Source organism: Acinetobacter sp. CIP 101934, from assembly GCF_000369585.1.
Lineage (GTDB): Bacteria > Pseudomonadota > Gammaproteobacteria > Pseudomonadales > Moraxellaceae > Acinetobacter > Acinetobacter schindleri.
This window is the reverse complement of record NZ_KB850094.1, coordinates 962591-1020261: the sequence shown is the minus strand read 5'-3', so window position 1 is coordinate 1020261 and position 57671 is coordinate 962591. Positions and strand designations below refer to the sequence as shown.

Below are 57671 nucleotides of genomic sequence, written 5' to 3'. Positions count from 1 at the left end.
TGATAGCTCAATCCAGCCTTTGTAGATTCATGCTGTTGCCAGTTTAAGTCGAAACGATAAGACTGCCCTTCATGTTCATCCTGTATCTGCAATGGAATCTCTGCCTGGCTGTTATAAGCCAGACCATAATTCCAGTGATCACTTAACCAGTGATTCCAGGTTATATTCACTCCAAAGCGATCACCCTCGGTCGCTTGTGAAAGTGCTACAGTGGCATATTTGCGGTTATCAACCCATTCCAGTCCTACACCGATCCGTTGATCATCTCGCTTACCTTCCTCATACTCTCCATTACGGTACTGATGCTCCACAAAGGCCCGGTAATAATCTGAAAACCATGGGGTATTGAGTCGCGTCCAGCTTTGTTTCTCACGAGAACCATTCAGATTATTGACCAGATCTTGATCATCCGTTTCACTTTTCGCATAAAGACTATTATGTGAAATGGTAAACCGCTCACGATCTTTGAGCTCCTTATGACTACGCACTACCCCGGTATCAGTTCCTGCCCGCTCTAAAAGATCAGTATTGCTACTACGCCATGTCTGCACATCAAAGACAGCTTGCGCATTTTGCATGCTATTAATTCGGGTGGCTTGTGTTGATGGCTCTGTACCATTGAGTAAGGAAACCGTTGCCTGTGCTTGCAAAGGTTTTTCACGCCAACGCTGTATAGTCGCAAGATAATTGATATAATTACGATTTCCTGGAGATTTATTTACTAGGTCCTGAAAATACAGTTCTGCCTTATCCAGCTGGTTTTTATAACTATAATGAAGACCTCTTAAGATCACATACTCATCACGGTCCATATGAATCGTACGATCTACACCTTTAGCCTGACTATAGAAGAAGATTGGTAAGCGCTGATCCATTTCCTTAATTACTTCATCAGCGGCTTTAAATTTTTCTTGTTCAATCAAGCTATAGTACAGACCTGCATAAACGTCATAGTCTACATAATTCTTTTCTTTAAACAGACTGCGGTACAATATTTCCGCCTGCTTTGGTTTATGATTGCGCAAATAGCTATCAGCTAGTGCATGTCTGGTATAGGCAGGCATCTGTTCTACCGGCTGATTGATTCTAGCCAGTTGCGCCAAAGCCTCAGTAGAACGTTGCCGTGCACTTAAGGCAAAAATATATTCATAATAAAATCTTTGACGTAACTCGGGATATTGGGCTAGCTCATTTTCATAAGCCTGCATTTCCGAAATCACCTGATCCAGCTCTGTATAGGCAATTTTGCCCTGATCCTTTTCACTTTGTACTTTATAGAAATCAATGGCATTACGAATATTTTGACTAAACTTGATCAGCTGTACTTCATGTTTGAGACGACTTTGCCCTTTACCCTGCTGCTGTAAATAACGGTTTGCACTGTCATAATCAGCACTGGCTGCCAAAGCCAGCACATACTGTTCCTGCACGCTTTCCGAACGACTCATCGATAAAGCGCGAGTTGCGGTATTCAGTGCCTGTATAGGTTGTCTTAATAAGCGATAGGTATAAGCCAATTGTACCAGCTGATCAGCATTCAGCTGTTTCTGGTCAACTTTCCTGATTTGTTGCTCTGCTTGCTCCAATTGACCACTTTCCGCAAGCAACATGCCACGGTATAAATCCCATGGAATATCACTTGTGCTGTTTTTCTGAAATTTTGCTGCATATTGTTCAGCCAGCAAAAATTTACCCTGATCACGCAATAACATCACCAGAGGCAGTTGCCCATAGACTGGATATGTTGAAATTTTTAAGTGATTCAGATTGTAATCTTGCTGAATTAGGGGGGAATTATATTGTCGGCTTAACAAAATAAAGTCAGCCAGCAGGTTCATGTTCGCAGGATCTTTGCGTACCATTTCTGCGAGTATTTTAAAACCTTTTTGGGTATCCCCAGACTTAATTTGCTTGACCACCTGATGCCTTTGCGTGTCTGTAATAGCTGCATATAAAGGATTCAAGCTGATTCCTGTGGCAAGCAACACATAGGCGATTGAGTAATAGTTATTGTTGTTTAGCATTGGCATTTGTCTTGTTATGTATTTTATTTATACAAATATTATAACAAAGTGCGATTTAGCTCACAATTTCATCCTGTCAGATCAAACTATTATGTATTTCTTCTAAAAAAAGCCCTCAATAAGAGGGCTTTATGTTGGATTTTTATTGTTTAGATTAACCCTTTATCCTTCAGCAACTGATACATGGTCGAACCAAGCTCAGCAGGACTACGGGTATAAGCCATGCCAGCACGTTCAAAGGCTGCAAATTTTTCTTCCGCGGTGCCTTTGCCACCTGAAATAATCGCACCTGCATGCCCCATACGTTTTCCTTTCGGTGCTGTCACACCCGCAATATAACCCACTACAGGCTTAGTTACATTAGACTGGATATATTCAGCAGCTTCTTCTTCAGCTGTACCACCAATCTCACCGATCATAATAATAGCTTCTGTTTCAGGGTCTTCTTCAAACAGTTTCAAGCAGTCAATCTGGTTCATACCTGGAATTGGATCACCACCAATACCGATACACGTCGATTGACCTAAACCCAATTTAGTCGTTTGCGATACAGCCTCATAAGTCAGGGTACCTGAACGAGAGATAATCCCGATCTTGCCTTTCTTATGGATATGGCCTGGCATAATTCCAATCTTGCATTCTTCAGGCGTAATAATACCCGGACAGTTTGGGCCAATCAGACGCGTGCCATTACCATTGGTTTCCAGATAGCGCTTGGCTTTTAGCATGTCCAGTGTTGGTACACCTTCAGTAATCACTACAATTAGTTCAATACCTGAGTCAACCGCTTCCACAATAGAGTCTAATACAAATGGTGCAGGTACATAAATTACAGAAGCATCGGCCTGAGTTTCTTTTACCGCTTCACGCATGGTATTAAATACTGGCAGATCCAGATGTGATTGACCACCTTTACCCGGTGTTACCCCACCGACCACTTTAGTACCGTAAGCAATTGCCTGCTCAGAATGAAAAGTTCCGTTTTTACCAGTAAAGCCCTGAACTAAAACTTTGGTGTCTTTATTAATTAATACGCTCATTGTGATACTCCTTAAGCTTTTACTGCAGCAACAATTTTTTCTGCAGCATCGGCCAGGCCATTTGCAGAAATTAATTTCAAACCAGATTCATCCAGTAATTTGGCACCAAGCTCAGCATTGTTCCCTTCAAGGCGAACCACAACCGGCACAGTGACATTTACTTCTTGAACTGCTGCAATAATTGCTTCAGCGATCATGTCGCAACGTACAATTCCACCAAAAATATTAATCAACACACCTTGTACAGAATTATCTGCCAAAATAATTTTGAACGCCTCAATCACCCGCTCTTTGGTTGCACCACCACCGACATCGAGGAAGTTAGCTGGCTGACCACCATAAAGCTTGATAATATCCATGGTGGCCATCGCAAGACCAGCACCATTGACCATACAACCAATATTACCTTCCAGGGCAACATAGTTCAGATCAAATTCAGAGGCTTTTAGCTCACGCTCATTCTCTTGTGATTTATCGCGTAGTGCCGCCACTTCAGGTAAACGATACAACGCGTTCGAATCGATCCCTACTTTGGCATCGACACAAAGAATGTCACCATTTTCACGGACTGATAACGGATTGATTTCAAACAGGGCAAAATCATTTTCCACAAAGGCTTGATAAGCCGCGGTCATGACTTTAACAAATTGGTTGATTTGTCCATCTTTAAGGTTTAAAGCAAATGCAACTTCACGTGCCTGGAACGGCAATAAACCAACGAGTGGATCAACTTCAACTTTAATAATTTTTTCAGGCGTTTCTTCTGCCACTTTTTCAATTTCAACACCGCCTTCAGTCGATGCCATAAAGGTAATGCGACGAGTTGAACGGTCTACCACAGCACCCAGATAAAGTTCACGCTCTACCGGATAAACATCTTCAGAGACCAGAATGCTGTTGACTGGTTGACCATTGGCATCGGTTTGATAAGTCACTAAACGTGAACCAATAATCTGATTGGCATATTCAGCGGCTTCGTCGGCAGATTTAACTACCTTTACCCCACCCGCCTTACCACGCCCCCCGGCATGCACCTGGGCTTTTAATACGGCAAATTTTCCGCCCAGCTGTTGAAAAGCCTGCACGGTTTCTTCAGCATTTGTCGCAAGAATACCTTCCTGAACTGGCATGCCATATTTTTTTAATAACGCTTTTGCTTGATACTCATGTAAATTCATTGATTAACCTTTTACTACTTATTTGACTTTGTTATTACACGTATTCCCAATATTTCTTGGTTCACATCAATCAATATTGGTATTTTCGGATCTTAGATTTTACTTATCTTTATTTTTAGATGATTATTCATTCAAAAACAACCACCAAATGTAAAAGAGCGGCCGGAGCCGCTCTTTTTTAGATTATTTACGCTTACGCTGAATCGCGTGGATGGCACGTCCATCGACGGCCAGTGCTGCTTCGTGCACCACCTCAGAGAAGGTTGGGTGACCGAATGTCATTAATTGTAAATCTTCAACTGAAGATACAAATTCAAGCGCGATCATACCTTGGTGTGCGATATCAGATGCATTAGGACCCACAACGTGCATACCTAAAAGACGGTCTGTTTTCGCATCAGCAACGAATTTCACAAAACCAGCCGTATCACCAGCTGCCAATGCACGACCATTCACCGCAAACGGGAATTGGCCTGCTTTCACTTCATGGCCTTTTTCTTTGGCTTGCTCTTCAGTTAAGCCCACCCAAGCTGCTTCTGGATGGGTATAGATTATGCTGATGATGGTGTCATAGTTCACTTGAGCAGCATGACCGTGGATACGCTCCACTGCCATTACACCCTCTTCCATTGCCTTATGTGCAAGCATTGGACCGCGTACCAAGTCACCAATCGCATAAACACCTTCAACAGAAGTTGCACACCAATCGTTTACTTCAACTAAGCCACGTTCAGTCAGTTTAATACCGCAATCATCTGCCAATAAACCTTCAGCATAAGCACGACGACCTACACAAACGATCAATTTATCGAAAGTTTGTTCTTTGTCTTCACCGCCTTGGGTATATTTAACAGTCACTTCACGACCATTAACATCAGTACCTGAAACTTTGGCACCGAAACGAATATCTAAACCCTGTTTTTTCAAGATTTTTTGATATTCTTTCGCCAATGCTTTGTCCGCCATTGGCAAGAATGTATCCAGTGCTTCAAACACAACCACTTCTGCACCTAGACGACGCCATACTGAACCTAACTCTAAACCGATAACACCTGCACCAATGACACCAAGACGTTTAGGAACTTCTGGGAATTTCAATGCACCAGTCGAATCAACAATCAAGTCTTCATCAACAGGAGCTACTGGAATATTGACAGGTACAGAACCAGTCGCAAGAATCACATATTTAGGCTCTAAAACCTGTACATCACCTTCAAACGGTGTGAATTCTACTTTTTTACCTGCAAGTAATTTACCAGTACCTTGTAACCACTCGATACCATTACCTTTCAGTAATTGAGCAACACCACCCGTCAATTGATCTACAACTTTGTCTTTATGTGCCAACAAAGTGTCTAGATCAAATTTAACTTCACCTGTGGTGATACCATGTTCAGCAAGTTCGTGAACGGTTGCTTCATAGCGTTGGGAAGAGTCAAGCAGTGCTTTAGATGGGATACAGCCCACATTTAGACAGGTACCACCCAAAGATGGCTTACCTTTGTGAATACGTTTTTCGATACACGCAACTTTAAAGCCAAGTTGAGCCGCACGAATTGCCGCTTCATAACCACCTGGGCCACCGCCAATAACAACAAGATCAAATTGTTGAGACATTTTTATCTCCAAAAATGGGCTTAGAGGATCGCTCCGAGCCCACTGATTTATTCTTTAGAATTAAAGGTCAAGGATGAGTTTAGCTGGCTCTTCTAACAATTCTTTGATTGTTACAAGGAAACCTACAGCTTCTTTACCATCGATTAAACGGTGGTCATAAGAAAGCGCCAAGTACATCATTGGCAAGATTTCAACTTGACCATTTACCGCCATAGGACGCTCTTGGATTTTGTGCATGCCCAAAATAGCAGTTTGTGGCGTGTTTAGAATTGGTGTAGATAACAATGAACCGAAAGTACCACCGTTAGTAATAGTGAATGTACCGCCAGTCATATCTTCAATACCAAGCTTACCGTCACGTGCTTTATAAGCATAGTCACGAATACCGTTTTCTACTTCAGCATAGTTCATACGGTCTGTATCACGTAATACAGGAACCACTAAACCACGGTCAGAAGAAACCGCAACACCGATGTCGTAGTAACCGTGATACACGATATCGTCGCCATCAATAGAAGCGTTTACTGCTGGGTAACGTTTCAATGCTTCAGTTGCAGCTTTCACGAAGAAAGACATAAAGCCTAAACGTGCACCATGACGTTTTTCAAATGCGTCTTTGTATTGTGCACGCATTTCCATGATTGGTTTCATGTTGACTTCGTTGAACGTAGTCAGCATTGCTGTTTCTTGAGTTGCAGCAAGCAGACGTTCAGCAACACGTTTACGCAGACGAGTCATTGGAACGCGTTTTTCAATACGTTCACCAACCGCAACGCTTAACGGTGCAGCAGCAGGCGCTGCAGGTTTAGACTGATGGTTCGCAACATCTTCTTTAGTGATGCGACCGCCACGACCTGTACCAGATACGTCAGCAGCATTGATACCAGATTCAGTCAATGCTTTACGTACTGCTGGAGCCTGGTCTTGAACCTGTTGACGCTCAACGATCGGTGCATTACCTGCTTCAGTTTTTGCAGCAGCTTGCTCTACTGATGCTTCAGTTTCAGATTGAACTGCTTGAGTTTGAGTTGCGCCAGATACAGCACCTTCTTCAAACTGTGCAATCACTTCAGCAGAAAGCACTGTATCGCCTTCATTTTTAACGATTGATGCAATTGTACCGTCTGCAGGAGCAACAACTTCTAAAACAACTTTATCAGTTTCAATATCACAGATCACTTCATCACGTGATACTGCTTCACCTGGTTGTTTGTGCCAAGTTGCGATCGTACCGTCCGCAACTGACTCTGGAAATACCGGTGCTTTAATTTCGGTTGCCATTATTTAGAATCTCCTGGATTATTCAGCATCGATCGCTAGAGCGTCGTTAACGAGCTGAGCTTGTTGTTTTGCATGCAAGTATGGTGAACCACACGCCGGTGCAGCTGAAGCTTCACGGCCTGCGTAACTAATACGGATTTGTTTACCCGCTTTCATCACATCGTCATATAAACGAGGCGCGATGAACAACCAAGCACCTTGGTTTTTCGGTTCTTCTTGTGCCCAAACCAGTTCTTTCAGGTTTGGATACTGAGCAAGAACTTCTGCAAGACGTGCTTCTGGGTACGGATACAATTGTTCAATACGTACAATTGCAGTGTTGTTCAATTCTTTTTCACGACGTTTTTCAACCAGATCGTAGTAAACCTTACCACCACACAATACCAGACGGGTTACGTCTGCTTTGTTGATGTTATCTACTTCGTCGATCACAGTCTGGAATGTACCGTTAGCCAGTTCTTCCAGATTAGACACCGCTAATTTATGACGAAGCAATGATTTAGGTGACATGATGATCATTGGCTTACGGATCGGGCGGATTGCCTGACGACGTAACGCGTGGAAGATCTGTGCAGGTGTAGTTGGAGTCATCACTTGCATGTTGTCTTCAGCACATAGTTGTAAGAAACGTTCCAGACGTGCAGATGAGTGCTCAGGGCCTTGGCCTTCGAAACCGTGTGGCAGAAGCATAGTCAGACCACATACACGTTCCCATTTGGTTTCACCAGATGAGATGAACTGGTCAATCACCACCTGCGCACAGTTTGCAAAGTCACCGAACTGAGCTTCCCAGATGATCAGGCTCTTAGGAAGAGTCGTCGCATAACCATATTCAAATGCCAGTACTGCCATTTCAGACAATAAAGAGTCATAGATCGCAACGCGCGGTTGGTTCTCTTTGATGTGGCAAAGTGGAATATAAGTTGAGCCATCTACCTGGTTATGCAGTTTTGCATGACGGTGTGAGAAGGTACCGCGACCCACGTCTTCACCAGTTAAACGAACCAGATAACCATCATCTAGCAGTGATGCATAGGCTAGAGTTTCAGCAGCACCCCAGTTCAGCGGCATTTCACCAGTTTGCATTTTCAGACGGTCGTCAATCACTTTAGATACCTGACGCTGCATCACGAAGCCTTCTGGAAGCTCACGCATTTTGCGACCAAGCTCTTTAAGACGTTCTAGATCACATGTAGTATCCCACTCGTCTGTGTATTCATGGCCCAGGTACGGTGTCCAGTCTACGAACATTTTCTTGTTCGGCTCTAGAACCAGTGCATTGGCTACATGTTTACCGGCTTCAAGATCAGAACGGTATTGTTCAACCATTTGATCTGCAGTTGCGCGATCAAGTACACCTTCTTGAACCAGTTTGTCGGCATAAAGCGTACGAGTGGTCGCTTTTTTGTTGATCACTTGGTACATCATTGGCTGAGTTGCAGCTGGTTCGTCCGCTTCGTTATGACCACGACGACGGTAACAGAACATATCGATCACGACGTCTTTACGGAAAGTATGACGGAAGTCATGTGCAAGCTGAGCTACAAATAATACAGCTTCCGGATCATCACCATTCACATGGAAGATCGGTGCCTGGATCATTTTCGCGATGTCAGTACAGTATTCTGTAGAACGTGCATCACGTGGATCAGATGTGGTAAAACCAACTTGGTTGTTCACTACGATATGAACTGTACCACCTACTGTGTAACCACGAGTCTGTGACATCTGGAAGGTTTCTTGGTTTACGCCCTGACCTGCAAATGCAGCATCACCGTGAACAATCACTGGTAACACGTCATCGCCGCCAATGTCTTTACGACGGACTTGACGTGCACGTACAGAACCTTCAACTACAGGTCCAACGATTTCAAGGTGAGATGGGTTAAACGCCAATGCCAAGTGAACCTCACCACCTGGAGTCATCACGTTAGAAGAGAAACCTTGGTGATACTTAACGTCACCAGAACCTTTCTTGTGTAGTGATTTGCCTTCGAACTCACCGAACAGGTCAGCCGGGTTTTTACCCATGATGTTAACCAGAAGGTTCAGACGACCACGGTGTGGCATACCGATTACGACTTCTTTACAGCCTACAGAACCGGCACGCTGGATCAATTCATTCACCATAGGAATGAAAGACTCACCACCTTCGACACCAAAACGTTTTGCACCCACGAATTTATTACCGAGGTATTTTTCCAGACCTTCAGCCGCAGTTAAACGTTCAAGAACATGTTTTTTCTGATCAGCACTCAGGCCATATTGACCACGTGCGCTTTCAAGACGTTGCTGGATCCAGCGTTTTTCTTTGGTATCCACGATGTGCATGTATTCAGCACCGATAGAGCTACAGTAAGTCGCTTCCATCGCTTGGACCATTTCGCCCAAAGTCGCTGCTTCCTTACCAATCGCAAGGTTACCGGTATTGAATATAGTGTCCAGATCAGACTGAGTTAAACCGTGCGCAGAAAGATCAAGATCTGGCACAACTTCGCGTTTAGCCAGACCTAATGGATCCAGTTTTGCTTTTTGGTGGCCACGGTTACGGTACGCAGCAATCAGCTGTAAAACGCCAATTTGACGACGTTCATGCTCTGAACTTACTGTCGATTGGATAACAGGCTGAATACGGCTTGAATTGCGACCTAAAAGTAGGAATTGCTCACGTACATTGCTGTGTGGTTGATCACCTTTTGGGAATTTATCGAAGTACGCTCTCCAGTCAGCACCCACTGAGTCTGGAGCGGTCAGATACTGCTCATAAAGTTCTTCAATATACGCTGCACTATCAGCGCTAAGTTCAGTGTCAAGACGCAGAGCGTCAGCAACTTCTTGCATTTGTGGACCCATTTCCTATTGCAAAAACATTTTCAGGATGCTTTTTAAGCAAAACCCAGGATTAGTAATGTCAAATTGGTAAGATGACATTAGTCCCCCATAAGGCATAAGCCATGAGGCGCTATCACCACACCAAGAGCAACTCTTGATATGTTTAATGAACAATAACGCCCCTCAGCGGCATCATCACTCATCGAATACCCGATAAAAACCGAGCAATTTTTTGCAAATCGACTTAGAAAAAACAAAGGCTTAAGCTGTATTTTTTCTAAAGCGACTCTAACTTACCTTTATATACCAGTTGCAGGTTTTTCCGTGTTTAAAAAGTGTACATTAATCCTTACATTTTTTGGATATAGTCTTATGCTAAATGCTATCACGATCTCGACTAATCAATTGATTTTTTTGACGAGAAATGTGTGTTTTTTAGTCAAATACATCAACCAGAAATTACTCTAACATAGGGAGCTTTAAATGAAAAACACAATCTCCGTAGACTAAAGTCCTACATCCATCCCCCATACCACTGATAAACAAAAAGAGAGTAAATCTTCCAATCCACTCCCTTTGCAATCTTGCGTTATATAATAACATTATCGGGAATCTTTTTCAGGTCAGTTTTACATCTAAAAATCATAAATAAATCGAACTACATCATATTAGTGCACAAACCTGAGCAAAATGCTCTGAAATAATTCATCACCTTTTATGATTGCACCAGAGCTCCTGCTGATAACTTCTGCTTGTCAACTAGTTTTACCCTTTTCAGCGCCCCTATAAAGCAAAAAGCACACCAAGTGGTGTGCTTTTTTGACAAACTGTTATTCGCAGTCTGAATTAGCCAGCCATATCTAGAAGCATGTTACGGATGTGACCGATTGCTTTCGTAGGATTCAAGCCTTTAGGACATACAGATACACAGTTCATGATGCCTTTACAACGGAACAGCGAGAATGGGTCGTCAAGACGAGCCAAACGCTCTTGAGTTGCTGTATCACGTGAGTCAATGATGAAGCGGTAAGCATTCAACAATGCTGAAGGACCCAAGAACTTATCAGGATTCCACCAGAATGACGGACATGAAGTTGAACAGCATGCACAAAGAATACATTCATACAGACCATCAAGATGTTCACGTTCTTCAGGAGACTGCAGACGCTCTTTAGGCGGTGCAGGCTGATTGTTGATCAAGAACGGATGAATTTTGTTGTACTGATCGTAGAACTGATTCATGTCTACAACAAGGTCTTTAACTACTGGAAGACCTGGCAGTGGACGGATTGTGATTGTTTCTGGTAAATCATTCAGGTTCCACAGACATGCAAGACCGTTTTTACCATTGATGTTTACACCATCAGAACCACAAATACCTTCACGACATGAGCGACGGAACGTTAAAGATTCGTCTTGTACTTTTAATGCCAGAAGTGCGTCAAGCAACATACGGTGCTTGTCAGTCAATTCCAGTTTAAAAGTTTGCATGTACGGTGCTGCATCCTTATCAGGATCGTAGCGGTAGATATTAAATGTACGAGTACCTCTACTCATCTTACTTCTCCGAATTAGAATGTACGTGGTTTAGGTGGAATTGCATCAACCGACAATGGACGGTAACGCACTGGTTTGTACTCAAGACGGTTGTCCGCAGAGAACCATAATGTGTGCTTCATCCACTCATCATCACGACGACCGTATGGGTATGCAGGATGGTCAGGAGACTCTTCAAAGTCTACTACCGTATGCGCACCACGGCATTCTTTACGCGCTGCAGCTGAAATTAGAGTCGCTTTAGCAACTTCATACAAGTTTTCAACTTCAAGTGCTTCAATACGTGCTGTGTTGAATACTTTAGATTTGTCTTTCAAGTGAATGTTGCGCACGCGCGGTTCAATTGCAAGAATCTGTTTCACACCTTCTTCAAGAAGTGCAGATGTACGGAATACACCAGCGTGGTCTTGAACGATATCACGAATCGCATCAGCAACTTCCTGAGCATTTTCACCTGTCGTTGATTCGTCAAGTTTACGAATACGTGCAACAGTTTGCTCAAGTACAGTGGTAGGAAGCGGCTCATATTCATCACCGTGATGTTTAGTCACATAGTCGATGATATGCTGACCAGCAGCCTTACCAAATACAACCAAGTCAAGCAGTGAGTTTGTACCTAGACGGTTTGCACCATGTACAGATACACAAGAACATTCACCAATCGCATAGAAACCTTTCACTGGTTTAGTGAAGTTACGGCCTTCTTGGTTAGTAGAGTATGTATCAGTATTTTTATCGTAGTGAGTAACCAGTGCTTCAGTTTCCGGAGACTCTGGAACAACAACCTGACCATGAATATTCGTAGGAATACCACCCATTTGGTAATGGATTGTTGGCACTACCGGAATTGGCTCTTTGGTGATATCAACGTTCGCGAATTTCTTACCAATCTCAAATACAGATGGAAGACGTTTCATGATCGTATCCGCACCCAGGTGCGTCATATCAAGAAGGATATAATCACCTTTAGGACCACAGCCACGACCTTCTTTGATCTCTTGGTCCATAGAACGTGATACGAAGTCACGTGGTGCCAAGTCTTTCAAAGTTGGAGCATAACGTTCCATGAACGGTTCGCCATCTTTGTTACGAAGGATTGCACCTTCACCACGACAACCTTCAGTTAGCAATACGCCTGCGCCCGCAACACCTGTAGGGTGGAACTGCCAGAATTCCATATCTTGTAATGGAATACCTGCACGAGCTGCCATACCAAGACCGTCACCAGTATTGATATACGCGTTAGTAGATGCACGGTAAACACGACCCGCACCACCAGTAGCAAATAGAGTAGCTTTCGCCTGGAATACTGCAATTTTACCAGTTTCCTGATCGATAGCAGTTACACCAAGTACATCGCCAGCTTCGTTACGGATCAAATCAAGTGCGATCCATTCTACGAAGAATTGTGTACCCATTTTCACGTTGCTTTGATAAAGCGTATGAAGAAGTGCGTGACCTGTACGGTCAGCTGCAGCACATGCACGAGGAACCGCTTTTTCACCGTAGTTTGCAGAGTGACCACCGAATGGACGTTGGTAAATCGTACCGTCTGCGTTACGGTCAAATGGCATACCTAAATGTTCTAATTCATATACCACTTGAGGTGCTTCACGCGTCATAAACTCGATCGCGTCCTGGTCACCTAACCAGTCAGAACCTTTAACTGTGTCATAGAAGTGGTAGTGCCAGTTATCTTCTTGCATATTACCAAGAGATGCACCAATACCACCCTGTGCCGCAACAGTGTGTGAACGTGTCGGGAATACTTTAGTCAGTACAGCAACTTTTAAACCAGCTTGAGCAAGTTGGTAAGATGCACGCATACCTGAACCACCGCCACCCACGATGACAGCATCGAAAGTTTCATGTGGAATATTTGTGTAATCTTCTTTAGGGTTAATTGCGCCCATGATCTCTTCCTATCAAGCCCAGAAAATCTGGATTGCCCAGATTGCGTATGCTAATACAGCGATAATCACTGCTGAAGTCAATACAATGCGTAAACCTGATGCTGATGGACCCATTTGACGAGTAGTCACATAGTCAGTGAAAACCTGCCACATGCCAATCCATGCGTGTGCAACAAGAGAGAATACTGCCAATAAAGACAAAATCTTCATTGGTGTAGTCATCATAAAGCCGTACCACTGTTCAAAGTTGAAGCCACCATTCAGTAGAATCCAACCCAAAACGATAACAGTATACACAGCTAGAACCACTGCACTCACACGTTGAAGAAACCAATCGCGAGAACCTGAACCCGTTAAACCAGTAGCACTTTTCATTAGAGTACGATCCATACAAATGCTGCAACAATACCGATCGCAGACAAGATTAATGAAATAGTAGCTGCAGTACGGCCGCTTTGCAGTTCTTCTGCAACGCCAACATCTGCAAGTAAGTGCTTAATACCAGTAAACGTATGATAGATTAAGCCGGCTACAAATACCCATACAACAAAACGCACGATGAAACCGTTAAAGATTTCTTGCACTTGAGCAAAACCTTCAGGCGAAGACAATGACTTGTCTAAAATCCATAAAAGGACCGGTACGAGTAAGAATACGATCACACCAGAAAGACGGTGTAGAATTGATGCAATAGCCACAGGTGATTTTAAGTTTACTTCTAAAACTTGACCCATGGACAAATTGACAGGTCTGTTGCTTTTCACAGCGGGCATCCTGTAGTTAAAAACTCCATCCGGAGTTTGTTGGAATTAATTCGAAGGAAAGCTGGCATTGATTAGGCAAATACATGCCTAAACGTAAAACGACACTGAATTATAAAACGCTCACTATCAAAATACAAACAACTCTCATAAGCTTTTTGGCTAAAAATCCTTTAAATAAGAATCATTAACAATAAGATTAATCTGCAATAATTTTATAATTGCCTTCAATCAATACTTATATATATGTTTTTAAATAATAAAGCCGATTAATTTAGTCCGATATGGATATATATTAGAAACATCTGTTCTTTAGACTAAAGGTGAAGATTCAAGCACTTAGTGCTCGATTGAAAATATCACTCAAACTATACAGAACCCTCTATTTTTTAAAGATTTACGATAAGCCAAATGGTGAATACAAAACTATCTTTATAATAGTTGAATGAATACGTCACTTAGGCAGATAAAACGCATTTCAGTACCACTTTATGCTATTCAACTTAAAAATGTGAAACAGGTCTCCAAATAAATCAAATTAGCATGATTTAATCGAGCAAAAATAAGTCATTTTTTAATCAAACAGACATTTCCAAATATTCTATTAAGTGCTTTTATTTATAAGACCTGACAAAAACTACCAACCCTTGAAAAAGCTGTAAGTAGTGAAATTTATATAGTTTTAGCCACTTTATCATTATAAACCTAATCATTTTAAACATTTTTTTACGATTAAAAGATGATAATTATTGCTGCAAACAATGCATTTTTTTCTGCACCTCCTGCATGTTTTATCTTATTATAGCGCGTTGATGCTGTGATTTTAATAAAGCTTTTTATACAGAGATTATGTGACTAAGCCGCTGTGTAACGTCATTTTTTATCCATAAGTATAATTGACAAAATTTCAGTACTCACTAATCTTATAGCAAATTTTTGATCCGTCCGTTTTGTACATTAAAAGATTGATAGACAACTCGGATAAACATTCACCAGGACAGGAGATCTATTGAATGTCTGAAGCAACTGGCAAAAAAGCCGTTTTACAGCTTGATGGCAAACAAATTGAACTACCAATTTACAGCGGCACATTGGGCCCAGATGTAATCGACGTTAAAGATGTGTTGGCTGCAGGTCACTTTACTTTTGATCCTGGTTTCGTATCTACAGCTGCGTGTGAATCTAAAATCACTTTCATCGACGGTGGTAAAGGCGTTCTTTTACACCGTGGCTACCCAATCGACCAGTTAGCGACTAAAGCAGACTACCTTGAAACTTGCTACCTTCTTCTAAATGGCGAGCTTCCTACTGCTGAACAAAAAGTTGAATTTGATGCTAAAGTTCGTAACCACACGATGGTTCACGACCAAGTTAGCCGCTTCTTCAATGGTTTCCGTCGTGACGCGCATCCTATGGCGATCATGTGTGGTGTTGTTGGTGCGCTTTCTGCGTTCTATCACAACAGCCTTGACATCGAAAACATCGACCATCGTGAAATCACTGCGATTCGCTTGATCGCTAAAGTGCCTACACTGGCTGCTTGGACTTACAAATACACAGTAGGTCAACCGTTCGTTTACCCACGTAACGATTTGACTTATGCAGAAAACTTCCTGTACATGATGTTTGCTACACCTGCAGACCGTGACTACAAAGTTGACCCGATTCTTGCGAAAGCAATGGACCGTATTTTCACGCTTCATGCTGACCACGAACAAAACGCGTCTACTTCTACAGTACGTCTTGCTGGTTCTACTGGCGCTAACCCGTATGCATGTATCGCTGCTGGTATCGCGGCGCTATGGGGCCCTGCTCACGGTGGTGCAAACGAAGCTGTTCTTAAGATGCTGGATGAAATCGGCACTGTAGAGAACGTTGCTCCGTTCATGGAAAAAGTAAAAACTAAAGAAGTTAAACTGATGGGCTTCGGTCACCGAGTTTACAAAAACTTCGATCCACGTGCGAAAGTAATGAAAGAGACTTGCGACGAAGTGTTAACAGCACTTGGTATCAACGATCCACAACTTGCTTTGGCTATGGAACTTGAACGTATCGCGCTTTCTGACGAATACTTCATCAAACGTAACCTTTACCCGAACGTAGACTTCTACTCAGGTATCATCCTTAAAGCGATTGGTATCCCGACAGAAATGTTTACTGTAATTTTCGCTCTTGCACGTACAGTAGGCTGGATCAGCCACTGGTTAGAAATGCACAGCGCATCTTACAAGATCGGTCGTCCTCGTCAGCTTTATACTGGCGAAACTCAACGCGATATCGTTCGTTAATTCGAATCGCGTCGAAAGACCCAAGAAACCGCCCTTTCGGGCGGTTTTTTATGGACAATAAAAATATAAGCACAGCAGTAGCAAATAAAAAGTTGAGATTATTGTCTTAAATAGAATGATAAAGATGCTTACAAATCCAAGCCTATAACCCCGTTATAATCAGGTCATCCTGGCTATTCATAAATACTATGCCCTACCGTTTTTTATTCCTGTTGTTAAGACTAATCCGATTTCCACAATTTAAATGCCGTCAGCTGACTGTAGGCGAAATCCAGATGTGTCGTTCAGTGTTTGGAGACCGGATTGATTACGGCAAGGTGCATGTTATGAACCATCCTTTCCTGCCTTGGCAACCCAAGCATATTCTGATGGCACCTAGTGGCTATATTCATGTACGCAATGCGCTTTTTAAAGATGACTATTCCAAAGAGACTGCAAGTTATCGTGCAGTGTTTATTCATGAGATGACGCATATTTTCCAGTATCAGCATGGCATTAATGTAATATTGCATGGCGCGATATTACAGACCGCTTATTTTTTAAGTTTTGGCCGCTATAATCCTTATCAATACTTTTATATTCCCGGCAAGTCTTTCTGGACCTACAATATTGAGCAGCAAGGTGATATTGCACGTGATATTTATCTTCAAAAGCTGCCAAATATCATTCAGGAAACGGATTAGAGAGCAGTATATTAAAATCTTTATATATGAATCTTTTTGCCCTGTTCAGGCAGATTCGATACAAAACAATATGTGATCCTTTTATTTTTAATCATCCAGTTGCATTTCAACAATAAATCTATGCAAACAACGCTAGCATCTGCTTCAAATTTCGATAGAATAACTCTTGTATGATATTTTATTTCCAAAAATGAGATTAGGTATCAAGCTTTTATTATTGTGTTTATGTTTCCCGCCATTTGGCATTATGTAAGTACCAGATTGCATTCGGCTAAATAACTATAATTTTAAACAATAGCCGATTAGTGCAAAAAATCTATCAGGATTAGGATTTAGTTGGAATGAAAAGTTTTAAAATTGCCCTTGCTCAATTCTCTCCACATGTTGGCAATATCGATGCAAATACGCAAAAAATGATCGAACAGGCCAATCTGGCTAAAAAAGACAATGCTGACCTGATTATCTTTCCAGAACTTTCGACTCTGGGCTACCCTGCAGATGACTTGATTCTGCGTCCAAGCTTGACTAAACGTACCCAACAGGCATTTGATCAACTGGCCCAAGTTAAAGATATCGTAATGGTCTTTGGCTTTGTCAACCAAACTGAAGATGGCCAACGTTTTAACTCTGCTGCAGTGATGAAAGACGGTCAGGTATTGGGAATTTATAACAAGCAGACTTTACCAAACTATGCTGTGTTTGATGAGAAGCGTTATTTTAATGAAGGTCATCAACATCTGGTATTTGAGTACCTCGGTCATAAATTTGGAGTGCTGATCTGTGAAGATGTATGGTCTCTGAATGTTGTTCAACAGCTGGCTCAGCTGAATGTTGATACTGTGGTGGTACTGAACTCTTCTCCATATGAAGTCGGTAAGCCACAGCACCGTATTGAAACCATGGCAGCTTTGGTTAAACAGCTCAATATCAACCTGGTATATTGCAACCAGGTCGGCGGTCATGATGATCTTGTTTTTGACGGTACGAGTTTCGTACTGAATAAATCTGGTGAAGTTGCGCTGCAAGCAGCAAGTTTCCAGGAAAATCTATCTATTGCTGAATATGATGCAACTAACCTTGCGTTTAGCAAAACCAGCATTACCCCTACTCTTGATACCATGGCAGAGATCTATCAAAGCCTGGTCATGGCAACACGCGACTATGTACAACGTTCTGGTTTCCCGGGTGTAATTCTGGGTCTGTCTGGTGGCATTGATTCTGCCTTGACACTTGCGATTGCTGTAGATGCTATCGGTGCGGATAAGGTACAAGCGGTAATGATGCCTTATACTTATACGGCTCAGATCAGTGTGGAAGATGCAGCTGAACAGGCGAAAACACTGGGCGTGACTTTTGGTATTGCCGAGATCAACCCGATCGTAAATGGCTTCCTGCAAACCCTGTATCCATTCTTCGGTGATGCTCCAGTGGATGCAACTGAAGAAAATCTGCAGGCTCGTTCACGTGGCACACTATTGATGGCTTTGTCGAATAAATTTGGCAACCTGGTACTATCGACGGGCAATAAATCAGAAGTAGCGGTGGGTTATTGCACTCTGTACGGTGACATGGTTGGTGGCTTCTCAGTACTGAAAGATGTGTATAAGACTATTGTGTTTGAACTGGCGAAATACCGTAACAGTATTGCAGACAAACCAGTGATTCCTGAGCGTGTGATTACCCGTCCACCTTCGGCAGAATTACGCCCAGATCAGGTTGATCAGGATTCATTACCTCCATATGAAGTATTGGATGCAATCCTTTACTCTTATATCGAAGAAGACATGAGTCAGGATGACATCATTGAGAAAGGCTTTGAGGAAGAAGTGGTAAAACGTGTGATTCGTCTAGTTGACGTGAATGAATATAAACGTCGTCAAGGTGCGATAGGTCCTCGTATCAGCTCACGTGCTTTCAGCCGCGAACGTCGCTACCCAATCGTAAATGGATGGAAAGCGGGTATCTGATTTAACCCTGTTTATTCAGAAAAACGCCTAAGTCCGCTTAGGCGTTTTTTTATTGGTAGTGATTTAAGATAAATGTATAACTCAAATATATTAATAAGTTGGCGCTGGAAAATTTAAATTAACAAGAATAGTGCAACAATTTTATAGGCTTAAATATATTTATTTGACACAAAAAAAGAGACCAAGCTGAGAGCTTGGTCTATAAAAATGGTGGCTATGACGAGACTTGAACTTGTGACCCCCGCATTATGAGTGCGGTGCTCTAACCAACTGAGCTACATAGCCGTAAACTGTGTGCGCATTATCGTAACTTCCGCATTCCTCGTCAAGCATTTTAACTCACAAATGTTCAGTCTTTAGGCAAATGCGTGTATTTGCATCAAACTTTAACCAAAATCAGTTTTTATTATGTATTTCACGTATTAATATGAATTTTAAAACCGTTTTAAGTAACTCAGATATGATTAAAACTAAAATTTTCTTGACCATTTCTACAGCACTCAGCCTGAGTGCCTGCCAATTGATTTCACCACTGATGGTAGATTATAACGGTGTACGCCGTGATGTCGCACATTGGATTAATAATCATCAACTTATGAGCATGCAAAAAAAACGAAGTTTGGTTCAACTGAGTAAAGCACAGCAAAAACTGAAGCATTTTGCTGAATATGATGCAACTGAACAAATGAAAGTTACCCAAGAAAACCAAATCGCCCTGCATTGTGCACGCATACACATTACAGAATCCAAAATCTCCCAACTCCAACAACAAATTTATGGATCAGCCAATGTCTCTATTCAACAACAGTATCAACGGCTCGCACCAAAACTTAAAATAGACACGACACAAATTCAATGTGAATAATGCAGATGATCTATTAGGTGCGACCTTAGTCTGACAGCTTGAAGCATTTAAAATACAAATGAATCTATATTTTATTATTTTTAATATAAAACAATAGTTTATAAAAAATATTTTTACTAAAACATTATTTAACCATATGGATTTACTTGGTTTTATTTTAACCTGATTAGCGTTATTATTTAAAAAATACCATGCCCGACGGATCATAGGCATTGTTTAAAATTTTTATAATACCCATAAATACATGTGGAGAATGACCATGGCTTTTCAACATATTTTAGTTCCAATTGATGGTTCAGAAACGGCTTATGCTGCGGTAGATCAGGCAGTACAACTGGCGAAAACTTTTAACGGTAAAATCACTGTAGTTCAGGTGATGACCTTAGACCCTTATATTGCGGCTGAATACATTACCGCAGCACAAACCAATGATTTAATTGAACGTGCACGTACTGCAATCCAGCAAAACCTGGATGAAGCGAAAAAACGTTTTGAAACAGCTGGTGTACAGGTAGATACCCAGTTGCTGGAAGGTCAGGTGGTAAATACCGAGATTGCCAAAGCAGCAAAAACTTTAGGTGCCGACCTGATTGTGATTGGATCACATGGCCGTACCGGGTTCAAGAAATTCTTTCTTGGCAGTGTAGCTCAAAGCATTCTAGGACAGTCCGATGTTCCAGTGCTTGTGGTTCGTGGTCGGGCATAAATTATTATTTTATCCTCTTCAAAATACCTCATGTACACATGGGGTATTTTTATTGGATGCTGCCATCCCATTGGTAGAGTTTCAGATTAATTTTACCCTTAATAACTGCAACTCCTTCTTCCAGTAATTTACTTGCCTGAATATTCATCCCCTGCTCATCCAGTTTTTGCACACTGATTTTACCTTGCGAACTAACGACGCGATGCCAAGGCAGATCAGATACTTCATCCATCTCTCTCAGTACTCGTCCAACCAGACGTGCATGTCGTGGCAATCCTGCAAGCTGGGCCAGCTGACCATAGCTGGCAACTTTCCCTTGAGGGATTAATGCAATCACGTTAAGAATCATCCGGGCAAGTTCATCACTGGGTTTGGCTGGCATTTTCAATATATCCATTTAAGCTACTTTGATCATAATATTTGGATTCAAACTCACCAAGTTAATATCTAGGAAATAAAAAAGACAATCCAAAAATTCTCTTTTTTAAATCAAAAGTATTTTAGAAGTTATCCGGACTTTCCAGACGTTTCACTTCGTGTACTTTTTCAGGATTATGCACTGCTGCTACGCCATCTTCATCTTTTTCATCAATCAGGCTTTCAGGCTTGTACACCGTAATAATTTCATTGCCATTTGCATCTTCACCGATAATGTATTGGAAACCTTTCCTGTTCATTTTATGGCACATCTGCTGATACCAGCCTTTCCAGCCTTCTTTCTCTTCATTCGGATTATAATAAAAGGCATTCATTACAGCTGGTAAACCTAGACCACAAACCACACCGGATAACAGCACCACAATAAAGGTATAACCGACCAGAATACTGCTGTACTCTTTTAGTTGCGGAACATTGGCAACAGCCAGAATCAAAGCTAAAGAAATTCCACCACGGACACCACCCCAAGAGAGTATTGCAAGACTGCCGTTATAACGTTTTTTACGCAGATGTGGAAACATGGAAAAAGACAGGAAGTTTGCTGCGAAACGCACTACATGCAGAATAATAAAAGCCACGATTCCACCCAGAATCAGGCTAGTGCTTAAATCCAGAATAAACAGTTCAAGACCAATCAGGGTAAACAGGAAAGAGTTAATAATTCCTTCAACCGTATGCCAGAAATGGTTCACATCACCAATATCGGCATCTGCCAGAATTTCCTTCCATTTATTACCAACGATCAGGCCTCCAATCACACAGGCAATTGGTGCAGAAGCATGCGCTAGCAAGGCCACTAGATAGGAACCACAAGCCAGTAATGCAGTGGTTAGAATCAGGGATTCCATTTCATGTTTGCCGCGAAGAATGCGTAGGATTGCCCAACCAAATACCACGCCAATGAATACAGCCACCACAATTTCGTAGAGCAGTGTTTGCAGGACGCCCAATAAGGTAAAGTTCTCACCCTGTAATACATTCAAAAGCGTCATAAACAAGGCAATACACATCGCATCGTTAAATAGTGACTCACCTTCCAGTTTTACCATTAAGTGATGCGGTGCACGAACTGAACTGAGCACCCCTTTAATTCCGATCGGGTCCGTTGCACCTAATGCTGCACCGAGTAATAGTAATACCAAAAGATCAACATGCTTACCGATCAGGAACTGGTAACCATACAGAACTAGACCAAACAAGACTGCACAGATCACCAGCGCCAGACTGGCCAGAATTCCGATCGGACGCCAGTGATTGCGCAAATCGGAAACCTTAAATTTGAGCGCAGATGAAGTCAAAATAAAACAGATGACACCGTTAATCAGAAAATCATAAAAATCGATATGCCGGACTGCATTTTCAATATTGGCAATATTGATACTGAAAAAAGGATTGCCCTGCAACAGGCTCGCGCCCCATTGCAGGATAAATACAAAAATTGCAGAAACAATCGGAACACCAATCGCTTGAGGAAAACCTAGCACTCTTTTATTAAATAATGTCGTGGCAATAGATAATGCAAAAACAACGGTCAAAAGTTGTAAGAAAAAGAAATTGCCCATGGGTTCCCTTAAAGCGCGCCTCATTCCTGAAAATGAGTGATTTGGCTTATTTAAAAATAAAATATCAAATGAAAAAGCATTTCTGGATGAAATAATTTTAATCCTGTTTATTTTGCTATTTAGTTAAGTTTCTTTTCAATAGTTCCAAATGGTGGTTTATCATACGATTCTATCTTAGTACTTTGCTGTATTCTTTTACCAGTTCTTCTGAATCCTTTTCCCATGCATCAAACCGTTAAACTTGTTTTCCGTCTTTTTCTGGCTACTGTGATTTTTTTGGTCACGCTTGCATTGTGTTTTACCTGTTTTGCCAAAATTCAGGAGATCATGCAGGCCGAGCAGTATTATCAACGAGGCAAGTCACTTAACTTAACCAGCTCACCAGATCAGCAGTATGTTTTGCTGTCCAATAACCAGAAACCAGATCATGCCATTTTTGTTCTGATTGCAGGGAATGGTTATATTTCCAAAAGTAGTTGTACCCATTATACGGCGTTGTGTAGCGATGACTTTAATCAGTCTCATACCCGTCAGATTGATCAGGTAAAACTGTTTAAGGCAGGTGAGTTTTCTTATATTCAACAGGTTGAATATAAAGATAGCCGCACTGGTCAGGTTTCAGAATTTTCCTATTCTACTAATGAGATCCAGCAATTTTATCAGCAAGACATTGCTGGGCTGAAATATGTAGTATTTGGCATTAGCTTATTTGCTTTAGCTGCTTTATTTGTCAGCTTCAAGCTGATCAGGAATTTTCAGCGATTTCTGAATAAATAAGTTTTTCTATGCTCAAGAAAAAGGAGCAACTGCTCCTTTTTGATTTCATCTGGCACTTTAAATAGATCTAAATAGCTTTAGGATATTAAATGCCTTTATTAAAAGTATCGCAGTCTGCCATCTGACCAGATTTCAGACCAATATTAAACCATTGTACGCGCTGCGCACTAGTCCCATGAGTAAAGCTATCTGGCACCACATGTCCTTGGGCTTTTTTCTGTAAATAGTCATCACCAATCTTATGCGCTGCATCCATGGCTTCCTGTACATCACCCTGCTCCAGGAATTGAGTACGCTCATGATTATGATAAGCCCATACCCCCGCCAGACAGTCGGCTTGCAGCTCCTGATAGACTGACAGCTGATTCGCTTGCACCTTTGTGGCTTGCTGGCGTGCCTGCTGCACCTGAGAAGAAATACCCAGGATGGTCTGAATGTGATGTCCAACCTCATGTGCCACGACATATGCTTGAGCAAAGTCACCAGCCTGATCATTACGCGATAGCTCAGTTGAATTCTGCTCACCACTAATGCCCATCTGGCTACGCATATCCCTAAAGAAGGTCGTGTCGATATACACTTTCTGATCTGCCGGACAATAAAACGGTCCCATGGCGGATTGCGCCGCACCACAACCAGAATTCACCACACCGCTGAAGAGTACCAGTTTAGGGGGAGTGTACTGCTGATTCAGCTGCTGCTGGAACACCTGTGACCAGGTATCTTCTGTATCGGCAAGAACAGTTCCGACAAAGTCAATTGCTTCTTGCTGCTCTGGCGTTGGATTTTCCAGACCACGCGTTTCAGCACTGGAAACACCTTGTGTCACCTGCTTAGTGGCTTGATAAGCTTGTTGCGGATCTACACCAAAAAATTTCCAGGCAACAAAAGCCACAATCAGCCCCAGAATACTGATACCACCCGCTTTGGCACCTCCACCACGGCGGTCTTCAACATTGCTACTAACTCGACGACCTTTCCAGCGCATAGTAAGATTCCTTATAGTTTAATTTTGACTTACTTCTAGCCAACCAAAATTATGCCTGCTTTGATTTTGATCTGATCTTTTGAATGAAGCCAATAACAATGAATACCAAGAGCCCTGCGATAAAACCAATGACTAAATTAATGAGTGTTGGCGTAACTGCACCTATAATACTGCCCATTGTAGGAATGTGCTCTACATACTCGACTGAATCTTCAGTGAAATGATGAAACCATGGAATGGCGTGAGCAATAATCCCGCCACCGACCAGGAACATGGCAATTGTTCCCACAATAGTTAAAGTTTTCATCAGTTTGGGTGCAAAAGCTAACAAGCCTCGTCCTGCACTTTGCTTGAAACTCGATGTCTGCTTGCTCAAGTGCAAACCTACATCATCAATTTTCACAATCATGGCAACAAAGCCATACACTCCGATGGTCATGGCCACAGCAATCGTCGAAAGCACCATCACCTTAGTGGAAAAAGCAGCCGCTGCAACAGTACCCAAGGAAATCACAACAATTTCAGCTGACAAAATAAAGTCAGTACGAATCGCACCTTTAATTTTATCTTTTTCAAATTTAACCAGATTCGTTTCGATTGCGTTTAATTCTGCCTGCGCAGCTTCTTCAGTTTTAGCTTTTCTATGTTTGAGACTATGCAGTACTTTTTCTACGCCTTCATAACACAGGAACAAGCCGCCAATCATCAATAAAGGATTAATTAACCAGGGTGCAACCACACTGATCAGCAAGGCCAAAGGAACAAGAATGAGTTTATTGACAAAAGAACCTTTGGCAACGCTCCATACCACCGGAAGTTCACGTTCGGCACGTACACCGCTTACCTGTTGAGCATTGAGCGCCAGATCATCTCCCAAAACCCCGGCCGTTTTTTTTGCCGCCATTTTACTCATGACTGCAACATCATCTAGAACTGTGGCTATATCATCCAATAATATTAATAAGCTACTCGCCATTCTTGTTATTCCTTATAAATGTAAAAATATTCTAATCAAAAAGCAGCAGAAAGATTGTATTACTTCTTTAATTTCAGAGATTTTTTATTACTGTGATTCATTGTGACTGACATTCAAAAACAGAATGCCGTACAATGTTGCGATCCTAAAAATTTGAATATAGTACGACTACTGTTTTGGAATAGATAATGAGTAATCAAGATAATCGTCCAGTGATCTTGACTGGCGACCGTCCTACCGGACAACTTCACCTCGGTCACTTTGTTGGTTCATTACGCTCTCGCGTGGGTTTACAGGATTCTCACCATCAGCATCTTCTACTGGCAGATGCACAGGCCTTGACAGACAATGCAGATAACTTCGAAAAAGTACGTCGTAACATCATTGAAGTTGCAACAGATTATCTTGCGGTAGGCATTGATCCGACCAAAACCACAATCTGTGTTCAGTCTTGCCTTCCTGCCCTCAATGAATTGACTATGCTTTACCTCAACTTCGTGACTGTTTCACGTCTTGAGCGTAACCCAACGATTAAGTCTGAAATTCAGATGCGTGGTTTTGAGCGTGATATTCCGGCGGGCTTCTTGTGCTATCCAGTGGCGCAGGCCGCGGACATTACTGCATTCAAAGCGACTGTGGTTCCAGTGGGTGAAGACCAGATCCCAATGATTGAACAGACTAACGAAATCGTGCGTCGTCTGAACCGTCAGGTAGGTCATGAGCTACTTCCAGAATGTAAAGCCCTGCTATCTAACGTTGGCCGTTTACCAGGCTTTGATGGTAAGGCGAAAATGTCTAAATCTCTGGGCAATACTATTGTGCTAGATGCATCAGACAAAGATATCAAGAAAGCCGTTAACGCAATGTATACGGATCCGAACCACCTGCGTATTGAAGATCCAGGTCAGGTTGAAGGTAACGTGGTATTTACTTACCTGGATGCGTTCGATACCAACAAAGAAGAGCTGGAAGAACTAAAAGCCCATTACCGCCGTGGTGGTTTGGGTGATGGTACAGTGAAAAAACGTCTTGAAGGTATTCTGAAAGAATTAATCGGTCCAATTCGTGAACGTCGTATGGAACTTTCTAAAGATCCTGACTACATTATGGATGTACTCAAGACTGGTACAGACAAATGCCGTGATATTACTCAAGCGACTTTGGATGAAGTTAAAACTGCTCTTGGCGTGTTCCACTTCTAATGTTTGGATAAAGTTTGAAAAGCCCTTCACATGAAGGGCTTTTTTATTGAATTCCTACACATTTGATTCATATTTTCTTTTTCCTGTCACACAAAGGTAGAAAAACTTACTTTAATTAACAGCTCTTTACACGTTTACCAATGTAAAAATAACAAGCCAGTTTTAATATGAAAACATATTCAGGAAATAGCAAGAAACATTCTCCACAGTTTCATTTGCAACAAGTTTTTCCTTTTTCTACGCAATGACAACCCCAATCATTGCGTTTTTTTTGTCTGAAACTTTTATAAAAATCATTTTAGTTCACGCTGCTCTTTTACAATATCTAGCTTATGTAGCAAAAAAAGCTAATAAAAAACCCGCAACATGTGCGGGTTTTTTTTGTGTTTATACTTAAGCGTGTTTATGACGCATGTGCGGGAACAGGATCACGTCACGGATACTTGGCGCATTGGCAAAGATCATCACCAGACGGTCAATACCGATACCTTCACCCGCTGTTGGAGGTAAGCCATATTCTAATGCTTCAATAAAGTCTGCATCGAAGTGCATTGCTTCATCATCGCCTGCGTCTTTCTCGGCAACCTGTGCCTGGAAGCGCTCAGCCTGGTCGATCGGATCATTCAATTCCGAGAAACCATTTGCCAGCTCACGACCACCAATAAAGAATTCGAAACGGTCAGTGATGTGTGGATTGTCATCATTACGACGCGCCAGTGGAGAAGTTTCTGCTGGATATTCAGTAATGAATGTTGGCTGACGCAGTTTAGTTTCTACTGTTTCTTCAAACACGATAGTTTGCAGTTTGCCCAAACCAAAACCTGGTTTCACCTGTTCTTTCAGCTCTTCCTGAACGTATTTTGCCAGAAAGTCACGGTCGCCTACATTTTCAGGCGTGAACTGTGGGTTGTGCTCAAGAATCGCATCAAACATTGAGATTTTCTTGAATGGACCTTTGAAGCTAAATACTTCTTCGCCATAAGGCACGTCAGTTGTACCCAAAATATCCAATGCCAGTTTTTCCAGCATTTGCTCAGTCAGTTCCATCAGGTCTTTATAGTCTGCATAAGCCTGGTAGAACTCGATCATGGTGAATTCCGGGTTATGACGAGTTGAAACACCTTCATTACGGAAGTTACGGTTAATTTCGAACACACGCTCAAAACCACCGACAACCAGACGTTTCAAATAAAGCTCAGGTGCAATACGCAAAAACAGTGGCATGTCCAACGCATTGTGATGCGTTTCAAATGGACGCGCAGAAGCACCACCTGGAATCACGTGCATCATTGGCGTTTCCACTTCCATGTAACGTTTTTCAGTTAGGAAGTTACGGATACCAGCGACAACTTTAGCGCGGATTTCAAAAGTCTTACGTGTTTCTTCGTTCACGATCAGATCCAGATAACGCTTACGATACTTCACTTCTGTATCTGTTAAGCCGTGGAATTTGTCTGGAAGTGGACGAAGTGATTTTGTTAATAATTCGAATTGTTCGATATGTACATACAGGTCGCCTTTACCCGAACGACCGATATAACCTTCAACGGCAATGATATCACCAAGGTCTAGACCTTTAATTGTAGCAAGTACTTCAGCATCTAATTCTTTACGAGGAACATAAAGCTGAATACGGCCAGTCATGTCCTGAATTACGATGAATGAACCACGGTTCAACATCACACGACCCGCAACTTTTACATACACCTTTTCGCCTGCTTCAATTTCTTCTTTTGACTGGTCAGCGAACTGGTCTTGAAGATCTTGCGCGTAGTGCTCACGCTTGAAAGTATTTGGCCATGGGCTCTTGCCAGTTTCCTTGGCTTGATCTTCGATTTGCTTTAACTTGGCATGACGCTGTGCAATTAAATCGTTTTCGGAAATGATTTGTTCAGAAGTCGATTGAGCGTTAGTTTGCGTCATCTCTGCCTCGAATAAGATTAGTTAAAAAATAGAAGGTGCATACAATAGCAGATTTTGCAGTTAAATCGTAGCGTCCAGCAGCATCTCAATTGGCTTTTCTTTTCAAATATCTGGGGAAGGCTCAAATTCCTCTTTTGGGCAGGGCCTTTCACCCTAACCAAGCCGAGGAATATACAGTTTTAATTGACCAATTAATCAAAAAATAACGTTTTAATATCAAATTCTTTACAGAACCTTTCAGTCTTTTTGACTAAGGTCGGCTTGGACTAAAGTCTTTAGACCAAATGCTAACTTCATTCCCTGTATAGAAGTTCTACAATGCTCCCTGACGCAAATCATTGCCGGACCATAAAACGAATTGATACGAACCACCATAATGAGCCAATGCACCTCTAAAATCCTTTTTTTTCATGGACTTGATTCTTCACGAGAATCTACGAAATTCCATGCCATCGATGCCGATCATAAATATTGCATTGATGTGGATTACCGCAACCTCAATTATGCGACTGTGGCAGAGTTTTATAACGAGATGATTGAAAAAATTCATCCAGATATTCTGGTTGGGCATAGTCTGGGGGGTTACTGGGCACTGAAAATGTCACAGCAACACCAGATTCCTTGTGTAATTGCCAATCCAAGCCTAGCCCCCTATTTCCGCGATGATTATCCTGCAATTTGTGATAATGACCTACAGCATGACATTCCTCAGCTTGCCTATATTGAGTTAGGCGATGAAATACTGGATATGCATGCAGTACAGTCCCAACTAGAAGATTATATGCAGGTAGAAGCGGTTCCCGGTGGACATCATCGCCTTGAAACACCGGAACGGATCAATCCCCTGATCCTGCAAATTCAACAGAATCTGCAAAAAAGTTAAGTATTACATTTAAAGAAGCCATAAAAAAAGCCCTGCATATTGCAGGGCTTTTTATTCATCTGTTGCGCTTAAGCGGCATTAGCTTCAGGCTTCGATTTGTCATCCAATACAGACCAGATATTCAGCCCAAGATCACTATGTAAATCAGGTAGATCAAGAAAAATGCTCGCGCCGAGTACTTTATGATTACATTTTTCAGCCAGTTCATTGACAGCTTTCAATGTACCGCCAGTAGCCAATACGTCATCTACAATAATCACTTTTTGTGATTGAACCTCAGCAGACATTTCCAGACGGTCCAGACCGTATTCCAGGCTATAACCCACACCAACCACTGGAGGTGGTAATTTACCTGCCTTGCGAACCAACAACAGGCCCTTGCCGGTACGTTGTGCCAACAAGCTTGCCAATACAAAGCCACGTGCTTCAACAGCAATAAAGCTATCTACTTCTGCCAGTTTTTCAGCAGGAATGCTTGCAATCAAAGCATCAGTTAATGAACCGATGTTATTCATGAAAAGCGGTGTTAAGTCAAAGAAACTAATACCCGGCTTTGGAAAATCCTGGACAGTACGAATGTGAGACCACAATGAAGTAGACATATTGCTCATGGGAGATCGTTAGATAAGAAAAAGGAACCGGCAAATTTTAAACTGAATTACGACTAAAGGATAGGGAAAACCGAGTATTATTGCAGCAACACCCCTATTGACATACAATTATTCACTTATATTTCATTAATTTATAAGAGCACTTTTTTCATAAAAACTTTAATGATTGTTTTAAATCCATGAATCATTACCCGACGGTAAAATATTGTTTTATTTCTCTCAGTGTGAGAAACAATAAGCTTTTATTTATTTGCATAAATAAAATTATATTCCGGCATTTCTAAGAGAATAAAAAGCTTGAGTAAAGGACTTTTACTGGCCCGGATCACTATTCTGCTTTTAATTTTGCTGTTTAAACTGTTATCTACTTTACTTTCTGAACAGAACTGCGTAAAAATTTAGCCAAATATGTCCGCTATTAAATGCCATATTATTAGAGTCTTGCCTGTTTAGGATTTTTGAGCCAGCTTCCATATTCGCTGGTTTTGGAGAGTTACATGAAAAAATATCAATGCATCGTTTGTGGATGGATTTACGACGAAGCGGAAGGTTGGCCTCAGGACGGGATCGTCCCTGGTACTAAATGGGAAGATATTCCAGATGACTGGACCTGCCCAGACTGTGGCGTTTCTAAAGTCGATTTTGAAATGATCGAAATCTGATTTCGCCCAAACAAAGGCCATATTGAGTGGTCTTTTTTTATGCCTTTCTACTATCTATAAAAAAGCATGGAGTTAAATATGCATCCTATCGTCATCATTGGTTCAGGTATGGCAGGCTATGCTGTCGCACGCGAATTCCGCAAGCTGAATCCCGACCATGAACTCGTCATGATTTGTGCCGATGATGCAACCAACTACGCCAAACCGACACTTTCCAATGCTTTAGTGGGCAAAAAAGCACCCGAAAATATTGCCTTGGGCGATGCTGCCAAAATGGCAGCTCAGTTAAATATGCGTATTGAAACGCATACCTGGGTTAAAGCCATTGATGCTACTGCACATGAACTGATTGTTGTAAAAGATCAGTCTGAGCAAAAACAGGCATATTCAAAACTGGTTCTTGCCGTGGGTGCACAGCCAATTCGTCTGGCAATTGCCGGTGATGGCAGTGACGACATTCATGTGGTCAACAACCTGAATGATTATAAAGCTTTCCGTGCCAGCCTGGAAAAACGTGAAGATAAGCGCGTAGTGATTTTGGGTGCCGGTTTGATTGGCTGTGAATTTGCCAATGACCTTCAGCACACGGACCATCAAGTGACTGTAATTGACTTGGCACCTCAGCCTTTAGCCCGTTTATTGCCTTCACATGTTGCAGATGTTTTCCAGCAAAACCTGGAAGAAACTGGTATTAACTTTGTATTAGGCACGACTGTAGAGAAAGTCTCTAAAGTCGAAAATGGTGACTACCTGGTGACATTAGCCAATGGTCAGTCAGTCGTTGCAGATGTGGTTCTGTCGGCGGTGGGCTTGCAACCAAATGCATCAGTAGCCAAAGAGTCTGGTGTGCAAATCGGTCGCGGTATCTTGACCAATAGCCAGCTCGAAACGAATTTAGCTGATATTTTCGCTGTCGGTGACTGTGCTGAAGTGAATGGTACTTTATTGCCTTATGTGATGCCAATCATGCAGCAGGCGCGTGCGCTGGCTAAAACCTTGAATGGTGAAACGACAGCAGTGCATTATCCAGCAATGCCTGTTGCGGTAAAAACACCTGCTGCCCCCCTGACTGTACTGCCTGCACCCGCCAATATTGATGTGACCTGGGACACTGAAGAGTTTGAGGATGGCATGATTGCCAAAGCCACAGATACTGAAGGAACCCTGCGCGGCTTTGTACTATTAGGCGCTACCGCAGCGAAACAGCGTCTTACATTGACTAAGCAGGTTCCTGACTTGATTCCTGTATCGGTTTAAGGTTTAAATACAAAGGACATTCTTTGTACAGAATGTCCTTTTATAGGGAACTTAACATGAATAGTCATGTGCAATCGAGTCTATTACCATCACCATATACTGCTTTTATGCATGAAACCAAGGTTGACCTTGGCAATGGTATTGAATTGCATGTAGAGGTAGGTGGTCAGGAGAATCACCCGACCTTATTGCTGATTATGGGCCTGGGTGCACAGATGCTGTATTGGCCGGACTTTTTCTGTAAATCTTTTATCGACCAAGGTTTCCGGGTCATCCGTTTTGATAACCGCGATATTGGCCTATCCTCTAAAGTCCATCATAAAGGTCCACGATTAAATACCATTAAACTGATGAGTCGCTTCATGCTAGGCCTGGGTAACCAGGGAGCACCTTATACCCTGTATGACATGGCAGATGACGTCAGTCTGCTGATTGATAAAATGGAACTGGACGAGGTGTATGTGCTCGGTGCTTCGATGGGTGGTATGATTGCCCAGATTCTGGCAGCACGTTATCCTGAAAAGGTTAAAAAGCTAGCCCTTTTATTTACCAGTAATAATCAGCGTCTGTTACCTCCACCATTTCCAAAACAGCTCTTTAGTCTGATTGGCAAACCCGCTTCGCAGGATGAAAATGGTATAATTGACCATAGTTTGAAACTGTTTAACATCATTGGCTCGCCTGGTTATATCAATCAGCTTGAGGCAATGCAGACCGCCCGTAAATTATATAATCGAAGTTATTACCCAGCGGGTGTACTTCAACAGTTTTTAGCAATATTATGTACGGGCTCGTTGCTGCAACTGGATAAGCAAATCGGACAAGAGACGCTTGTAGTTCATGGTTCTCAAGATCGCTTGCTACCACCCAGCCATGGTAAGGCTGTTGCGAAAGCAATATCTGGTGCTAAATTTGAATTAATTGATGGAATGGGGCATGATATCCCACCGCATTTTATTCCATATCTTAGCGAATTATTTGCTGATCATTTCAAATCATAAAATTAGGACACTATGGCTGCATTACCATCCCTAAGACAGCTGTCATATCTCGTAACACTGTCTGAGACGCTGCATTTTACAGAAGCTGCTCGCCGTTCATTTGTGACCCAGTCCACCCTATCGGGCGGGATCATGGAGTTGGAGCGTTTACTCGGGGGCGTTCTTGTTGAACGTGATCGCCAGAATGTACGCTTGACTCCACTCGGAGAGCAAGTGGTTGCACGCGCTCGTGTTCTACTGGCTGATGCTCAGGACTTGATGCGTTTAAGTCGTGAGATGAGTGAACCTTTAACAGGTGATCTGCATTTAGGTGTGATTCCGACCATTGCGCCGTTCATTCTGTCGCAACTTCTTGATGAAGTGCATAAACAGTTGCCGAAAATTCAGCTGCATCTGCACGAAGCACAAAGTGAAAAAATTGTTGAAAAACTGGAACATGGCAACCTGGATATGGTTGTACTGGCCCTGCCTTTTGATACACGTAGTCTAAAAGTTGCTGAAATTGTGAAAGAAGATCTGTATGTGGTTCACCACAAGTCAGATCAGAATGCAGCTCAGGCCACTTCCTTAGAAGATCTGGATCTTTCTCGTTTGATGTTACTTGAAGAAGGTCACTGTCTACGTGATCATGCTTTAAGTGCTTGTCCAATTGGTGAGCGTAAGAATGATCATCGCCTGAAAGCAAGCTCATTGCCAACGCTGATCGAGATGGTGTCTTCCAATCTTGGTTTTACCCTGTTGCCTGAAATTGCACTTCATACCAACATGATCAAAGCTAATCCTGAACTTCAGGTGAAAAAGATTGCTGCTGCACCAAGCCGCACCTTGGCATTGGTGACACGTAAGAGTACACCGCTACAAAGCGAATTTGATGTACTGCTACCCATCCTGCAAAAGATCGCGCAGCAATAATGATACTGCTGACGTAAAAAAGGAGCCCACACTGGCTCCTTTTTTTTAGAGACAGTATATTTATATAAAAAGAGACTGAAAATTCAGTCTCTTTTTAAAAGATTATGTCTTATTTAAAGGTTTCCAGTAACACGCGCTGTGCATTATGCGGCTGTTCACCTTGCGCAGGTTGTGCACGGATCCAGGTACCATCACTTTGCAGTAACCAGGATTGCTGGTTATCTTTGAGATAGTTCAATAAGCCTTGCTGATAGATGCGTTTCTTCAATGTTTCATCTTCAATCGGGAAACAGGCTTCAACACGATTAAACAGGTTACGGTCCATCCAGTCTGCGCTTGAGCAATAAATGCGGGAATTGCCATTATTGCTAAAGTAATACACGCGAGTATGTTCCAGGAAACGTCCGACGATGGAACGAACGCGGATATTTTCCGACAAGCCCGGCAAACCAGGACGCAAACAGCAGATCGAACGGATAATCAGGTCAATCTGCACGCCTGCTTGCGATGCTTCATACAATTTATTAATGAGCTGTAGTTCTGTCAGCGCATTCACTTTGACAATGATCTGAGCCTTTTTGCCTTCTTTGGCATTGGCAATTTCATTGTCAATGTAATTCACCAGCTGGGTATGCAATGTAAATGGTGCATGTAACAGCTTTTTCAGCTTGGCCATTTTTCCCATACCGGTGAGTTCCTGGAAGATACGGTGTACATCTTCACACAGTTCTTTGTCTGTGGTTAACAGTCCATAATCAGTATAGATACGTGCATTACCCGCGTGATAGTTCCCGGTCCCCAAGTGTACATAGCGCACCAGCTTGTTATTTTCACGGCGTACCACCAGAATCATCTTGGCATGGGTCTTATAGCCAACAATGCCATAGACAACTACGGCCCCCGCTTCTTGCAGGACATTGGCTACGGCGATATTGGACTCTTCATCAAAACGCGCACGCAATTCGATGACAGCAGTCACTTCCTTGCCATTCCGTGCTGCTTCAGCCAGTACCTGAACAATTTCCGAGTCTGCTCCACTACGGTATAAGGTCTGCTTGATCGCCAAGACTTGTGGATCACGCGCAGCCTCACGCAATAATGAAATTACGGGCGAGAATGATTCAAAGGGATGATGTAGCAGGATGTCCTGTTTCTGCATCGCGCTAAAGATATTTTCTGATTTCTTTAGTACTTTCGGTACGATTGGCGTATGTGAATCATAACGTAAATGTGGACGTTTAAAATTCGATAATAGACGTGCCAGATTGACCGGTCCGGCAACCTTGTACAGATGCTCTTCTTCTAGATCAAATTCATCCAGCAGGTATTCATAAATATGCTTTGGACAGTTTTCTGTAACTTCCAGACGTACTGCACGCCCAAAACGACGCGAGTTCAATTCGCCTTTTAAGGCAATCGCCAGATCTTCGACATCTTCGTTTAAAGCCAGATCAGCATTACGGGTTACACGGAACTGATAGCAACCTGTTGCAGTCATACCCGGGAACAGGTCAGAAACATGTTCATGTATAATTGCGGAAAGCATCACATGATGTTCCTTGCCGCCTGTTAATTCATCCGGTAAACGCACCACACGTGGTAGTGAACGTGGTGCAGGAACAACAGCCAGATCGATCTGACGGCCAAAAGCATCCTTCCCTTCCAGCGTCACAATAAAGTTCAGCGACTTATTCACTAAACGTGGAAATGGATGGGCTGGATCCAGGCTGATCGGGGTTAAGACGGGTGCCACCTGTTCCTGAAAATATTTTTTTATCCATTGTGACTGTGCTGGTGTCAGTTCACCGCGGCGCAGGAAACAGATATCTTCTTCACGCAGTTTAGGCAGAATTTCTTCATTCAGAATGCGGTACTGGCGTTCGATGGCAGCATGTGCAGTTTTGGAAATTTGATCCAGCACCTGCTTCGGCGTTAGCCCATCCGGACTACGACTTTCATTGCCCAGATCCAGCTGTTCCATCACCCCAGCCACACGAATTTCAAAGAACTCATCCAGATTACGCGAGAAAATCAGCAGAAAGTTCATGCGTTCAAGCAGTGGATGTAAAGGATCGACAGCCTGTTCCAAGACACGCAAATGGAAATCCAGAATAGACAATTCCCGGTTAATGTACCGGTCATTATAGGTATATTCAGTTTGTACTGAAGGGCTGTTGGCTGCCGTATTCATATTGAACCTTTAATCGTTTTAAAGCCTGAGTCAATAGTATCAGTATGCTTCAAATTTATGACAATTTCATAAAAAAAGCCCGAATTCTCGGGCTTTATGGCAATTTTTTTATAACGATTTTTTACTGTCAGGGTAATTCTGCATAGCGCATATAACGTTGAATCATGCGTTTACGTGCTTTTAAAGCAGAAGCATTGCGATTTTCTTCAAAATATTTTGGATTGGTCAAAATTGCCGCTAAGAAAATTGCCTCTTCTCTGGTCAGACTTTCTGAAGTTTTACCAAAATAATGTTTGGCGGCCGCTTCCACCCCGTAAATATGATGACCAAACTCAATCGAGTTTAAATACACTTCAAGAATACGCTCTTTCGACCACATGCGTTCCATCATCCAGGTGGCAACCGCTTCCTGACCTTTACGCAGGAAAGAACGTTTGTTGAACAGGAACAGATTTTTTGCCAGCTGCTGGGAAATGGTAGATCCCCCCGCAACAACTTTACCCTGCTCTTTATTACGGCTTAAAGCTGTTTGAATCCCATCCCAGTCAAAACCATGATGATGCACAAATTTTCCATCTTCCGCAGTCACCACTGCTTTTTTCAGATTGGTACTGATCTCATCATAAGGACGCCATTGGTGTTGAATGGGCTTGGAGGGTTCAGTCCAATAATCGATCCGCATCATCATCGTGGTATTGACCGGATTAAAACGCCACCAGGCCAGGCTGGCAAAGATCCAGAGCTGAATACATAAAACCACACTGAACAGCAGCAAGAATATTCGGATTAGAAAAGCTTTCATGTCAGTGGGTTACTCCTGAAGATGTTATTTTTTCGTGTTAAGCTTATTTGAAATATCTCATACAGCGCAAGAATAGCATGTCTGAATACGCACCTCCTTCCATTCACCGTAAACTGGACGTCCACACCTGGTGGTTTACTGCGGTATTGATTGCAGTGAATGTCGGATTGTTTGCCTGGCAGATTTTTACTGGCACAGATGCCAGCCATCCAAGTACGCAAGATGCCATCCGCTGGGGTGCTGATTATGCACCTTTGACTTATCTCGCGGAACCCATTCGCGTATTCAGCAGCATGTTTTTTCATTTTGGCCTGATTCACTTAATGTTAAACATGTGGGCGCTTTATATTTTTGGAAGCGTGGCAGAACAGCTATTTGGGCGCTGGTATTTTGTTGGCCTCTATCTTTGTGCTGGGCTGATGGGCAGTCTGTTCAGCGGTTATATGAATATTCAGGATAGTTATGGCTTAATTGAAGGTGGGGTCGCCAATCCAGGACTTTTACCAAGCGTAAGTGCTGGTGCATCGGGTGCTGTCATGGGCCTGGGCGGTGCACTGACAATCTTGTCGATTCTGCCAGTTCTTCCACGTCAGCGCTTTATTTTAGATAAAAAAACCCTGCTGATGGTGATGGGGATTAACCTGTTTATGGGGTTTATGATTGCTGGCATTAACAATGCTGCACATATTGGTGGCATGATTATGGGCGCTGTGCTGGCTGTACTCTGGTATGCCGGGCAAAAGCTGCAACGCGCAGGTTTTATTCAATTCATCGCACTCATAGCTGCTTTAGCAGCCTGCTATGGGCTTTATCAATATAACTTGATCCTGATTGATCCTATTAAGCCACTCTGGCAGGAGATTCTGGAGATGATGCGTCAGCAGTTAAAACTGTAACTGACGCATCTTCAATTTTTATTGATTCAGTTCGCGCAAACTTTGCAGCGGTGGAATATCACTCAGATAACTCAGTCGATAACGACCAATCAGCGCACAGAGTAAAGTCATAAAGATCGGTAGAATCATCCAGATTTCCCAGTGTGGCTGAATCGGTAATTCCATTCGGTAACTGGCAACGGCGCTAATCACTTCGGCAAACAGGCAAGATACAATTCCGGCACATAGACCAATAAAACCAATTTCCAGACTAAGCATGGTTTTCAGTTTCTGTTTGGAACTTCCGAATGAGCGAAGTAAAGCCACCTCTCGTTTGCGTTCATCCATGAGCAGATTCAGACAGGCAATCAGAACCAGTATCCCTGCTACACTCACCAGTAAGGCCAGGATCGTCACGATCTGCACCAGTACATTCACAATACGTTTGATCTCGTTCAGAATCAGGCTGACATCGATAAAGACCGTATTAGAAAACTGCTGGATCAACTGAACCAGTTTTGGTCGTTCCTGTTCCGGTACATAGAAACTGCCCAGATAACTACCGGCATTGGCATCCATGGTATTCGGAGTAAAGATAAAGAAGAAATTCGGACTAAAGCTTTCCCACTCCACACTACGTAGATTCACTACTTTGGCTTCCAGTGGTCCCTCAGGTAAGCTAAACGTCAGCTTATCTCCAATCCTGATTCCCAGCTCTTCCGCAGTCGTGGCTTCAACCGAAACTTCTCCCGGCTGTTTCAATTGCGCTTCGCCAGTTAAAATCACATTATCTTGTGGATACTGATCGGTTTGGGTCAGGTTCAGTTCACGGCGTAGTGTATTACTCTTTTTGACTAACTCTGCAGCAAATGGCTGATCATTTTTGGCAATCAGACGGCCACGAATATTCGGATATAGCGGCGTACTGTTCCAGCCATTTTGCTCTAACTCAGCCCTCAACTGTGGCATCTCAAAAGGCGGCAAGCCATAGACAAACTGGTTCGGTGTACCTTCTGGTAACTGCTGTTGCCAGCGTTCCAGCAGATCGGTACGCAATACGGCTAATACAGTAATCAGACTCAGGCCCAGTGCCAAAGCGGTGATCTGTAATGCAGTCTGATACGGTGTCCGTACATAAGCAGAAATCCGGGATTTTGTATTACGCAGGACTTTCAGCAAGCCCCATACGGTGAGATACAGCACAGCGCAAAGCAGAATAATGGCACCAATTACCCAAGCCGTTAATACAATATTCTCGGTGAGCACCACACTGAAAATAATCAGGCTCAGTGTCCCACTCACCAGCATCCACAACATGGAATGTACGGATTTTTCTTCCTGACGGATAACCCGGATCGGTGCAGTATTGAGTAGTTGCCACAAACTTGGCAGCACAAAACCAAGCAATACCACAGCACTAGTCAGCATCGCAATCGGTAATGGACCTGAGAGCATCGCCATTGCCGAGAATTGCAGCTGCAGATGTGGAATCAGCTGTAACATGAGTTGCAGCAAAGCATAACCTAAACTGATGCCAACAATGGTGCCTATGAGCATTGCGATTGCCAGTACCAGTCCAAGTAATGCCAGATAAGCCGCCAGAATTTGCTGTTTCGTCGCGCCGATACAACGCATTAACGCAATATGATCCTGATTCTGCTGTACATAGCGCTGTGCGGTTAAGGCAATCGCGATACCACAAAGCAAGATGGTCAAAATATTTGCCAACTGTAAAAAGGTATCCAGATTAGCAATCGGCTTCATCAAACGGGTATTGCTTTCACTGGCATTTCTTAGACGCAGACTATTCTGCTCCTCAAACTGTTGTTCCTCAGCTTCTGTACCCACACCCGGTTTAACAATCTTCTTAAAGTCTTTTTGATAGGTTTGAATACTGTCCGGATCACCTGCCATGAGCAGGCGATAATCAATCCGGCTACCAACCTGAATCGCATTGGTTCGTGCCACATCTGCCTGAGAGATAATTACGGTCGGTGAGAAACCTGAGAAGCCTAATTCCTGATTAGAGTCATAGTCAATCACGGCAGTAATCTTGAATGAGGCATCGGCAATATTAACCTGATCCCCCACTTTAACTTTAAGCAGATCCATGGCACGCTGACTGAGCCAGATTTCACCCGGTTTTAATTGTTTAGCTTCAGGTTTGACTCTTAGCTCACCGCGTAAAGGAAAAGCAGTATCAATCGCTTTGACATTGACCATGACAAATTCGTCATTGGTATGTGCCATGCTGCCAAATACAGTAACCTCCGATTGCTGCAAACCCAGCTGATCAGCCTTTTCTCGCCAGGCATCTTCGATTGGCTCGTTATTACTGAGTAGCAGATCTCCAGCCAACATTTCCGCAGCTTGCAATGCCACGGCATTCTGAATCTGCTCATTACTGAACTTAAGCGCTGTGGTCGCGCTAATTGCCAGGGTCAATGCAATAATCAGCAGATAAATGCCCGTAGTCTTAAAACTTTGAGTCAGTAAAGGACGGAAGAGGTTCATATCATCCTCCATTCACATGTTTAGTCAACTGACCATTGCTTAACTCAAAATGACGCTGGCACAGTTGTGCCAGTTTCTGGTCATGGGTCACGAGAATTAAAGTGGTACCCAATTCATGGTTTAACTGAAATAACAGCTGTTCAATTTCCTTGGCGGTCTCCCCATCCAGATTTCCAGTCGGTTCATCAGCAAAAATGATTTTTGGCTCACTCACCAAAGCACGGGCAATCGCAACACGTTGCTGTTCCCCGCCAGAAAGCACTTTAGGGGTTTGCTGGGCCTGACGGTCCAGCCCTACTCTTTGCAACAGATTCAACGCTTTTTGTTCGGCTGCGGCATAATTGAAGTTTGGCTGTAAACGTAAGGGCAACATCACATTTTCTAATGCAGTCAGATGTGGCAACAGCTGAAAAGACTGAAATACAAAACCGATATTTTCCAGTCTGACCTTGGCTCGCTGTTCTTCATTCATTTCAGTAATGGATTCGCCACAGACCTGTAACTGACCTGAACTGGCCTGATCCAGGGTTGCCAGTATGCCCAGTAAGGTGGATTTCCCAGAGCCGGATCGTCCGGTAATCGCTACCTGTTCTCCAGCCAGAATCTCCAGATTGAGGTCCTCAAAAATCGTCAACTGTTTTTGTGATAGTTGTATCTTTTGTGTCAATTGTTGAGCAGAAATTATTGGCTGTGGCATGATGGTAGCTTTCTGGCGATCTTGAATCATACTTTTCCTATGCATCTGAATATTCAAATTCTAAAGTCTTATCTATTCCGCAGCTTAGCACTGTTTGGCCTGTGCCTGATGCCGGTGCTGGTTTCAGCAAAGACCATTATGATTCTGGGTGACAGCTTAAGTGCGGGTTATGGTATTCAACCTGAACAGGGTTGGGTCAATCTGTTGCAAAAACGTTTAAACCAACAGTATCCGAAACAGCATAAAGTGGTCAATGCAAGTGTGAGCGGTGAAACCACCAGCGGTGCACTGGCACGTCTGCCTAAACTGCTCCAGACCCACAAGCCACATATTGTCGTGATTGAACTGGGTGGCAATGATGGCCTACGTGGTCAGCCGCCACAGATGATTCAGAAAAATCTGGCAAATCTGGTTCAGCAAAGTCAAAAAGCCAAAGCAAAAGTCATTCTTTTTGGCATGAAAATGCCGCCAAATTATGGTCAAAGTTATACAAAAGCTTTTGAAAATAATTACAAGGTGGTGAGCCAGCAATATAAAGTGAAATTGTTACCATTCTTTTTGAATGGGGTGGCAGGAAATAAAAACTTGATGCAACAGGATCTGGTACATCCAAATGCCAAGGCACAAAGCATCCTGTTAAATAATGCTTATCCATATATTAAAGGCGCCCTCTAAGGCGCCTTTAATATCATTCATTCTTAAAATTCAAATTAGAAATCAAAAAAGGTGACTTCACCAGTTTCCAGTGAGTATTCAGCACCCACCACCAGTAATTTGCCTTGTGCAATGAGATTTTCCAGTACTGCTGAACCATGACGTAACTGGTTCACAGAAGCAAATACATTCGAACGTACTGCATGCTTAGACAGTTTGTTCAGGTCATCCTTCAGTTCAGTCTGCATCAGAATTTCAACTGATGGACGTACACGGTTAACAATTGACATCAGATTTGCAGATGGCGGAGTTGCCGGATTGGTCAGTGCTTCAATCGTAGAATGAATTGCGCCACAATGTGTATGACCCAAAACAATGACTACAGGACAACCAAAGCTTTCTGCAGCAAACTCAACACTACCAACCTGAGACGGCGCGACAATATTCCCTGCTACGCGAATGACAAACAGATCACCCAGACCTTGGTCAAATACCATTTCTGCTGGCACACGTGAATCTGAACATCCTAAAACAATAGCAAATGGTTCCTGACTTTCTGCCATTTCAGCACGTTGCTGATGCGATAATAATTTTAAATGCTGCGTTTCACCGTTGACAAAGCGTTGGTTACCCTTTTTAAGACGTTCTATAGCTTCCTGAGCTGTGAGCATTCGTGTTTACCACCGTTGTTTTAAGTTGCAATATTTTAATCCTCTGATTTATGAATGTCACTTGCAAAAAATCAGCTTGTCTAAATTTCTATCAGTAGACCTGCATCACACTAATATTTCAATTTATGATCAGAGTTCACATGAAAACTGATTTTTTTCACTTATGTGAATAACTTATTGGTGACATTACTTCACAATTATTTACAATAGAAATAACTCTATAATTTTATCCGAACAAGGTGGATTTGCTTCAGGATAAAACTGTTTTGAACAGTACACTGGATGCAAGACAAGGAATGTGACGCCATGATAAGAAAATTAATAAAGCGCTCAAAATTACTCTGCGCCATGACCCTAATATTAGCCCCAAGCTTCAGCACACTAAGTCAGGCCCAAGTCAGTTTTCCTACGCGTGCTCAGCCAGGCAATAATATTCTTAGCCAGTATCTGGTTCAGGAACGGCTACAGGCGGGTCTGAAAAGCAAAACGCTGAAAGTCGGTCATATTTCCTGGAGCTATAACGAGGGCGGGAATGTCAATAAACCCTCTATTTTACTGATTCATGGTCTGGCGGGCACCAAAGACGACTGGAATCGTGTCGCACGGTTTCTTACGCCTTATTATCATGTGATCGTTCCAGATTTACCCAATAATGGTGACACCCGTACACCCGCAGATTTTGATTTCTCAGTACCGAATGTAACCTCTCAACTGCGTATCTTTCTGGAAGCTTTGGATGTCGATGAGAATCTGCATGTTGCTGGACATTCTCTAGGGGGGTCGATTGCCACAGTTTATGCTTCTCAATATCCTTTCGATACGCAAAGCCTGTTCTTACTGAATAGTGCCGGAATCTATAAAAACGCCAATACGCGCTATACCCGTGATCCATATGCTTTAAAGAACCTGATTGTAAGCAAACCGGGAGATCTGGAAGATGTCAGTCATAAACTGATGCAGCATCCGCCTGCTCTCTCAGATCAGTTAAAACACGCCCAGGAAAAACTGCTGATTTCCCGTTCCGAGCAGACCAGCAAAGCTATTGATCAAATTGTCATGCTGAGCCGGATCTATACCCCGGAAACATTTGCTCGTTTGACCCGTACTGTAGAAGCACCAACGCTGATTTTATGGGGTAAGCAGGATCGTATTATTAATGTTGAAGTGGCTAAAGAGCTGCACTCCTTATTTAAACGTGCCGAAACACCAGTGATTCTGAACAATGTTGGTCATATACCGATTCTTGAAGCAGAAAGACAGGTTGCACAGTATTATTTACCTTTTCTTGCAAAGACACAGACCCTAAAAAATCCACTTGCTGATAAACTCATCCCTTTAAATTAACTTTTAGAATCAATATGCAGAAACACCCGATGATTGAGCAATTGATCGAAGCTCAGCTTGACTTTCTAGATCAGTCATTTGCTCAATCTGAAACGATTCAAAATGAGTTTCAGACTTTTTATCTCTGGTTCCGCAAACAGACCCTGAAAGATCTGTGGAGTCCAATGCAAATTAACCTGCTATTGCAAAAACAAATATTAGGCACAGCAGCCAGCTCTTTTTTGATTGAACAAATTGCAGAACATATCCGTTTTGCTCTGGTCCACCCTGCAAATGACAATACCAAGATTGCCGATGTGATTCCTGTACTGACCATTGATAAGATTGCTCAGTATGTCGCAAGTAAAAGTGGTCATCGTCAGCGCCTGATCAAGAAAGTGGTGAATAATCCGGCCTTCTCTGCCATGATCAGCCAATTGATCCAACATTCAATTCAGGATTATCTGGATAATTCGGTGATTGCCAAGAGTGTACCGGGCGTTTCCCGCTTTATGAAAATGGGCAAATCTGTACTGGAAAATGTGACTGATACCAGTCTGGACAATACCATTGCCAAATACTTGCAAAAGAATATTCTCAAGCTTGGCCAGTTGAGTGAAAATATCCTGAACCAGCATTTTGATGATGAAAAACTCTATCATTTTCAAGCGAATCTCTGGCATAAAATCAAAGACATGCCTCTGTCCGTATTAAAGAATTATATTGAAGTACAAGATCTGACCCAGACTGTGAATTTGGGCCATGAAATCTGGGATCACATGCGCCAGACCGATTATCTGCAACAGCAGATACAGGATGGCGTGCACGCCTGGTATGTCCGTAATCAGGAGCACACTTTTGATCTGCTACTTCGTGATCTGAATATCGATGAGTCGCTGATTCAGCATGAACTGAATTCCTTGCTGACACCGATTATTCAGCAGATGATTTCACAAGGTCATTTACGTGAACGTGCGCGCCAATATCTGGAACAGTTTTATTATTCCGAAAGTACACTGAATATTTTAAAGATTGAAGTATAAAAAAAGCCGCTTGAAGCGGCTTTTTTTATACTCACAGATTTAGAATTTTGCATTTAAGCTGATACCGTAACGACGACCATCTAATAATTGGTCACCATCAATATCTTCTGCTTTTTCATCCAGCAGATTATAGACCCCAAATTTACCTGTCAGGCTCGGGCTAAATTTGTAGTTAAAACCAAGGTCTATAAATTGATAGCCTGGATTCGGCTGGGCTATAGAGGTACGACTCAGGTAAGCAGATGTTTCAGAACGATGGTGCAAGCGGCTCCATACATTTAATGCATCGCTTAATTCATAATCTACCCCGATATTGAACATATGTTCTGGCATCTGGTTCAGTGGCTGACCTTTAAAATCACCCGACTTAAACTCGGAATCTGTATAAGTATAATTTGCAGTTAATGTCGTATAGTCATTTAAAGTAGCTTCTAAAGTAGCTTCCACACCACGAATTTCTGCTTCATCCACGTTAATACGCTCACTGATGAAGTAAAACGGCGTGTCTCCTTCGAAACATGTCCAGTTTTGCCAGTTATTTCGGTTTGTCGTTGTACCATCGGTATCGGTTTCACAGGCACGCACTTCGGTAATACGGTCTTCATATTTAGTGATAAAGCCGGTAATAGAAGTACTGATATAATCATTTTTCCAGTTGAAGCCCAGTTCAGTAGATAGACTCGATTCAGGTTCTAAATCCGGATTCGCACGAATGATGCCACGCCCTGTTGGTAATGGTGAACCGCTACCACCGGTAACACTATAGAAACCTTCAGTGGCTGCACGAATATCAGGTTGTTTATAACCTGTAGCTACACCGCCTTTTACAACAAAATTATCATTTACAGCGTACACCCCATACAGACGTGGTGATAAATGACCACTATAGTTTTCATCATGGTCATAACGTAAGCCGGCTGTTAAATCGAAACGATCTGTCATGCTCCAGGTATCTTCCAAGAACGCTGCAGCAGACCAGCGCGTCAATTCACTAAACTCAGGTGAATTCGGATTACGGTTAGTGGCTTTATCTTCGAGCTTTTCATCTTTAAAATATCCACCAAATGATAAAGTATGGTCACCCAACAACAAATTCCATTGACTGTTAGCAGTCCAGGTATCTAAGGTAATTCCTTTGGTACCCAGTTCCGTATTGCCTCGATCCGGATTTTTTGAATTTTCATATTGAATATATGATGAACTGTCCAAGTTATCGTTATAACGGCCATTATGAGTTACTGAATAAACATTACGATAATTGCGCGAAAACGAATCTGCAGCACCTTGAGCGGGTGCTACCGTTTTACCGACTGAAGTCGTAGATTCCTGTTGCACAAAATTGGCTTCAACTTGTACATCATGATCATCATTAATCGCATAGGTCAAACGCGAGTTTAAGCTTTCACGCTCGGTGCCACGGAAGCCGCCAATATAACGATCTTCATTACGTTCCTGCTTATTGACTGCCAGTTGCAAGCCAAGCTTATCTGCAATTAAAGGACCGACAAGATATACAGAACCATTTTTGATATCACCTGAGCGGTTACTATCCTGAATGATGGTCCCTAACTCAATATTGCCAGACCATTCATCAGACACTTTTTTGGTAATGATATTGACTACCCCGCCCCATGGCGTCTGTGCCATAAAGAGTTGATGCTGGACCACGGATAATTTCAATACGTTCAATTGCGGCAATTGGTGGCAGGATATTTTTTTCAAAACCACCGTCATCACCATTTGGGTTTACATCTTTACCATATTGACGCTTACCATCTACTAGAAACAAGGTGTAATTTGAGCTCATGCCACGAATACTGATGGTCTGTGCAGAACCTGCACCTGAAACTACGACCCCTGGCGTATTACGCAATACATCGGTAATGTCGTTATATTCACGCTTTTCTAATTCTTCACGATCAATGACCGTAATGGATGCAGGTGCTTTAGCCAGGTCTTGTTCATAACCTGTTGCAGTTACCACAATCGTTTGCAGTTTCGCAGCTTCAACTTGTGGAGCACCAACTTCTACTGCAAATGTATTGCCCGCCATTGCCGAGCCGATTGCAAAAGCTAACGTCGATTTCAAAAACGGTGTGTTCATACTCTATTTACGCCCCAGAAGTAGATTTATGAAGAAATATTGATGGAATTGTGACGCATTGTATCAAATGTTACTCTAAACACAATTACTATTGATAATTATTATCATTATTAATTGCAGATAAAAAAAGACCTCAATTATTTGAGGCCTTTTTTATAAGCTAACTTTTATTTGCTACTTACTTGAAGTATGCACCTTCAGCCTGACTATGGTCAGTCTGGTCAACCACACGTGCAAGCTCAGGAACGTGCTGTTTCAAAGTTGTTTCAACGCCTTGTTTCAAAGTCACGTCAATTGCTGAACAGCCCTGACAGCCGCCGCCAAATTTAAGTACAGCAGTCAAACCGTGTTCAGGATCTTCAACCACTTCAACCAATGCACAGTTACCACCATGACCTGCCAGACCTGGATTAATTTCTGACTGAAGCACGTAAGTGATACGCTCTTCTACCGAGGCATCAGGACCTACACGTGGCACTTTAGAGTTTGGTGCACGGAAAGTCAGCTGACCACCAAAACGGTCTTTGTTGTAATCAATTACTGCATCAAGCAAATAAGGAATAGATGGAGTATCGATGTACGCAGGGAATTCTGGATAATCCTGTTTGTAATCTGTCGGTACAACTTCATCTGGTGCACTATAAGCCATGCAACATTCAGCGCGCGGTGTACCCGGATTTTCCACGAAAACGCGTACACCAATACCTGGTGTATTTTGCTTTTCCAGTAGATCCTTTAAATACTCTTGTGCAGTCGGTGTAATCAATAGATTTGGAATTTCTTCTGTAACTGCAGTGCTGCTGTTCTCAGTCGACATAACAATAATTTCCTCAAGCTGAAGCTGCCATTTTAACTGAAGATGCGGGGTAAATTTAAAATTTCAACTAAAATTGTCGGATTTATTATAAAAGTACTACCTAAATGTCAGAATAATGGCAAGATTAGGGATCACTACTTCAGAATTAGAACTGCCGTCTATGCTGCATTTACCCTTTAATCATACCGTTACCCTTATTCTGATTACCTGCATCATCTCTTTTATTGCCTTTTCCAAAGAGCAGGTCATGAACCGTTTGATTTTCTGGCCACCAGCAATTCAACGTGGTCAATATGACCGTTTTATTTCGCATGGCTTTATTCATGCAGATGGCACACATCTACTGTTCAATATGATTACGCTGTTCTTCTTTGGCAGTATTATCGAGAGCTTTTATCGCCAGTATCTTTATGATCTGGGCTTTGTCCTGTTCTATCTGGGTGGTCTGATTGCAGCCATTATTCCGAGTTATCTGCAAAATAAAAATAATCCACGCTGGGCAAGTCTGGGTGCCTCGGGTGCAGTATCAGCAGTATTATTTGCCTATATTCTGTTTGAGCCATGGAAACTGATTTTCGTGTTTTTTATTCCTGTGCCGGCCATTATTTTTGCAGTGCTTTATGTCGCTTATAGTGTCTGGTCTGGCAAACGCGGGAACAGCAATATCAATCACAGTGCTCATCTTTGGGGGGCGGCTTATGGTGTGGTTATGACCATTATCCTGGAACCTCGACTTATTCCACACTTCCTAAATAAACTGGCTCAACTTCCCTTCTAGATTCTTTCATTCATGAAGGGTACTGAGAATTAGTTTTTTAAACGAGTGATGATAAGGAAGCCATATGCTTCCTTTTATTTCGAAACATCTCGTAATAATTTTAAAAGTCAGGATGTCATATATTGCCAACCTTGGAGTGGATTTTGCAGTGATAATGTATACATCTGTATATTAATTGCTGTAAATCGCGAGATATTTTGCATGTCCAATTCCCCAGACGGTCTTCAATTCCCTATTTCTGCTTCACAACAAAAACCTAGCACTTCAAAAATTGGCCGCACTATCATTTCTGAAGCCTTAAACGCTGTTGATCCTGTACATGCCAGCGCAGCTCAACAGGAAAAAAACTGGCGTAAGCAATATCCGGTTCATTTTAAACATCTGGTTGAAGACGGCCTGCGCTCTCCAGGTGCAGCACTGAATATTGCCCAACAAGGTCTGAAAACAGCGCATGCCAGTTTTGAATATTACCGTGATGGCCAGAAGCATCTACTCAAAGATGTAATGTCTTTACCTGCGCAAAACCTGAGTACCTTTCAGCTGAAAGGTCAGTCTGAAAAAGCTCCTGAATGGTATGTGCCTTATCATGGTAAAAAATTGCAGGGACAAGCCCTACTGGACCAGATCCAACTATGGGAAGAACGTGGTATCGTCGAGCCAAGTCATGCCCATGCCCTGCGTGAATGTATTGCTCACCCGGAATGGTTTGATCTGTCAGATCGTACCACGGTGCTGTTCGGTGCTGCTTCTGAAGCGGGTCCACTGACCTGGTTATCTAAATGGAAAGCCAATATCGTGGCAATTGACCTGCCAAATACCCGTGTCTGGAGCAAGATTCTGGATACAGTAAGTGAAGGTAATGCTACTTTATATGCGCCTTCAGCTGAAACTCTGCCAGCGGATACCTCAATTGAAGTTCTAAAAGAAAAGCTCGGTGCCAACCTGTTGACGCAAATTCCAGAAATTGCCCAATGGCTGATTCAGTTCGAGCAAAACCTGGATCTGGCAGCAATCGCCTATCTGGATGGTGAAAAACATGTGCGTGTTTCCATGGCAATGGATGCAATCATGAAACACGTTAGCGAGCAGAAAGCCAATACCAGTCTGATGTATATGTGTACGCCAACTGATGTCTATGCCGTGCCAGAAGAAGTGGTTCAAGCATCACAAAGCAAATACCAGCAACTGTCTAAACTGGAAAGTACTTTGACCAAAGGTATTTCGCTAATCTCACGCAAACATTTCTTTAAGAAAAATGCACAAGATTTATTCAAAGTTGCTGATCAATCCTATGGCATATGTGACTGCTTGGTGGTTGAACAAGGCCCGAACTATGCGCTGGCAAAACGTATCCAGCAGTGGCGTGCGACACTGGCACGTGCCAATGGCCAACGTGTCAGTATTAATATCGCACCTTCTACAACCACTTATTCTGTAACCAAGAATCCGCTGCTTAAAGCTGCGTTTAATGGTGCCAGCCTGTTTGATGTCGAAGCTTTTGCACCAGAAACTACCAATGCGATTATGGCAGCCTTATGGATTCATGATCTGCGTAATCCGGAGTCTGTTGCTAATCCAGATGTAAAACTGAATCATCCACTTGAGCTGATGATGTCCGGTGCAAATCATGGTGGTTTATGGCGAGTGGCTTATCTGGCACGTACTGCACTGCCATTTGCTGCGCTGTATGGTTTTGCGACGGATAAGTTGCCGAAAGGATTGTTAGGTAAGTTGAAGAAGTAAATTGAAAGTTCTTTTTCCTCCTAGGAGATGAGCAGCACTGCTGCGCAAGGAAGAGGTCAATATAGGCTTTGAATCTTTCAAATTTTTATGAATGGACTTTAAAGAAAATTGAAGTTGATCCATTCTATACATTCTTTTTTTCTTTACTTTTGAAATATGAGAAGCATGTCTTCACAAGGTAACAAAAATCTTTTGTTAGGCTGATGATATATCCTGAGTAATTTTTTAAGCATTGCTTTAAAAAATTACGCAAGACAACCTAACGGCGACATCCCTGTCGCCTTCATCATAATTTAAAACCTTTCGATTTTTAAACTTTTCAAAACGTCATAAAAAACGCTGCCTCGGCAGCGTTTTTTTTACATCAAATTTTCTTAGAAAACTTTTAACAGTACCCAGTACAAACCACCTGACAGACAGATCGTTGCTGGCAGTGTGAACACCCAGGCAGACAGAATCGTTTTCACCATCTGGAAGTTCAGGCCAGACTTGTTCGCTACCATCGTACCTGCAACCGCAGAGTTCAGGACATGAGTCGTTGATACCGGCATACCGAAACCGTCTGCAGCAGCAATTGTAGTCATGGCTACCAGCTCGGCAGACATCCCCTGACCATAAGTCATATGTTGTTTACCAATACGCTCACCTACAGTCACTACAATACGTTTCCAGCCCACCATGGTACCTAGACCAAGTGCCAAAGCAACCGCCACTTTTACCCAAGTCGGGATGTATTGCAGGAATGAATCCAGGTTATCACGATATTCGTCAACTGTTTTTTCCTGTGCAGCAGTCATCGCAGGCAAAGCTTCTGCTTTATCCAAGCGTTTAAATGCTGTGGTGCTCAAGTACATGTCATTACGGAATTCTGAAACTTGCGCCTCAGGCACATCTTTAATGTTCGTGTATGAACCGACTTTTTCACCCAAATGATCCGTTAAGCTTGCCAATGCTGGTACAACTTCAGCATTTAACTCTTTAGTCTGAATATATTTGGTAATTACGGCACGTGCCTGTTCATCCGGAATATCATCATGCTGTGGATAGATCACATCAGCAGTTTGAGCAGATAATTGACCGAAAGACTGGATATGCTGTGCATCAAGATTCTTGTTTAACGAGTATGCCAAAGGTACACAACCGATCAAGATCAGCATGATCAGGCCCATACCTTTTTGACCATCATTTGAACCATGGGCAAAGCTTACACCAGTACAGGTAAAAATCAGAATGGCACGAATCAGTGGTGGTGGTGGCTTGTTACCTTCAGGTGGCTTAAACAGCTCTAGCTGCTTTCTGAAGATTTTTTTCACCAGCAAGAACAAGATTGCAGCAAAAGCAAAACCGATCAAAGGCGAAAATAAAAGTGCCTTCCCGACTTTCATCACCTGTTCCATGTCCACACCGGAAGCACCGCCACCTGCATTGAGCAGATAGTTCATAATGCCCACACCCAGAATCGAACCAATCAGGGTATGTGAACTAGAAGCAGGAATACCCAGGAACCAGGTGCCCAGATTCCAGAGAATCGCGGCGATCAACATGGCAAAGACCATGGCAAAACCGGCACCTGTACCCACGTTCATAATCAGTTCAACAGGAAGTAATGCAATGATCCCGTAAGCAACGGCACCACTGGCCACCATTACCCCAAGGAAATTACAGAAACCTGCCCACATGACTGCAACCGGTGCAGACAATGCGTTGGTATAGATTACGGTGGCAACCGCGTTGGCTGTATCGTGGAAACCATTGACGAATTCAAAGCCTAGCGCAATAAATAGCGCTGTGGCTAAAAGAATCATCGAATACAGACCGATTGCTGGAACATGCGCCAGATCTGAAGTCAACTGAAAGCCGATATAAATCAGCGTAGATATAATTACAGTCAGAAACACCGGCATAAAAAATTTCGGTGTTGGCACATGAACATTAGTCGACTTATGTGAAGGCGACTGATGGGCTGAACCTGAGGGAGTTTGATTAGAATTCATGCAAGCAGGAATAGAGGATTCAAGAATCCCCATATTGTTCAGTTTAATTGTGACAATTATATGACAAAGCGCCGTCATATAGACCAATTTTTTAGACTTTCTTGCTGCCGTTCATCCTAAAGCCACATACTATCAATATTAAAATTAAAAAATAAAAATCAACAATTTATTTAAATAAAAACCGCTTATCCACTCAACTTCATTCATGTTTTGCAATAAATTTGAACATTTTCTCAGAACTGTCATCTTCCTGAGCCTGTCACAGTTGACTCTATATTGCCCCAGTCATATGACACTTTCATGAAACTCATTTATATTTTATTTTCGGTCAAATTCCTCCATAACTGACTTCGAGCTTTCTGTTTTCTATCTGTTTTCAGCTTTCTATGCACAGTTCAATTTGCTTATCAGATTTTCATATCAGTCATATCCAGCATTCTGAATAATGGCTACAGAAAACTGCGCACTAATCTGTTAAGATTATTGCCGTTTTTGATGCTTACTGAGAAAGTCTGAATGTCCACACTTGCCACCCTGAAAGAACTTCTTGCCAAAAGAATTTTAATTATCGATGGTGCGATGGGTACCATGATCCAACGCCATAAATTGGAAGAAGCCGATTATCGGGGTGAGCGTTTTGCTGATTGGGCATATGACCTTAAAGGCAATAACGACCTTCTGGTTTTAACACAACCACACATTATTCAAGGTATCCATGAAGCGTATCTTGAAGCGGGCGCTGACATTATTGAAACCAATACCTTTAACGGTACCCGTGTTTCAATGTCGGATTACCACATGGAAGATCTGGTTCCGGAAATTAACCGTGAAGCAGCGCGTATTGCCAAAGAGGCCTGCGCGAAATACTCAACCCCTGAAAAACCACGTTTTGTGGCAGGTGTAATTGGTCCAACCTCACGTACCACCTCTATTTCACCAAACGTAAATGACCCGGCGTTTCGTAACATCACTTTTGATGCATTAAAAGTCGACTATATCGAATCGACCAAAGCATTGATTGAAGGTGGTGCAGACATCATCCTGATCGAAACGGTATTTGATACCTTGAATGCTAAAGCTGCGATCTTTGCGGTGAAAGAAGTCTTTAAAGAAATTGGTTATGAATTGCCAATTATGATTTCAGGCACAATTACCGATGCATCAGGCCGTACATTGACCGGTCAAACCGCTGAAGCGTTCTGGAATTCAATGCGCCATGCAGAACCGATTTCAATCGGTTTTAACTGTGCGCTGGGTGCAGATGCCATGCGTCCACACGTAAAAACCGTGTCTGACGTTGCCGACACCTTTGTTTCTGCACATCCTAATGCAGGCTTGCCAAATGCGTTTGGTGGTTATGATGAAACCCCTGAAGAAACGGCTGCTTTCATCAAAGAATTTGCTGAAAGCGGCTTGATCAATATCACCGGTGGTTGCTGTGGTACGACGCCGGATCATATCCGCGCGATTGCACAAGCAGTTGAAGGTATTGCGCCACGTCAGATTCCTGAAATTGAATCTGCGTGCCGTTTAAGTGGTTTAGAGCCATTTAACATCACCAAAGATTCACTCTTTGTAAACGTCGGTGAACGTACCAACGTGACTGGTTCTAAAAAGTTCCTTCGTTTAATTAAAGAAGAAAACTTCACAGAAGCTTTAGACGTTGCCCGTCAACAGGTTGAAGCCGGTGCACAGATCATCGACATCAACATGGATGAAGGCATGCTCGATTCGCAAGGTGCAATGGTGCACTTCCTGAATCTGATTGCGTCTGAGCCAGATATTTCACGTGTGCCAATCATGCTTGATTCTTCAAAATGGGAGATCATTGAAGCAGGTTTGAAATGCGTGCAAGGTAAAGCGGTTGTTAACTCGATTTCCTTAAAAGAAGGTTATGACGAGTTTGTAGAACGTGCCCGCCTCTGCCGTCAGTATGGTGCTGCGGTGATCGTGATGGCCTTTGATGAAAATGGTCAGGCGGATACTGCTGAACGCAAAAAAGAAATATGTAAGCGTTCTTACGATGTGCTGGTGAATGAAGTCGGCTTCCCATCCGAAGACATCATCTTTGACCCGAACGTGTTCGCGGTGGCAACCGGTATCGAAGAACACAATAACTATGGCGTAGACTTCATTGAAGCAACAGGCTGGATTAAACAAAACCTGCCAAATGCAATGGTATCAGGCGGGATCTCCAACGTGTCGTTCTCATTCCGGGGTAACGAACCTGTTCGTGAAGCGATCCATGCAGTGTTCCTGTATCACGCGATCCAGAAAGGCTTGACCATGGGGATCGTCAACGCAGGTCAGCTTGCGATTTACGATGATATCGATGCAGAACTGAAAGAAGCTGTTGAAGATGTGGTCTTGAACCGTAATCAAGGTGAAAGCGGTCAGGAAGCGACTGAAAAATTACTGACTATTGCTGAAAAATACCGTGGTCAAGCAGGCGCACAAAAAGCCGAAGAAAACCTTGAATGGCGTAATGAAAGTGTTGAAAAACGTCTTGAGTATGCACTGGTAAAAGGCATCACCACTTACATCGATCAGGATACGGAAGAAGCCCGTTTAAAATCTGCACGTCCTTTAGATGTGATCGAAGGACCACTCATGGCAGGTATGAACGTGGTCGGCGACCTGTTCGGTGCTGGTAAAATGTTCCTGCCACAAGTGGTAAAATCTGCACGTGTGATGAAGCAAGCTGTGGCTTGGCTCAACCCGTTTATTGAAGCAGAAAAAACCCAAGGCGAAGCCAAAGGTAAAATCTTGCTTGCAACGGTAAAAGGCGACGTACATGACATCGGTAAAAATATCGTGGGCGTGGTACTTGGCTGTAACGGTTATGACATCGTTGACCTTGGCGTAATGGTGCCATGTGAGAAGATTCTACAAACGGCCATTGATGAGAAAGTGGACATCATCGGTTTGTCTGGTTTGATCACTCCGTCATTGGATGAAATGGTCTTTGTTGCCAAAGAAATGCAACGCAAAGGCTTTAACATTCCACTGATGATTGGTGGTGCGACTACATCGAAAGCGCATACTGCGGTGAAGATTGCTCCGCAATATCAAAATGATGGTGTGTTCTATACGGCTGATGCATCTCGTGCTGTAGGTGTGACCACACAATTACTTTCTGCTGAAATGAAACCACAATTGATGGCGGACTATGCCGCGGATTATGAAAAAATCCGTACCCGTCTTGCCAACAAGCAGCCAAAAGCAGCAAAACTGTCTTATGCTGAATCAGTTGAAAATGGCTTCAAAATCGACTTCGACAAGAATGCACCCGTTAAACCAAATTTCATTGGTTCCGAAACCTTCACCAACTATCCATTAGAAACCTTGGTTGAATACTTCGACTGGACACCATTCTTTATTTCCTGGAGTCTGGCGGGCAAATTCCCGAAAATCCTTGAAGATGAAGTGGTGGGCGAAGCAGCACGTGACTTGTATGAACAAGCTCAAGCAATGCTCAAAGACATCATCGAGAATAAACGTTTCGATGCACGTGCAACCTTTAGCATCTATCCTGCCAACCGTGTCGCAGCGGATACCGTTGCGGTGACTGATGAAGCTGGCAATATAACGCATACTTTCGAACACTTGCGTCAGCAATCTGACAAAGTCACTGGTAAAGCAAATTACTCATTGGCTGACTTTATTGCACCTAAAGGTGTGGCTCAGGATTACTTGGGTGGCTTTACTGTATCGATCTTTGGTGCAGAAGAGCTGTCTCAGGAATATAAAGCCAAAGGGGATGACTATAATGCAATTATGGTTCAAGCCTTGGGTGACCGTTTTGCCGAAGCCTTTGCAGAGCATCTTCACCAGCGGATCCGTAAAGAGTTCTGGGGCTATCAGGCAGACGAAACTCTGGACAATGATGAATTGATCAAAGAGAAGTATGTCGGCATCCGTCCTGCACCGGGCTACCCTGCTTGTCCAGAACATTCTGAAAAAGCACCATTGTTTGACTGGTTAGGTACTACTGAGAAGATGGGTACTTACCTGACTTCTAGCTTTGCCATGTGGCCACCTTCATCAGTGAGCGGTTTCTACTATGCGAATCCTGAAACTGAATACTTTAATGTGGGCAAAATCTCTGGCGATCAGCTGGAAGATTATGCGAAGCGTAAAGGCTGGACACTGGATGAAGCGAAACGCTGGTTAGCGCCAAATCTGGATGATTCTATCGTGTAAGATTCCTCTAATTTAGAGTAGAAAAAATCCCCTCGAGCGAGGGGGTTTTATTTTATAATATTAGTAATTTATAACTTTAATATACAAAAATATGGAAAACATAGAGCTTCATAAAATACTTGATGAGTATCTACATAAAATTGTAGCCTTAAATGAAATTATTCCTTTTCAAATGAAATCAGCGTTTGAAAGTTTTACTAATGCAAATGACAGTCTAAATAAGACTGTAGAAGAATATGGCAACCCTATTACACATGAAGATGGAACTACTGGTTTTGAAATTAGTTTCAAACATGCTCGTTTAATAGGCCGTATAAGTAAAAAGAGAAAACAAGCCCAATTAGCATTAGAAATATTACCACAATCATTTTTGGTAACCTTTGTTTCCGAATATGATTCGTTCTTAGGACAATTGAATACTTATATTCTAAAAAATAGACCAGAATTACTTAAAGCTGAACAAAAAACAATAACATTTGAAGAGTTGAGTACTTTAAATAGTATTGAAGAAGCTCGTGAAAAAATTATAAATCAGGAAGTTGAAAATTTATTAAGGGAAAGTCACTCAAAACAATTTGATTGGATGGAAAGTAAATATAATTTAACTCTAAAAACAGGGTTGGAATCATGGCCAGTTTTTATAGAACTCACCGAACGAAGAAACCTTTTTGTACATTGCAATGGATTAGTTTCTGAACAATATTTAAAAAAATGTAGAGCAGCTAAATATAAACTAGATTCTGAAATTCAAGTGGGAAAAAAACTTCGTGCGAATAAAGAATATATCGAGCTTGTTTACAAAACACTTTTTGAAATTCCCGTGAAATTGACTCAAGTACTATGGAGAAAACAATTTCCGAAAGATATTGAAAAAGCAGATGATAGTTTAAGTGATATTACATATGAATTATTAATTAATGAGGAGTATGAATTAGCATCAATTTTATTAGATTTTGCATGCAATGTATTAAAAAAATGGAGCTCCGAGGGACAACGACTGGTTTTTGTTATAAATCGAGCTATTTCCTATAAGTTTAGTGGCAAAGATTTTAATAAAATTCTTGATGCAGAAGATTGGTCTGCATGCAAAATATCATATCAGCTATGCGCAGCAGTGCTCAAAGAAGATTTTGAACTAGCAAAAAAATATATGGTCAAAGCTGGTAAATCTGAAGAAATAAGTGAAGTTTCTTTCCTAGAATGGCCATGTTTCAGAAATTTTCGTGAAACTGATCATTTCAATGAAGCCTTTATTGAAATCTTTGGTAAACAACCATCTTATATAGAAAGTATTAATGCAGAAACAGAAACAGAAACAGAAACAGAAACAGAAACAGAAACAGAAACAGAAACAGAAA

At 42.4% G+C, this 57671-nt stretch carries 43 protein-coding genes, 1 tRNA gene and 1 pseudogene (1 of these 45 cut by a window edge); 20 read left to right on the top strand and 25 right to left on the bottom strand.

Annotated features, from left to right (window positions below; all coding sequences use genetic code 11):
• From F899_RS05260 to sdhC, 10 genes are all read right to left on the bottom strand, one after another.
• Nucleotides 1-2024 carry the 5' portion of a PgaA family protein gene (locus F899_RS05260; RefSeq protein ID WP_005221254.1) on the bottom strand. Its footprint begins 430 nt before the window's first position, so 2024 of the gene's 2454 nt are visible here — the first part of the coding sequence; the start codon lies at nucleotides 2022-2024; its stop codon lies beyond the left edge, outside the window.
• 149 nt (nucleotides 2025-2173) lie between these two features.
• Nucleotides 2174-3064, bottom strand: a complete 891-nt coding sequence (gene sucD / locus F899_RS05255) for a succinate--CoA ligase subunit alpha (protein ID WP_004810828.1) — start codon at nucleotides 3062-3064, stop codon at nucleotides 2174-2176.
• An 11-nt stretch (nucleotides 3065-3075) separates the two neighbouring features.
• Nucleotides 3076-4242 carry an ADP-forming succinate--CoA ligase subunit beta gene (gene sucC, locus F899_RS05250; protein ID WP_004810830.1) on the bottom strand — a complete coding sequence of 389 codons (1167 nt, stop codon included), beginning with the start codon at nucleotides 4240-4242 and terminating at the stop codon, nucleotides 3076-3078.
• Nucleotides 4243-4425: 183 nt separating this feature from the next.
• Complete coding sequence (lpdA, locus tag F899_RS05245; RefSeq protein ID WP_005221253.1) at nucleotides 4426-5859, bottom strand: dihydrolipoyl dehydrogenase; 1434 nt, start codon at nucleotides 5857-5859, stop codon at nucleotides 4426-4428.
• A 60-nt stretch (nucleotides 5860-5919) separates the two neighbouring features.
• Nucleotides 5920-7140 carry a 2-oxoglutarate dehydrogenase complex dihydrolipoyllysine-residue succinyltransferase gene (gene odhB / locus F899_RS05240; protein WP_005221252.1) on the bottom strand — a complete coding sequence of 407 codons (1221 nt, stop codon included), beginning with the start codon at nucleotides 7138-7140 and terminating at the stop codon, nucleotides 5920-5922.
• An 18-nt stretch (nucleotides 7141-7158) separates the two neighbouring features.
• The gene (locus tag F899_RS05235; protein ID WP_005221251.1) at nucleotides 7159-9981 is read right to left on the bottom strand and encodes a 2-oxoglutarate dehydrogenase E1 component; all 2823 of its coding nucleotides are present in this window, start codon (nucleotides 9979-9981) and stop codon (nucleotides 7159-7161) included.
• 837 nt (nucleotides 9982-10818) lie between these two features.
• Nucleotides 10819-11529 (bottom strand): succinate dehydrogenase iron-sulfur subunit, encoded by a 711-nt coding sequence (locus F899_RS05230; protein ID WP_004810837.1) that lies wholly within the window; start codon nucleotides 11527-11529, stop codon nucleotides 10819-10821.
• 14 nt (nucleotides 11530-11543) lie between these two features.
• Nucleotides 11544-13442, bottom strand: a complete 1899-nt coding sequence (locus F899_RS05225) for an FAD-binding protein (protein WP_004810838.1) — start codon at nucleotides 13440-13442, stop codon at nucleotides 11544-11546.
• A 12-nt stretch (nucleotides 13443-13454) separates the two neighbouring features.
• Nucleotides 13455-13817, bottom strand: a complete 363-nt coding sequence (sdhD, locus tag F899_RS05220; RefSeq protein WP_004810840.1) for a succinate dehydrogenase, hydrophobic membrane anchor protein — start codon at nucleotides 13815-13817, stop codon at nucleotides 13455-13457.
• Nucleotides 13817-14215, bottom strand: coding sequence for a succinate dehydrogenase, cytochrome b556 subunit (sdhC, locus tag F899_RS05215; RefSeq protein ID WP_008301879.1), 399 nt, complete (start codon nucleotides 14213-14215; stop codon nucleotides 13817-13819). Before sdhC ends, sdhD begins: the two co-directional genes overlap by 1 nt.
• A 1001-nt stretch (nucleotides 14216-15216) precedes the next feature.
• Here sdhC and gltA point away from each other — a divergent pair.
• The 3 genes from gltA to F899_RS05200 all read left to right on the top strand — a co-directional run bounded on the left by gltA (nucleotide 15217) and on the right by F899_RS05200 (nucleotide 19141).
• Nucleotides 15217-16491 (top strand): citrate synthase, encoded by a 1275-nt coding sequence (gene gltA / locus F899_RS05210; protein WP_004810845.1) that lies wholly within the window; start codon nucleotides 15217-15219, stop codon nucleotides 16489-16491.
• Nucleotides 16492-16679: 188 nt separating this feature from the next.
• Nucleotides 16680-17174: a hypothetical protein gene (locus tag F899_RS05205; protein ID WP_034433930.1), complete on the top strand. Its 495-nt coding sequence runs from the start codon at nucleotides 16680-16682 to the stop codon at nucleotides 17172-17174.
• Nucleotides 17175-17515: 341 nt separating this feature from the next.
• A complete protein-coding gene (locus F899_RS05200; RefSeq protein WP_005221245.1) occupies nucleotides 17516-19141 on the top strand; it encodes an NAD+ synthase in 1626 nt (541 codons plus the stop codon).
• A 208-nt stretch (nucleotides 19142-19349) separates the two neighbouring features.
• Here the strand turns inward: F899_RS05200 and F899_RS05195 are convergent.
• A tRNA-Met gene (locus tag F899_RS05195) sits at nucleotides 19350-19426 on the bottom strand.
• 79 nt (nucleotides 19427-19505) lie between these two features.
• On the opposite strand from F899_RS05195, the gene F899_RS05190 reads away from it, so the two are divergent.
• Both F899_RS05190 and F899_RS05185 read left to right on the top strand, forming a co-directional pair.
• Nucleotides 19506-20006: a hypothetical protein gene (locus F899_RS05190; RefSeq protein ID WP_005221242.1), complete on the top strand. Its 501-nt coding sequence runs from the start codon at nucleotides 19506-19508 to the stop codon at nucleotides 20004-20006.
• 259 nt (nucleotides 20007-20265) lie between these two features.
• Entirely contained in the window at nucleotides 20266-20712 is a 447-nt protein-coding gene (locus F899_RS05185) for a universal stress protein (protein ID WP_005221240.1), read from the top strand.
• 49 nt (nucleotides 20713-20761) lie between these two features.
• Here F899_RS05185 and F899_RS05180 read toward each other — a convergent pair whose 3' ends face one another.
• Together F899_RS05180 and F899_RS05175 are read right to left on the bottom strand one after the other, a co-directional pair.
• Nucleotides 20762-21094 carry an MGMT family protein gene (locus tag F899_RS05180; protein ID WP_005221239.1) on the bottom strand — a complete coding sequence of 111 codons (333 nt, stop codon included), beginning with the start codon at nucleotides 21092-21094 and terminating at the stop codon, nucleotides 20762-20764.
• Nucleotides 21095-21212: 118 nt separating this feature from the next.
• Nucleotides 21213-22712 (bottom strand): cation:proton antiporter, encoded by a 1500-nt coding sequence (locus tag F899_RS05175; protein WP_005221238.1) that lies wholly within the window; start codon nucleotides 22710-22712, stop codon nucleotides 21213-21215.
• A gap of 222 nt (nucleotides 22713-22934) precedes the next feature.
• Between F899_RS05175 and F899_RS05170 the strand changes: the two genes are divergently transcribed.
• Nucleotides 22935-23489, top strand: a complete 555-nt coding sequence (locus F899_RS05170) for a hypothetical protein (RefSeq protein ID WP_005221237.1) — start codon at nucleotides 22935-22937, stop codon at nucleotides 23487-23489.
• An 85-nt stretch (nucleotides 23490-23574) separates the two neighbouring features.
• On the opposite strand, the gene F899_RS05165 is transcribed toward F899_RS05170, so the two are convergent.
• Together F899_RS05165 and F899_RS05160 are read right to left on the bottom strand one after the other, a co-directional pair.
• On the bottom strand, nucleotides 23575-24477 hold the full coding sequence (locus tag F899_RS05165; protein ID WP_005221236.1) for a KPN_02809 family neutral zinc metallopeptidase: 903 nt from the start codon (nucleotides 24475-24477) through the stop codon (nucleotides 23575-23577).
• A 49-nt stretch (nucleotides 24478-24526) separates the two neighbouring features.
• Nucleotides 24527-25453, bottom strand: coding sequence for a DUF808 domain-containing protein (locus F899_RS05160; protein WP_005221227.1), 927 nt, complete (start codon nucleotides 25451-25453; stop codon nucleotides 24527-24529).
• Nucleotides 25454-25641: 188 nt separating this feature from the next.
• Between F899_RS05160 and trpS the strand changes: the two genes are divergently transcribed.
• The gene (gene trpS, locus F899_RS05155) at nucleotides 25642-26655 is read left to right on the top strand and encodes a tryptophan--tRNA ligase (protein ID WP_005221226.1); all 1014 of its coding nucleotides are present in this window, start codon (nucleotides 25642-25644) and stop codon (nucleotides 26653-26655) included.
• 393 nt (nucleotides 26656-27048) lie between these two features.
• On the opposite strand, the gene lysS is transcribed toward trpS, so the two are convergent.
• Complete coding sequence (gene lysS / locus F899_RS05150; RefSeq protein ID WP_004810866.1) at nucleotides 27049-28578, bottom strand: lysine--tRNA ligase; 1530 nt, start codon at nucleotides 28576-28578, stop codon at nucleotides 27049-27051.
• Between the two features lie 376 nt (nucleotides 28579-28954).
• On the opposite strand from lysS, the gene F899_RS05145 reads away from it, so the two are divergent.
• Entirely contained in the window at nucleotides 28955-29461 is a 507-nt protein-coding gene (locus tag F899_RS05145; protein WP_004810867.1) for a YqiA/YcfP family alpha/beta fold hydrolase, read from the top strand.
• A 68-nt stretch (nucleotides 29462-29529) separates the two neighbouring features.
• On the opposite strand, the gene F899_RS05140 is transcribed toward F899_RS05145, so the two are convergent.
• The gene (locus F899_RS05140) at nucleotides 29530-30072 is read right to left on the bottom strand and encodes an adenine phosphoribosyltransferase (protein WP_005221224.1); all 543 of its coding nucleotides are present in this window, start codon (nucleotides 30070-30072) and stop codon (nucleotides 29530-29532) included.
• A 497-nt stretch (nucleotides 30073-30569) separates the two neighbouring features.
• Between F899_RS05140 and rubA the strand changes: the two genes are divergently transcribed.
• The 4 genes from rubA to oxyR all read left to right on the top strand — a co-directional run bounded on the left by rubA (nucleotide 30570) and on the right by oxyR (nucleotide 33904).
• Complete coding sequence (gene rubA / locus F899_RS05135) at nucleotides 30570-30734, top strand: rubredoxin RubA (protein WP_004783011.1); 165 nt, start codon at nucleotides 30570-30572, stop codon at nucleotides 30732-30734.
• Nucleotides 30735-30812: 78 nt separating this feature from the next.
• Nucleotides 30813-31991, top strand: coding sequence for an NAD(P)/FAD-dependent oxidoreductase (locus F899_RS05130; protein WP_005221223.1), 1179 nt, complete (start codon nucleotides 30813-30815; stop codon nucleotides 31989-31991).
• Nucleotides 31992-32047: 56 nt separating this feature from the next.
• The gene (gene estB, locus F899_RS05125; RefSeq protein WP_005221222.1) at nucleotides 32048-32992 is read left to right on the top strand and encodes an esterase EstB; all 945 of its coding nucleotides are present in this window, start codon (nucleotides 32048-32050) and stop codon (nucleotides 32990-32992) included.
• A 12-nt stretch (nucleotides 32993-33004) separates the two neighbouring features.
• Nucleotides 33005-33904, top strand: a complete 900-nt coding sequence (oxyR, locus tag F899_RS05120) for a LysR family transcriptional regulator OxyR (RefSeq protein WP_004893466.1) — start codon at nucleotides 33005-33007, stop codon at nucleotides 33902-33904.
• A gap of 109 nt (nucleotides 33905-34013) precedes the next feature.
• Here the strand turns inward: oxyR and ppk1 are convergent, their stop codons facing one another.
• Together ppk1 and mtgA are read right to left on the bottom strand one after the other, a co-directional pair.
• A complete protein-coding gene (gene ppk1, locus F899_RS05115) occupies nucleotides 34014-36095 on the bottom strand; it encodes a polyphosphate kinase 1 (protein ID WP_005221220.1) in 2082 nt (693 codons plus the stop codon).
• Between the two features lie 127 nt (nucleotides 36096-36222).
• The gene (gene mtgA, locus F899_RS05110) at nucleotides 36223-36897 is read right to left on the bottom strand and encodes a monofunctional biosynthetic peptidoglycan transglycosylase (protein WP_004810883.1); all 675 of its coding nucleotides are present in this window, start codon (nucleotides 36895-36897) and stop codon (nucleotides 36223-36225) included.
• A 77-nt stretch (nucleotides 36898-36974) separates the two neighbouring features.
• On the opposite strand from mtgA, the gene F899_RS05105 reads away from it, so the two are divergent.
• Nucleotides 36975-37793 carry a rhomboid family intramembrane serine protease gene (locus F899_RS05105; protein ID WP_005221217.1) on the top strand — a complete coding sequence of 273 codons (819 nt, stop codon included), beginning with the start codon at nucleotides 36975-36977 and terminating at the stop codon, nucleotides 37791-37793.
• 18 nt (nucleotides 37794-37811) lie between these two features.
• Here F899_RS05105 and F899_RS05100 read toward each other — a convergent pair whose 3' ends face one another.
• Both F899_RS05100 and F899_RS05095 read right to left on the bottom strand, forming a co-directional pair.
• Nucleotides 37812-40286, bottom strand: a complete 2475-nt coding sequence (locus F899_RS05100) for an ABC transporter permease (protein WP_005221215.1) — start codon at nucleotides 40284-40286, stop codon at nucleotides 37812-37814.
• A 1-nt stretch (nucleotide 40287) separates the two neighbouring features.
• Nucleotides 40288-41013: an ABC transporter ATP-binding protein gene (locus F899_RS05095; protein WP_005221214.1), complete on the bottom strand. Its 726-nt coding sequence runs from the start codon at nucleotides 41011-41013 to the stop codon at nucleotides 40288-40290.
• 78 nt (nucleotides 41014-41091) lie between these two features.
• On the opposite strand from F899_RS05095, the gene F899_RS05090 reads away from it, so the two are divergent.
• Complete coding sequence (locus F899_RS05090) at nucleotides 41092-41658, top strand: arylesterase (protein ID WP_372510645.1); 567 nt, start codon at nucleotides 41092-41094, stop codon at nucleotides 41656-41658.
• 35 nt (nucleotides 41659-41693) lie between these two features.
• On the opposite strand, the gene F899_RS05085 is transcribed toward F899_RS05090, so the two are convergent.
• The gene (locus F899_RS05085; RefSeq protein WP_004810892.1) at nucleotides 41694-42308 is read right to left on the bottom strand and encodes a carbonic anhydrase; all 615 of its coding nucleotides are present in this window, start codon (nucleotides 42306-42308) and stop codon (nucleotides 41694-41696) included.
• Nucleotides 42309-42614: 306 nt separating this feature from the next.
• Between F899_RS05085 and F899_RS05080 the strand changes: the two genes are divergently transcribed.
• Together F899_RS05080 and F899_RS05075 are read left to right on the top strand one after the other, a co-directional pair.
• Nucleotides 42615-43652: an alpha/beta fold hydrolase gene (locus F899_RS05080; RefSeq protein ID WP_004810894.1), complete on the top strand. Its 1038-nt coding sequence runs from the start codon at nucleotides 42615-42617 to the stop codon at nucleotides 43650-43652.
• Nucleotides 43653-43666: 14 nt separating this feature from the next.
• On the top strand, nucleotides 43667-44674 hold the full coding sequence (locus F899_RS05075; RefSeq protein ID WP_005221211.1) for a hypothetical protein: 1008 nt from the start codon (nucleotides 43667-43669) through the stop codon (nucleotides 44672-44674).
• A gap of 39 nt (nucleotides 44675-44713) precedes the next feature.
• Here F899_RS05075 and F899_RS05070 read toward each other — a convergent pair.
• A pseudogene (locus tag F899_RS05070) lies at nucleotides 44714-46778 on the bottom strand (TonB-dependent receptor domain-containing protein).
• Between the two features lie 178 nt (nucleotides 46779-46956).
• Complete coding sequence (gene nfuA, locus F899_RS05065) at nucleotides 46957-47595, bottom strand: Fe-S biogenesis protein NfuA (protein ID WP_004810902.1); 639 nt, start codon at nucleotides 47593-47595, stop codon at nucleotides 46957-46959.
• A gap of 160 nt (nucleotides 47596-47755) precedes the next feature.
• On the opposite strand from nfuA, the gene F899_RS05060 reads away from it, so the two are divergent.
• Nucleotides 47756-48373, top strand: coding sequence for a rhomboid family intramembrane serine protease (locus tag F899_RS05060; protein ID WP_034433925.1), 618 nt, complete (start codon nucleotides 47756-47758; stop codon nucleotides 48371-48373).
• A gap of 201 nt (nucleotides 48374-48574) precedes the next feature.
• Nucleotides 48575-50116, top strand: a complete 1542-nt coding sequence (locus F899_RS05055; protein ID WP_005221207.1) for a hypothetical protein — start codon at nucleotides 48575-48577, stop codon at nucleotides 50114-50116.
• 374 nt (nucleotides 50117-50490) lie between these two features.
• On the opposite strand, the gene F899_RS05050 is transcribed toward F899_RS05055, so the two are convergent.
• Nucleotides 50491-52110, bottom strand: coding sequence for an inorganic phosphate transporter (locus F899_RS05050; RefSeq protein WP_008304765.1), 1620 nt, complete (start codon nucleotides 52108-52110; stop codon nucleotides 50491-50493).
• A gap of 516 nt (nucleotides 52111-52626) precedes the next feature.
• Here F899_RS05050 and metH point away from each other — a divergent pair.
• Both metH and F899_RS15715 read left to right on the top strand, forming a co-directional pair.
• Nucleotides 52627-56313 carry a methionine synthase gene (gene metH, locus F899_RS05045; RefSeq protein ID WP_005221205.1) on the top strand — a complete coding sequence of 1229 codons (3687 nt, stop codon included), beginning with the start codon at nucleotides 52627-52629 and terminating at the stop codon, nucleotides 56311-56313.
• Nucleotides 56314-56404: 91 nt separating this feature from the next.
• On the top strand, nucleotides 56405-57671 hold a 1267-nt coding region (locus tag F899_RS15715), incomplete at its 3' end, for a hypothetical protein (RefSeq protein WP_005221204.1).

Excerpts from the sequence above, each read along its gene's own strand:
- odhB (WP_005221252.1), bottom strand. The coding sequence starts at position 7,140 with ATGGCAACCGAAATTAAAGCACCGGTATTTCCAGAGTCAGTTGCGGAC.
- F899_RS05190 (WP_005221242.1), top strand. The coding sequence starts at position 19,506 with ATGCGTGTATTTGCATCAAACTTTAACCAAAATCAGTTTTTATTATGT.
- F899_RS05165 (WP_005221236.1), bottom strand. The coding sequence starts at position 24,477 with ATGCGCTGGAAAGGTCGTCGAGTTAGTAGCAATGTTGAAGACCGCCGT.
- nfuA (WP_004810902.1), bottom strand. The coding sequence starts at position 47,595 with ATGTCGACTGAGAACAGCAGCACTGCAGTTACAGAAGAAATTCCAAAT.
- metH (WP_005221205.1), top strand. The coding sequence starts at position 52,627 with ATGTCCACACTTGCCACCCTGAAAGAACTTCTTGCCAAAAGAATTTTA.
- F899_RS05055 (WP_005221207.1), top strand. The coding sequence starts at position 48,575 with ATGTCCAATTCCCCAGACGGTCTTCAATTCCCTATTTCTGCTTCACAA.
- mtgA (WP_004810883.1), bottom strand. The coding sequence starts at position 36,897 with ATGAAAGCTTTTCTAATCCGAATATTCTTGCTGCTGTTCAGTGTGGTT.
- F899_RS05200 (WP_005221245.1), top strand. The coding sequence starts at position 17,516 with ATGAAAAGTTTTAAAATTGCCCTTGCTCAATTCTCTCCACATGTTGGC.
- F899_RS05050 (WP_008304765.1), bottom strand. The coding sequence starts at position 52,110 with ATGAATTCTAATCAAACTCCCTCAGGTTCAGCCCATCAGTCGCCTTCA.
- F899_RS05175 (WP_005221238.1), bottom strand. The coding sequence starts at position 22,712 with ATGGGCAATTTCTTTTTCTTACAACTTTTGACCGTTGTTTTTGCATTA.
- ppk1 (WP_005221220.1), bottom strand. The coding sequence starts at position 36,095 with ATGAATACGGCAGCCAACAGCCCTTCAGTACAAACTGAATATACCTAT.
- F899_RS05100 (WP_005221215.1), bottom strand. The coding sequence starts at position 40,286 with ATGAACCTCTTCCGTCCTTTACTGACTCAAAGTTTTAAGACTACGGGC.
- rubA (WP_004783011.1), top strand. The coding sequence starts at position 30,570 with ATGAAAAAATATCAATGCATCGTTTGTGGATGGATTTACGACGAAGCG.
- estB (WP_005221222.1), top strand. The coding sequence starts at position 32,048 with ATGAATAGTCATGTGCAATCGAGTCTATTACCATCACCATATACTGCT.
- F899_RS05145 (WP_004810867.1), top strand. The coding sequence starts at position 28,955 with ATGAGCCAATGCACCTCTAAAATCCTTTTTTTTCATGGACTTGATTCT.
- F899_RS05230 (WP_004810837.1), bottom strand. The coding sequence starts at position 11,529 with ATGAGTAGAGGTACTCGTACATTTAATATCTACCGCTACGATCCTGAT.
- sucC (WP_004810830.1), bottom strand. The coding sequence starts at position 4,242 with ATGAATTTACATGAGTATCAAGCAAAAGCGTTATTAAAAAAATATGGC.
- sdhC (WP_008301879.1), bottom strand. The coding sequence starts at position 14,215 with ATGCCCGCTGTGAAAAGCAACAGACCTGTCAATTTGTCCATGGGTCAA.
- F899_RS05235 (WP_005221251.1), bottom strand. The coding sequence starts at position 9,981 with ATGCAAGAAGTTGCTGACGCTCTGCGTCTTGACACTGAACTTAGCGCT.
- sdhD (WP_004810840.1), bottom strand. The coding sequence starts at position 13,817 with ATGAAAAGTGCTACTGGTTTAACGGGTTCAGGTTCTCGCGATTGGTTT.
- F899_RS05095 (WP_005221214.1), bottom strand. The coding sequence starts at position 41,013 with ATGATTCAAGATCGCCAGAAAGCTACCATCATGCCACAGCCAATAATT.
- lpdA (WP_005221253.1), bottom strand. The coding sequence starts at position 5,859 with ATGTCTCAACAATTTGATCTTGTTGTTATTGGCGGTGGCCCAGGTGGT.
- lysS (WP_004810866.1), bottom strand. The coding sequence starts at position 28,578 with ATGACGCAAACTAACGCTCAATCGACTTCTGAACAAATCATTTCCGAA.
- F899_RS05140 (WP_005221224.1), bottom strand. The coding sequence starts at position 30,072 with ATGAGCAATATGTCTACTTCATTGTGGTCTCACATTCGTACTGTCCAG.
- F899_RS05080 (WP_004810894.1), top strand. The coding sequence starts at position 42,615 with ATGATAAGAAAATTAATAAAGCGCTCAAAATTACTCTGCGCCATGACC.
- F899_RS05105 (WP_005221217.1), top strand. The coding sequence starts at position 36,975 with ATGTCTGAATACGCACCTCCTTCCATTCACCGTAAACTGGACGTCCAC.
- F899_RS05180 (WP_005221239.1), bottom strand. The coding sequence starts at position 21,094 with ATGCCAGCCAAACCCAGTGATGAACTTGCCCGGATGATTCTTAACGTG.
- F899_RS05060 (WP_034433925.1), top strand. The coding sequence starts at position 47,756 with ATGCTGCATTTACCCTTTAATCATACCGTTACCCTTATTCTGATTACC.
- F899_RS05160 (WP_005221227.1), bottom strand. The coding sequence starts at position 25,453 with ATGGCGAGTAGCTTATTAATATTATTGGATGATATAGCCACAGTTCTA.
- F899_RS05185 (WP_005221240.1), top strand. The coding sequence starts at position 20,266 with ATGGCTTTTCAACATATTTTAGTTCCAATTGATGGTTCAGAAACGGCT.
- gltA (WP_004810845.1), top strand. The coding sequence starts at position 15,217 with ATGTCTGAAGCAACTGGCAAAAAAGCCGTTTTACAGCTTGATGGCAAA.
- F899_RS05090 (WP_372510645.1), top strand. The coding sequence starts at position 41,092 with ATGCCGGTGCTGGTTTCAGCAAAGACCATTATGATTCTGGGTGACAGC.
- trpS (WP_005221226.1), top strand. The coding sequence starts at position 25,642 with ATGAGTAATCAAGATAATCGTCCAGTGATCTTGACTGGCGACCGTCCT.
- F899_RS05170 (WP_005221237.1), top strand. The coding sequence starts at position 22,935 with ATGCATCAAACCGTTAAACTTGTTTTCCGTCTTTTTCTGGCTACTGTG.
- F899_RS05225 (WP_004810838.1), bottom strand. The coding sequence starts at position 13,442 with ATGGGCGCAATTAACCCTAAAGAAGATTACACAAATATTCCACATGAA.
- F899_RS05085 (WP_004810892.1), bottom strand. The coding sequence starts at position 42,308 with ATGCTCACAGCTCAGGAAGCTATAGAACGTCTTAAAAAGGGTAACCAA.
- F899_RS05205 (WP_034433930.1), top strand. The coding sequence starts at position 16,680 with ATGCCCTACCGTTTTTTATTCCTGTTGTTAAGACTAATCCGATTTCCA.
- F899_RS05075 (WP_005221211.1), top strand. The coding sequence starts at position 43,667 with ATGCAGAAACACCCGATGATTGAGCAATTGATCGAAGCTCAGCTTGAC.
- F899_RS05130 (WP_005221223.1), top strand. The coding sequence starts at position 30,813 with ATGCATCCTATCGTCATCATTGGTTCAGGTATGGCAGGCTATGCTGTC.
- oxyR (WP_004893466.1), top strand. The coding sequence starts at position 33,005 with ATGGCTGCATTACCATCCCTAAGACAGCTGTCATATCTCGTAACACTG.
- sucD (WP_004810828.1), bottom strand. The coding sequence starts at position 3,064 with ATGAGCGTATTAATTAATAAAGACACCAAAGTTTTAGTTCAGGGCTTT.